Raw genomic sequence first — 57671 nt, 5'->3', positions numbered from 1 at the left:
AGCGTTGTCCGGCGGCAGCAGCGTGTCGGTTCTGCCTGCCATCGGAGCAGTTCTCGCCGCCGGTGCGGTGGTACTGCTGTTCGTCAGTCGTCGCGCGTCACGGGTGGCTGGATGACAACCTCGCAATCGACGCGCCGGTCTGTGGTCCGGACACGTCGCCGACTGTGGGTCGGCAAGTCCGGAAAATTCTGGGTGCCTTCACGCTCATGCCAGTCAAGTCACCAGTGACAGGATCCTGTTCTTGGCTACTCGTCGACTTCCACGCCGTACCTGACGGCCAGTTCAGCCAATCCGTCGTCGTAACCTTGGCCGATGGGTCGAAAGCGCCATCCACTCCCTCGCCGGTAGATCTCGGCCAACAGCATCGACTGTTCGGTCGTGGCTGCGTCGAGCACGGCTGTGGCGACCGTCGAATCGACTCCATCGAGCGATACCGAGACTGCACCGACGTCGCCGAACGTCTTGTCGCCGTCTATGGCTGCGGCGATGACGATGCGCGCGCATTCCTCGGGAACGAGCGCCAGATCGATCCGGACACCCTGCTCACTGTCACCGTCGATCGACATCGAGACGGCACCGTCCGAGGTGGCCGGAGCGTTGTAGAACACGAAATCCTCGTCACTGGAAACCAACTCGTCGTCGTTGACCAGGAAGGCGACGACGTCGACACCGACCTGATCGGACTCGTCGGCCCGCCACGAACTGTTCAAAGTCAGCATGGTGAAGCTTGGATCCAGATCGACAACACCACCACGTGGCACCAGCGGGTCGATTCGGGACCGCCGCGCCGGAAGCGGAGCAGGCACCTCGATCTTCAGCTCACGGTCTATCGTCGCCGGTGTCAGCAACGTGAGATCCCGTTCTTTCACTTTCGGCATCCGGGGGTCTCCATCGCCGCCGTCCAGGATCAGGATGTCGGTCACGCCAGCGCTGAGATTCACAGCCGGTGTCGCACCGAGTTGGATCAGGCGGGAACGCATCAGCACAGAATCGGCATGCGAACCACCCATGACCAAGACCCTTCTTGTCTGCCAGGGCTTGCCGACTGGATCGGGCTGCTGCACGTTTGGCTTCGGCTGGACTTGCGGCCGAGTACCTTTCGACGTTCCTGGTTGCACATCCCGTAGTAGGTCGAGCAGTTCGGACTCCGAGATTATCCGAAGTCCATGGGCCCGAGCCCGCTCCACCTTTCTGCTTTCGGTCGTGGGATCCGAGCACACCACCACACTGGTGAATCGGCTGACGGAGTTCATCACGTCCAAGCCCGCTTCGGTGACCTGAGCGGCCAAACGCAACCGCGGAATGCGCGTGTCGCCGCTGATCACGACTCGCATGCCCTGAATCAGACCGCCGTCCTCGGTGAGTGGACCGGGGTTCTCCCACGTGCAATGCGTTCGAGGAACGGTATCCGGATACAGCGTCAGACGCTCGGTGCACGTGACGACGGGTAGGGGAAGTTCGAGCGACCTGGCCAATCGAGCACTGTGAGTGAAAATCTGCGCCAGCACGCGGGCATCGTCGTAGGCGTCGTGCGCATTGGACTGCAGCACTTTCCAGTGCGCGGCCAAAGTGGATAGCTTGTGGTTGGGAGTGTCGAGTTGCAGTCGCCTCGACAATGCCACGGTGCACAACCGTTGCTTCGTCGGCATGTCGATGCCCGCACGCATCGATTCGAGCTTCAGGAAGCCGTGGTCGAAACTTGCGTTGTGCGCGACCATGGTTCGACCGTCGAGCAGATCCATGAGCTGCGGGGCGATCATGTCGAACGTCGGCGCGCCGGCAAGCCGTTCGGGCGTCAGTTTGTGGATGTGTACCGGACCCGGATCGCAGCCCGGGTTGACCAGAGTCGACAGTTCGCGTCCGACGCGTCCGTCCTCGTCGACCGTCATGGCGACCACGCTGAGCACCCGATCACGGGATGCCTTCAGACCCGAGGTCTCGACATCGACGACGACCCACTTGTCGCTGCCGCTTCTGAGCGCGTTCCTCACAGAGCTTCCCCTTCGACCGCGTCGGACAATGGAGGTCACTATGCCGCACGGACTGCTCGTCACGAGTCGAATTGGGCTGGCGCAGCCAGTGTGAGCAGATCGCGCCTTAGGCATGGGAACGCATGCATAAGCACCCGGGATGCATGTCCGATGCCACATTCTGCTTGCTTACGCCTTAGACAGAATGCATAAGCGCAATCCACGCTGCACCGAGCTGTCCTGACCCTGACGCCTAGAACACCGACTCGTTCTTCACAGACCCAACATGTCGCGCAGTCGACGCTCGCTCATCGCACCAGCTCGCTCTTCTTCCGGGAAAGAGTCGAGAAGGCGCGAGCCCCCGCGTCTTCCATAAGATGTGCGTGTGACTCCGCACCGCACAGATCGCGACCTCGCCGAAGTGATCCCACTGTTCGGTCGCCGGGGATCTCGTACCACCACGGCGGACTTGGCCGACGACGTCGAGCCAGCAGTCGAGTCCCCGGTCGAACGGGTGACGCCCCACGGCATCGAGCCCGCAACGCCAGACGCCGACGAAGAGTTGGCAGCGCTGACCGCGTCGAAGCCGATAGCGCAGCTTCGCTCGCTTCTCGTCTGGCTCGGTACGTCACGACCGATCACCGGCACGGGTGTTCCGCGGCCAGGGTCGGTTCGCGAGCTCGCGAAAGCCGTCGGAGTGGAGTTGGATGGGCGGGCATCGAGGTCGAGATCGATGCTTGAGATCCCAGGGTTGATGACACTGTGGGATGCGGCGAAGGCGGCCGGACTGATCGAGTTGACCTCCACCACAGCCGTTCCCGGTCCACATGCCCATCAGTTTGCCCACTCACTTGCCAGCTCCCTGGCCGCTCACCGAACGGCACTCTCGCACGTCATCGGTCGTCACTTCTTCAGCGAGGATCCCCTCCGTCCGTCCCCGGCCGTCGATGTCGTTGCCGGACAGATCGTTCTCGCCGCGATGACGAGCACTCCGCGGACGCGGCTCCCGGCAGTCGGCCCGGTCGGTGCCGGGGATCTGTACGAACACATCGCGGCGTTGATACTTCGCGGCATGCTGGAGCAATTCATTGCCGACGGGTGGTTGGTCTGCGACGGCAAGTACACAGTGCCGCAACCTTTTCGCCCGGCAGTTCTGGATGCGATGAAATCACTTCCCTACTACGAAACGGATGACACCAGCCGATGATCATCACCGGGTTGTTTTTCGCGGAGTACGCACGGGTCAGCGAAGACATGCTGGACATTCTCGGCGGCGTCTGGGATACCTGCACGGTTCCACGCGACACCCGCATGCTCGAATGCCGACTGGTCGCGCTGCTGCAGACGGGACCCGACGACATCGGTAAGGACTTTCCCGCGACACTCGAAGTGCTCGACGCGAACGGCGAACACATCGTCAATCAACGTGGCCTTCAGATCCCCGGTGCCGGCTTCACCGGGGAGAATCGCTTCTGGTTCCTACCGATGCAAATGGTGTTCCGCGACGAAGGGCGGCACAACTTCATCCTCAGTGCCGGTGGGGCCACCGCGAGCGTCGGGCTTCGCATCGCCTTCGGCTGACGTCGGGACGCGATGCTCATGGCCGCGCCGCCCTCGCAGTTCTCGGTGCCCCTCGCTATCGGACTTCATTGGCCAGACGCCGTCCAGCGTCGATCAACCACCGTCGTGGATCCGCCATGGCCGCCTCTCCGCCGCCGGCAAGGTCCGTCAGCGACACGGTCCGCACGTCGACGTCCGAATCCACCGCCCCGGCCACCACCCCCACCGGAACCGAAGCCTCCGAACACATCTGGACCACATGTCCGACGAGTTTGCCCGTCAGCGACGTGCGATCGAACTTGCCCTCACCCGTCACCACGAGGTCGGCGGCAGGAACAGCAGCCGACAGCCCCGTCAGCTCCGACACCCGTTCGGCCCCGCCCGATATACGAGCCCCCAGCGCGCACAGCCCAAATCCCACTCCGCCGGCAGCACCGGTCCCCGGCATGAACGGGTCGGCAGGCAAGCCGGCGTCGGCGAGCAGGTCTGCCCAACGCTGCAATGCCCCGTCCAGCATCTCGATATCAGCGGCCGACGCACCCTTCTGCGGCCCGAAGACGTGCGCGGCACCGTCGGGTCCGAACAACACCGCGCGCGTATCGGTCAGCAATTCGATATCGGACGGCACCCCCGCGAGGCCCGACGCATCCACCGACCGGGCGGCCACCAGACCGGCACCGCCCTCCGGAACGTCCTGACCCGATTCGTCCAGCACCCGAACACCGAGCGCTCGAAGCACTCCCAGCCCGCCGTCGGTGGACGCCGAGCCCCCGAGTGCCACCGAGATTCGATCCGAACCGCACTCCCGGATCACGTCTCCGAGCCCGCGCGTCGTCGCGGTCAGTACATTCAGCGACTCCATCATCGCGATGCCCGAGGACTCCGCCAGCTCGATCACCGCCCGGCCGCTCTCGAGCGTCAACCATCGCGCGTCGACGGGCCGACCGTCCGGGCCGCAGACACCGGACACCGACGACCACGTCGGGTCAGCCGAGCACGCTGCAAGCACATCGAGTGTCCCTTCACCCCCGTCGGCCTGCGGCATCGACACCAGGTCGTCACCGGTGCGGACGGCAGCCCACCCCTCGGTCAGCGCCGCGGCGGCGTCGACAGCGTCGATGGTGCCTTTGAAGGAATCGGGGGCGAAGAGAATTCTCATGCGATCAGACTGGGCAGAACCAGATCGCGGTAGCGCTGCTTCATCGTCTCGATCACCTGGTCCCCGTCGGTCGCCCACACAGCAGCGTTGAAGATCTCCACTTCCACATCACCCCGGTATCCAGCGCCTCGAACCCATCGGCCGATGGACTCGAAGTCGATCACACCATCGCCCATCATTCCGCGCGAGAGGAGGGGGTCGGCTTCCATCGGCACCAGCCAGTCGCACACCTGGTACGAGCTGATGCGGCCACGATCACCAGCAATTCGGATCAGTGACTCCAGATCCGGATCCCACCACACGTGGAAGGTGTCGACGACGACGCCCACGGCCTCCTCTGGGTGCGGCTCGGCCATCGACAATGCTTGTCCCAGTGTGGAGATGACCGCGCGGTCGGCCACGAACATCGGATGCAAGGGTTCGAGCGCGATGCGCACACCCCGCTCGAGTGCGTACGGAACCAGCAGGGCCAGCCTCTCCTCCACCCGAGCCCGAGCTCCGACGAGGTCGCGATCGGGGATGCCACCCATGACCATCACGAGCTCGGGCGCTCCGAGTTCGGCGGCTTCGTCGAGAGCGCGACGGTTGTCGTCGAGACCGTCGTCGTCGATCGCCGTGAGGAAACCGCCGCGGCACAGGCTCGACACCCGCAGACCGGCGTCCGAGATCAGCTTGGCCGACTCGCTCACACCGGATTCCTGAATTCGATCCCGCCACGGACCTATTGCACCCAGCCCGGCTCGCGCGGCACCGTCGACGGCTTGCTTCAGCGTCCAGGCGTTCGTCGTCTTGGTGTTGAGAGACAGTGCTGCGTAGGGGTTGTCGAGGTCGAACGGTGCGATACTCACGACGCTGCCCCGTTCAGTTCGAGGTAGAGCCCCATGCGGTGCGCGGCCAGCGATGGATCCGCCAGCAACCCTGCGCGATCGGCCAGAACGAACAGCGTCGTCACATGCTTCACGCTGCGTCCAGATGCCAAGCCGCCCACCATCGAGAACCCAGGTTGCTTGCCGTTGAGCCACGACAGGAACGCAATTCCGGTCTTGTAGTAATACGTGGGAGCGCCGAAGATGTGCCGGCCGAGTTCCTGCGTCGAGCGCAGAATATCCTCGGCGCGAGCCGTATTGCCGAGGTCGAGTTCCTGCAATGCCGTCGACGCCGCGGGGTATATACCGGCGAAGATGCCGAGCAGCGCATCCGAATGATGCTGTCCGTCACCGATGATCAGCTCGGGGTAGTTGAAGTCGTCGCCGGTGTAGAGGCGGACGCCGTCGGGCAGCCCGGCTCGCAGGGCGATCTCGTGCTGGGCGTCGAGCAACGACACCTTCACGCCGTCGACCTTGGATGAGTGCGAGGCGATCAGGCTCTCGAAAGTCGCAGTAGCCGAGGGGATGTCTGAGCTCCCCCAATACCCGGCGAGCGCCGGATCGAACATCGTTCCGAGCCAATGCAATACGACGGGATCGTCGACCTCGTCGAGCAGGGTCGAGTAGACCGACAGATAGTCGTCGGCAGACGTCGCGACCCGAGCCAGAGCGCGTGAGGCCATGATTATGACCTTCGCGCCCGACTCGGTGACCACCGCGATCTGCTCGCGGTAAGCGTCGAGCACGGCAGCAAGACCGTCCTTGCCCGACGGCAGTGTGGCGAGGTCGAGCTGATCGGTTCCCGCACCGCAGGCGAGTGACCCGCCGACGCGAGCGGCTTCGGATCCGGAGCGGCGGATCAGCTCGGACGTCGCGGCCCAGTCCAGGCCCATGCCGCGCTGGGCGGTATCCATCGCGTCGGCGACGCCCAGTCCGTAGGACCAGAGTTCGTGGCGGTAGGCCAGGGTGGCGTCCCAGTCGATGTCGGCGGGAGCCCCAGGAGTGTTGTCCCCCATAGCACTAGGGATGACGTGTGCGGCGGCATATGCGACGCGTGAGGTGATGGGTGCGGTGGGTTTGATCCACTCGCCCGGTTCGCCGAGCGCGTAGAACCCGTGGCCCGGGAGGATGATCGACACCCGGGAGTCGACGGCGGTCACAGCGCGATCTCCGGGACGTCGAGGCGGCGGCCCTCGGCGGACGATCGCAAACCGAGCTCGGCCAACTGAACACCGCGGGCGGCGGAGAGCAGACCGTAGCGGTGCGGTCGTTCGGCGACGACGTCGCGCAGGAACTCTTCCCATTGCAACTTGAAACCGTTGTCCAGGTCGGCGTTCGCGGGGACCTCGAGCCACTGGTCGCGGAACGGTTCGGTGACGGGCAGATCTGGATTCCACACAGGCTTGGGGGTGTGCGAACGATGCTGGGCGACGCAGTTGCGCAACCCCGCGACCGCCGATCCGTGCGTGCCGTCGATCTGGAATTCGACCAGTTCGTCTCGGAACACTCGCACCGCCCACGACGAGTTGATCTGGGCGACAACGCCGTTCTCCATCTCGAAGATGCCGTAGGCAGCGTCGTCTGCGGTGGCGGCGTATTCGTTGCCCTGCTCGTCCCAGCGCGTCGGGATGTGGGTGGCGGTCTTCGCGGTGACGGTCTCGACCTTGCCGAGTATGCCTTCGAGCACGTAGTTCCAGTGGCAGAACATGTCGACGACGATGCCGCCGCCGTCCTCGGCTCGGTAGTTCCAGCTGGGGCGTTGGGCGGGCTGACCGTCGCCCTCGAAGACCCAGTAGCCGAATTCACCTCGTAGGGAGAGGATGCGACCGAAGAATCCTTCGTCCACGAGCCGCTTGAGCTTGACCAGGCCCGGGAGGTAGAGCTTGTCGTGCACGACGCCGGCCGTGATGCCCGCGTTCTGTCCGATGCGGGCCAGTTCGATGGCTTGTGTCAGTGTTTCGGCGGTCGGCTTCTCGGTGAAGATGTGCTTGCCGGCCTTCATCGCCGACGAGAGTGCCTCGGCGCGACGCGAGGTGACCTGAGCGTCGAAGTAGATGTCGATGGACGCGTCGTCGATGACGGATGCGCTGTCGGTGGTGTACTCGGCGATACCGTGCCGGGTGCAGAGCTCCTGGAGCTTGGCTTCGTTGCGGCCGACCAGGATCGGCTCGACCTGGATGCGCGTGCCGTCGTCGAGGAGGAGTCCACCGGCGTCGCGGATGGGCAGGATGGACCGAAGGAGATGCTGACGGTAGCCCATGCGGCCGGTGACGCCGTTCATGGCGATGCGCAAGGTACGGGTTGGTGTGGGCATGAGAGATTGCCCTTTCTGTGCACTGATGACGAAGGACGTGGGACGACGGCGAGCCATGACGGATGGGGCCGTATCGACGGTGTGGCGGAAAGTCCACTACGCGTCGTGAGGGAAAGTCAGCTTCGGAATGCGCTTTCCAAGCTATGCTGTCGAAGTCGATCGGTCAAGAGGTGACCGTCGATCGCAATGATTTCGCAGGGGGGGGTGAGTGTGCATGGCCGCAGTACGACTCAGCGATGTGGCCGCGGCGGCGGGCGTCTCGCAGGCCACTGCGTCGCGGGTGCTCAACGGCTCGTCACGAATACCCGGCGAGGGTGTGGCCGATCGCGTGCGCGCAGCAGCGGCCGATCTCGGCTACATCGCCAACGCTCAGGCCCAAGCGCTGGCCCGGTCGTCGACGGGCCTGATCGGGCTCGTGGTGCACGACGTGGCCGACCCCTACTTCTCGTCCATCGTTCGCGGCGTGCAGAACGAGGCTCGCGCGGCCGACAAGCTGGTACTGCTGGCCAGTACCGAGCGCGATTTCGCTCTCGAACGGCAGTCGGTCGCCACCTTCATCTCGCACCGCGCCGACGCCATCATCCTGGCCGGCTCGAGGCAGAGTGGCGACTTGGACCGAGCGTTGGAACAGGAGTTCGCGGCATACCGCGACAACGGCGGCAGGGTGGTGGTGATCGGGCAACCAGTGCCGTTCGCCTCTGCGGTCGAACCCGAGAATTTCGCCGCATCGGCGGCTCTGGCGCAGGCCCTGCACGAACACGGCCATCGCCGCTTCGCGATCATCGGCGGACCGGGAAATATCCGGACCTCGACCGATCGTCGCAACGGCTTCGTCGAGACACTGTGCACACACGGCCTCACACCGGAAATCGAAGTGGCCGGGGACTTCTCGCGAGACGGTGGCTACAGCGCCGCCCGGCGTCTGGCGGCTGCGCTCGAGCTCTCCCCCGGCCACGGCACACCTCCCTGCGTATTTGCGGTCACCGACGTCATGGCCATCGGGGCTATCGCAGCGTGGCGTGAGCTGGGCCTGAGCGTGCCGGAGGACGTCTGCGTCGCGGGATTCGACGACATCCCCACCCTGCGGGATCACTCCCCGAGCCTGACGACCGTCGCTCTGTCGTTGGTCGACATCGGCGAACGAGCCGTGCAGCTCGCCCTCGATCCGCAGAGTCGTCCCGGAAGCCGGGAGTGGGCACCGGGCACCGTCGTCCTGCGGCGCAGCACTGCCCTGAACAGCTGATTGTCCGAATTGCTTGACACTGTGCGCGCAATCACACTACGTTGGGCGACAGCTTCGGAAAGCGCATTCCAGCGGGAGTAGACGGACCCGCTCTCCTACTAGCTCGAGGACTCCTTATGACGACAACATCGTCGGTCGAAGTCCGTTCTGCCACTGCGTCGGTTCCTCAACCCGCACCGACCCGTCGTCGACGGTTCCCTTCGCTCCGCAATACCTGGTCCGGTCTGTGGCGACCACTGGCCCTCGTGGCTGTGCTCGTCGCAGCCTGGTGGGCCGTCACCGCCTCCGAACTCGTTGCGCCCTACATTCTCCCGTCACCCGGTGACACGTGGTCGACGATGGTGGACAACGCCTCCTACCTCGCCGGCCACACCTGGGTGACCACCTACGAGACCATTGCCGGCTTCGTCATCGCCTCGGTGGTCGGCATCGCCGTCGCGGTGGTGATGATCTACTCGTCCTCGATCGAGAAGACGATGTACCCGCTCATCCTGTTCGCGCAGGTGATCCCGAAGATCGCCATCGCGCCACTGTTCGTCGTGTGGCTCGGCTTCGGTCCGAGCCCCAAGATCCTCGTGGCCGTCCTGATGGCGTTCTTCCCCATCGTCATCGCCGGAATGGCGGGATTGCGTTCAGTCGATCCCGAGATCCTCGAACTCACCTCGACGATGGGTGCGAGCAAGTGGAAGACGTTCTGCAAGGTGCGTTTTCCCGCATCGCTGCCGCAATTGATGTCCGGCCTGAAGATCGCCGCAACACTCGCGGTGACCGGAGCGGTTGTCGGTGAATTCGTCGGTGCCAACGAAGGTCTGGGGTACGTGATTCTCCAGGCCAACGGAAACATCGACACGGCAATGCTTTTCGCCTCTCTCATCATCATGTCTCTGCTCGGCATCGTGCTTTTCCTGATCATCGAGATCGCCGAGAAATTCCTCATTCCCTGGCACGCATCGCGTCGCTCCACCGCGTCCGTCGGCGCTGTGTGACCCGCATGCTCTCCCTACATCGAAGGACACATTCCATGAAGCTCAAGAACGTTCTGGTGGCGACCGTCGCGTCGTCCGCTCTGGTACTCGCCGGATGCAGCGGAGGAGGTGGCGGCGAGGAAAAGGCCCCTGGCACCGACGGTGAGACCACCGCAACCTCGCTGATGCTCAACTGGTATCCCTACGGCGAGCACGCCCCGTTCTACTACGGCGTGCAGGAGGGAATCTTCGCCGAGCACGGTATCGACCTCACCATCACCGCCGGCCAAGGATCCACCAAAACCGCCCAGGCGGCGGGCTCGAACCAAACCGACTTCGGCTGGGCCGACACCGCGGCCGTGATGTCCAACATCGACAAGGGCGTGAAGGTCAAGAGTCTCGGCGTATTCCTGCAGACGACGCCGTCGGCTGTGCAGGTCTACGCGGACGGACCGATTCAGACCACCGCCGACCTCGCCGGCAAGACCATCGCCGTGTCCGCCGGTGACGCCCCCACCACCACATTCCCCATCTTCCTCGACCGCGCCGGAGTTCCCGAGGACCAGGTTCAGCAGCAGAGTCTGGACTCCGCAGGCAAGATCGCAGCGATGCTCTCGGGTCAGGTCGACGGTCTCATCGGCTTCGCTCACGACCAAGGGCCCAACATCGCGAACAAGTCCGGACGCGAGATGCGCTATCTCCGCTACTCCGATGAGGGTCTGAACTTCTACAGCAACGGCCTCATCGCCAACACGTCGACCATCGAGAACTCGCCGGAGCTCGCTCAGGCGATGGTCGACGCCACCCGCGAGTCGTTCGAGGCAGCTATCGCCAATCCTGAAGCAGCCGTGGCGTCGATGGTCGGTAAGGACCCGCAGACTCCGCCGGAGTCGGTGCTGCTGCAGCAATGGCAGGAGACGATCCCACTGCTCACGACCGAGAACACCGAAGGAATGGCACCGGGCGTCAACAGTGACGAGGACTGGGCCAAAACCATCAGCATCCTCAGCGACGCCGGACTCACCGAGACCGGAGCCGAGGCGTCGACGTACTGGGACTCCAGCTTCACCTCCAACGAGGAATGAGACGCAATCATGAACGCCATCACCAGTGAACGGCCGACGACGATGACCGACACCGCGGTATCGGTGGACAACCTGACCGTCCAGTTCTCCTCCAAGCGAGGTGACGTCACCGCTCTCTCCGACGTCGACCTCCAGGTCGGCAGGGGCGAATTCGTCTCCATCGCAGGGCCGTCCGGCTGCGGCAAGTCCACCCTCCTCAAGGTGGTCGCCGGCCTCACCGGTGCCTCTCGCGGTTCGGTGGAGCTGGCAGGCAAGGAGGTGCACGGCCCCCAGCGCAACATCGGTTACGTCTTCCAACGCGCTGCCCTGCTGGAATGGCGGACGGTGCGGAAGAACATTCTGCTTCAGGGTGAGATGCGCGGGATGAACCGGAAGGCCGCGGCCGCGAAAGCCGATCAGCTCATCGAGATGACCGGTTTGGGGGGCTTCGAGGGAGCTCTCCCCCACGAGCTGTCCGGCGGCATGCAGCAGCGCGTATCCCTGTGCCGTGCACTGCTGCACGAGCCGGAGGTGCTGCTCATGGACGAGCCGTTCGGTGCTCTGGACGCTCTCACTCGCGAGAAGATGAACGTCGAACTGCACCGCATCTGGCGGGAAACCGGAACGACGGTCATGCTGGTCACCCACTCCGTGGCCGAAGCGGTCTACCTCGCCAACCGGGTGGTCGTCATGAGCCCGCGGCCGGGTCGGATAGTGGACATCCTCGACGTCGACCTTCCTGTGCATCGGGACTACAGCGCAACGATGGAGAAGCCCGAATTCATCAGTGTTGCAAACACTGTCCGCGATCTGCTGGGAGCGACAACGAGCGCGGACTGAGCGCTCATGCACGAGAGCCCCTGCAGCCCTGTTCGGTCTGCAGGGGCTGTCGTTCGGACGGTGACCGGCTTTCGTCGACGCTCGACGGGTCGATTGCCCTGCTGAATTGACTAGGCTCGGCATTCATGACGACCCTCGATCTATCCCGCGTCATCTCCCGAATCGCCGACGCAGTATCGGGCGTATCGGACGACGGTGACCTCTCAGCGTTGCTCGCTGAACTGGAGATCGATGACCGGACTCGCACCTACACTCTCGACCGCGCTCGCTCGACTCGCGAAGAGCTCACTCGATTGCGCCGCCGTGAGTACGAACTCGGTGCCCTGTTCGCCACCGCACGCGACCTCGCCGAAGTCCGCGACATAGACGGGCTGTTGGAACGGCTCGTGTCCCGGGCCCACGACATGATGGGCAGCGACGTCACCTACTTGTCCGAGTTCGACTCGGAAACGGCGGACCTGCACGTGCGGAAAACGAATGGCTCGGTCACTCCACAGTTTCGGCGTTTGCGGGTGCCTGCTGGTACAGGCCTTGCCAGCCGCGTAGCCGAGTCGAGAAGCGCGCAATGGGTTCGCCGCTACAGCGAATACGACGAGGGGACTCACGACACCGACATCGACGATGCCGTGTCTCTGGAGGGCATCGTCTCCATACTCGGGGTACCGATGCTCTCGGAGGGCCAGGTTCTCGGCGTGTTGTTCTCCGCCACCAGGCAGGAGCACGTCTTCGCGCCCGAACAGATCGCACTGCTCTCGGCGCTCGCCGACCACGCGTCGATCGTCCTTCAATCCGCAAACACCCTCGCCCGCCTTCGCGCGTCCGAGGATGATGCCCGCAGCGCGCTGCGCCGGCTGACGGAACACGTCGCGGTGCGTGATCGCTCCAACACCGTCCATCAAGAGTTGGTGCAGGCAGTGCTCGTCGGTGGCGGATTCACCGAGGTGACAACGACTCTGGCGAAAGCTCTCGGTCGCTACGTCACCATCGTCGATGCCGACATGCGAGTGCTTGCCTCCTCGGAAGCGGGCGTACACATTCCGGCTACTCTCAGCGCACCGAGCATCGTGCGCCTCGCCATCGACCGCAGTCGCGCCACCGGGCACTGCTCGTACATCGAGTCCGACGGCTCCGATATTCAAGTCGTGGCGGCCGTGACCGCGGGCGAGCTCTTCTTCGGCGCAGTCCTACTCAGTACAGGCGATTTGGAGTTGGGGCCGGTCGACGACCGAACGATCGAACGGGCAGCACAAGTGGCTGCACTACTCACGTTGCAGCAGAACGCAGTCGACGACTCCGACCGACGCGCCAGACACGAACTGATCGCGGACGCACTCGACCCATCCGCCGGGCGCCGGCGCGACTTCGATCGACGCGCTCGCGCCCATCACGTCGATGCCGCCACTCTCGACACAGTGCTGCTTTTCGTTGTCCCGCTTCAATCACGTTCGATCGCAACATCTCTGATCACGACACGCTTCCGAGAGGGTGGCTTGGTCAGCACGTACTCGGACGCCCTCGTTGCACTTATACACAGTTCGGCACCTGCCGAGGCGGCCGCGGACGCACGGCAGTCGCTTCTCGCCGGAGGCGTTAGCCCGGTTCTTGTAATCGTTCCTCCGCGAGCCGATTCGGTCGAGCGACTGTCCGCACGGTTCGAGGTCGCCCATCGGACTGCTCGATTGCTGGAAGCCCTGGGCATCGACGACCGGGTGGTCACCACCGAAGCGTTCCTGCCGTACATCGCAATGTTCGGATCGCAACCCGAAGCAGTACACACCTTCATCGACCACATCATCGGACCGGTCATCTCCTACGACCAAGCTCACGGCACCGACCTTCTCGTGACACTGCGTGCGTTCGTCCGCAGCGATTCGAGCCCGACAAAGACTGCGCGCGCCCTGAACTATCACACCAACACGATTCTTCAGCGACTCGACAGAGTGAGACTGATACTCGGAGACAACTGGCGTGACGACGAATCTCTGTTCCGTATCTCCACGGCAGTACGACTCGAGGCCCTGCGAGTATCGACCAGTCCTCACCCATAGGTTCAGCGCCCATTTTGAGCGCCGATCAATGTGTCGAAACTACATATCCTAAGTCACATGCCGTACGTAACGTTGCGCTCGCTCACCAAAGAACCTCGTCTTCACCGACAGGTCCAACCGAACGCGCGGAGGATCGAAGTGCCGATCAGTAGTCGAATTGCAGGATTCAAAGACTTGTCACCGGTGGAACGTCGCCGCGCACTGTCGGATCGCACCGGCCTCGATTTCTCGACGTTCGCCTCACTGGACCCCACCACAGGATTGTCCGTAGAGCAGGCCGACCACATGGTCGAGAACGTTGTCGGTGTGCTCGGCATCCCCGTGGGCATTGCCACCAATCTGGTGGTCAACGACCGCGAGTATCTGGTGCCCATGGCAACCGAGGAGCCCTCGGTCGTGGCGGCCGCCAGCAACGCGGCCCGGATGACTCGTCCGCACGGGGGTTTCACTGTCTCGCACACCGGCCCGGTCATGCAGGCACAGATTCAGTTGCTCGATGTGCAGGATCCCGAGGCGGCTCGATTCCGGATTCTCGAAGCCCGTGACGACATCCTCTCGTTGTGCAACGCACAGGATCCGACTCTCGTCCGATTCGGCGGCGGAGCCCGTGACCTCACGGTCCGCGTCCTTTCCACCCGCACGGGAATTCATGTCGTCGTACACATCGTCGTCGACGTACGAGATGCCATGGGTGCCAATGCGGTCAACACGATGGCCGAGGCAGTAGCACCGCGTGTCGCCGACATCGCGGGCGGCCGGTCGCTGTTGCGAATTCTCACCAACAAGGCAGACCTCCGCATCACACGGGCCCGTGCAGTGTTCGATCGCGACCTGCTGGGCGGGCCGGAAGTGGTGGACAACATCATCCATGCCTCTGCATTCGCAGAAGCGGATCCTTACCGCGCCGCGACTCACAACAAAGGCATCATGAACGGGATCAGCGCGGTGGTGCTGGCCACCGGAAACGACACCCGCGCTGTCGAGGCCGGGTGTCATTCGCACGCCGTCGGTGCCGACGGCCGCTACACGGCACTCTCGCATTTCGAGAAAACAGCGGACGGCCACCTGTCTGGAACGCTGGAAGTCCCCATGGCCGTCGGCCTTGTCGGAGGTGCCACCAAGGCACACCCGGTTGCACGGACGGCAATCGAAATCCTCGGTGTCACGTCGTCGACCGAACTGGCATCGGTGATCGCCGCCGTCGGATTGGCCCAGAATTTGGGAGCATGTCGGGCGTTGTCTGCGGAGGGCATACAACAGGGTCACATGAGACTGCATGCAAGAACCGTTGCTGTCACCGCCGGTGCGACGGCAGACGAATTGGACGATGTCGTACAGCGGTTGATCGGCGACCGATCGATTCGCGTCGAGCACGCCGAACTGGTTCTCGGAGAACTACGCAACGGCAGCTTGGTATGACGCCGGTTCCCGACGCCGCGCGTAGCCCGCGACCTGACGTTCATCGTGATCCGGCGTTACCCGCAGCAGTGCGCGTCTACGAAGTCGGTCCACGCGACGGTTTGCAGGCCGAGCCCCACATCGTGCCGACCGCGACGAAGGTCGAGTTCTGCCGACGACTCGTTGCAGCCGGCGTGACGAATCTCGAACTCACCAGCTTCGTCTCTCCTCGTTGGGTGCCGCAACTCGTCGATGCCGAAGATGTGATGGCACAAGCGAACTTGCCGCAGTCAGTCCGTCAGGTTGTGCTGGCCCCCAACGCACGCGGGCTGGATCGAGCATTGACATCCGGAGCCTCCGAGATCGCCGTGTTCGTCAGCGCAACCGAGACATTCGCCCAGAACAACCTCGGTACATCCGTTGCCCATTCCTTGTCCATGGCCGAGACCGTTGTTGCAGGTGCCGCGGCAGCCGGCGCAGCCACTCGCGGATACGTCTCCATGTGCTTCGGCGACCCGTGGGAGGGGTCGGTGGATCCCGTACGCGTCGCCGATGTCGCCGAACGATTGATCCAGATGGGGGTGGGTTCGGTGTCACTGGGTGACACGATCGGAGTCGCGACGCCCGCGCACTTACATGCTGTGCTCGACGCTGTTGGCGAACGCGGCATTGCCGTCGAGCAGATTGCCCTGCATCTACACGACACCTACGGGCAGGCACTCACCAACGTCTACGCCGGACTCTTGGCCGGGGTAACCGAATTCGACTCGTCTGCAGGAGGTTTGGGCCGCTGCCCGTACGCCCGCGGTGCCACAGGGAATCTGGCCACCGAGGATCTCGTGTGGATGCTCGACGGACTCGGCATCGACACCGGGATCGACCTCCACGCCATGGCCGACGTGTCCCTATGGCTCGCAGAGCACCTGGACCGGCCGAGCACGTCGGCAGTCGTTCGAGCTCTGTCCGCAGCACGCACCGGTGCTCCGCAGCACGGCAACACAACGCTCTCACCCATCCGCTGATTGCATCTCCCCTAGGAACTGACATGTCCAACACACAAGGCCTCCCCGAGGCCGACGCCAAAACCAAAGAGCAGCGCCGCCATGCCGTCATCGGCAGCTCGGTGGGCACCATCATCGAGTGGTACGACTTCACCCTCTACGGCCTCGCTTCGGCACTGGTGTTCGCGCCGTTGTTCTTTCCCGGTGCGGGAAATCTCGCCGGCATGCTGGGCGCGTTTGCTGCATTCGCAGTCGGGTTCGGCGCACGGCCCATCGGCGGTCTGATCTTCGCGCACTACGGTGACCGCGTCGGACGCAAGATGACGCTCCTGGTCACCTTGATGATGATGGGCGTCGCAACGACGTTCATCGGGCTCCTCCCCACAGCCGAATCCATCGGCGTCTGGGCACCTATCCTGCTCATCGTGCTGCGTATCTTCCAAGGTGCAGGTGCCGGTGCCGAATTCGCAGGTGCCATGACCATGGCCAGCGAATCCTCCGACCCCCAACGCCGCGCGTACACTGCCGGATTCCCCGGTGCCTCGGTCTATATCGGAATGGCACTGGCAACAACAACATTCGCCCTGCTCACCTTGCTGCCGGATGAACAGTTCCTGTCGTGGGGCTGGCGTGTCCCCTTCATTGCCAGCGCCGTGATCGTCGCGTTCGCACTGTATTTCCGTTTGCGTGTCACCGAGACCGCCGCATTCGAGGAGGCCGAGAAAGACGGTGCCGTGATGAACTCCCCGTTGGCCGGGGCCATCAAGAACCACTGGCGCGTACTGATCTGCGGCATGGCCCTGTTCACGTTCACGCTGCCGTGGGTCTACATCGTGCAGACGTTCTCGGTCTCCTACGTCACCGGTACGCTCACCGTCAATCCGACAGCGGCATTGGTCGCCTTGATCGTCGCAGAGCTACTGACCATCCCTGCCACTCTGTACTTCGGCAAACTGGCGGACCGCATTGGCCGCAAACCAGTTCTCCTCGGCGCGGCCGTGTTCGGCATCGTCCTCTCCTTCCCGCTGTTCTGGCTGTACGGGACCGAGAACATTCTGCTGGTCGGTGTCGGCCTGGTCCTCGGTCTCGCGATCATCCAGGGCGCAACGATCGGCGTCTCCGCTGCCCTACTCGCCGAGATCTTCCCGACGAATGCTCGCTGGAGCGGTATCGCAATCTCTCGTGAAATCCCGGCAGCCGCAGTCGGCGGTACCGCGCCTCTCGTCGCCACGGCACTCGTCGCGACATCCGGCGGAAGCCCTTGGCTGGTAGGCGCATACCTGATGGGGCTCAGCATCATCGGATTGATCGGAATCGCATTCCTGCCCGAAACTTTGCCCTCGAAGGTCGACGCAGACACACTGGATCCCATCATGGTCGCGGACGTCGAACCCGTCAGCTGATCTGCACCGAGAATCAACGGAAGAGAATTATGACTTCGCTAGCTCCCGACTTCGTAGGCGACGCCGGATCCTTGTCCGGCGTGGTGGTACTCGATCTATCCCACGTGCTGGCCGGCGCATATGCAGCTCAGATGTTTGCCGACTTCGGCGCAACCGTGATCAAGATCGAGAACCCGACAGGTCCCGACGTAGCTCGCGGCTTCCCGCCGTACCTGAAGACCGACGACGACGAATTCAGCGCCTATTACGCCCAGTACAACCGAGGCAAGCTGGGCCTGACGCTCGATCTGCGTGCCGACGAGGGCAAAGCCGTTCTGAAGGACCTGGTGGCCAAGGCCGACGTACTGATCGAGAACTTCCGGCCCGGCACAACAAAGAAATTGGGAATCGACTACGCCGTGTTGGCCGAGATCAATCCCAGGCTCGTCTACCTCGCTATTTCCGGGTACGGCCAAACAGGCTCTCGCAGCACACATCCGGCGTTCGACAATACTGCGCAGGCGGCGGGCGGATTGTGGTCGATGAACGGTCAGGTGGGCGAGGATCCCGTGCGCGTCGGGGTCACCATCGGAGACCTCTCGGCAACCATGTTCGGTGTGATCGGCGCACTCACGGCGCTACGCCACGCGGAGCGGACCGGAGTCGGTCAGCTCGTGGACGTCGCCCAGGTCGACAGCATCGTGGCGATGACAGAAACGGCCGTTGTCGACTACACCGTCGACGGTAAGACGGCGGTGCCATCAGGAAACAAACATGCCTGGGTGAGACCGTACGAACTGTTCCCCTGCGCCGACGGGCAGGTGTTCTTCGGTGGCTACACCGACAAGCTGTGGAACGCCAGCTGCGAACTGTTCGGTACACCGGAGGCTGCGGTCGATCCCGAGATCGACACCATGCGAAAGAGATTCGATCCCGACGTCTATGAGCGCAGAGTCAAGCCGCTGATCATCAGCTGGTTCGACGGACGAAAGCGATCCGAACTCGAAGACCTCGCTGGTGCAGTCATCCCGCTCACTGCCATCAAGAACATCGGTGAGGTGGTGGACGACGAGGGCACCGCGGAACGCGACATGATCGTCGAAGCCGACTACGGGAAGTTCGGCACACTCCGAATGTTCGGGCAACCCATCAAGATGGGCGTTACTCCCGCGAACCCTGCACGCAGAGCGAACGGACTTGGTGAGCACACTGACTCGGTCCTCGCAGGATTGGCCGGGTACTCCGCGGAACGAATAGCCGACCTGCGCAATGATGGCGTCGTCTGATGGCAGTGGTCCGCACCGACGAGATAGGACTTACCCCCGCACTCGCTTACCGGGGAACATTCGCCGCTGATGCGGCAGAGCCGAACCCAACCGGTGAGCTTCCTCCAGGATGGGAGGGGATCTACTTTCCATTCGACGCCGAACTGGACGCGCTCCGGCCCGACGGCTCCCCAGCCGACGACGGAGTGCTACCGGTAGTCGATCTGCCTCGACGCATGTACGCGGGCGAGGACACCGTCTTTCACCGGCCGATCCACTACGGCGATGCTGTAGAGCAAACAGTGACGGCCGGCTCGATCACCGAAAAACAGGGGCGCGGTGGACGCCTCGTATTCGCCGATGTAGAACGCACCTACAGAGTGGATGGCGTACTCGCGATATCGAGTGTCTGGCACGACGTGTTTCTCGACGCCGCGAAGCCCGGTGACACGGCCAAGCCCCCGACACCAGCGCCTGACGTCGAGTGGTTGTGGTCGGAACCGCTTGTTCTCGATTCACGGCAATTGTTCAGGTACTCGGCGATGACCTTCAATACTCACCGCGTTCACTACGACCGAGACTGGGCACGATCGATCGAAGGACTCGATGATCTACTGGTGCACGGGCCCCTGATACGAATGCTGCTGCTGGACTTTGCGCTTCGATCACGGACTGCCGTGCGGCCGCGCAGCTTTTCGATCCAGATGCAAGCACCGATGTTCGTCGATACTGCTGTCCGGATGGTGGGCAACGAGACCGAAAGCGGGAGCGAAGTATTCTTGCTGGACTCCGAGGATGCAGTGCTGGCTCGCGGAAGTGTCCACACCTGAGGTACCCGGAGTCCCCGATCGCTTCATCCGGCATCGTGTACAAATCCTGCGGCGCAGCCGACGCGGTGCGAACGACGCCTCGAACCGGTGGGGCCACAGCGAGCGTCGGGCTTCGCATCGCCACCGGCTGACGTCAGGTGCTGATCGACTCCCGCGAAGCTGCTCTGGCCACTACTCGACGCGCGGTTCGGGCCACTGCCTCGTCGATCAGGAATCCCTTGCTGTCGACGGCCACACCCGAGGTGGCGCGTTCCAAGTCGGCCAGCAGTTCCCCGGCCTCTCGCACTTCCAACTCGGACGGCACGAAGACAGTTCGCACAGAGGCGAGTTGAGCCGGATGGATACATGCACGCCCGACGAAACCGAGACCAGAGAGCGTTCGGGTATCGGCCTCGAACGCATCGGTATCGCGGAAGTTTCGAGACACCGCCGCCGGTGGCGGATCGATTCCCGCCGCCACGCTGGCCGCGACCACCTGGGCACGCACGAACGACAGTGACTCCGCAGAACCGTCGACGCCCAGATCGGCGGCCAGGTCCACTTCCCCGATCTGGAGAAACTTGACCCGAGGGGCACGGGCAATCTCCAGAGCGGCGAACACTCCGGCGGCCGTCTCGATGAGGGGCGAGACCACTGCACTACTGCCACTCAATAGAGCATCGGCCTGCTCTATCTCCCGAGCAGACGACACCTTCGGCAACCAGATACCGGTCAGGTTCGGGTGCAACACCGCGCGAATATCGCTCTCCTGCAACGCCCCGGGATTGACGCGCACCCAGATCTGCACGTCACCCGGCTCGCAGGAAGCAACCCACGCGGCCACCGTCGCACGCGCATGATCCTTGTTCGCCGCGGTGACGGCATCCTCGAGATCCAACACCACCGCGTCGGTACCCGAGTTCAGTGCCTTGTCGAACCGCTCCGGCACATCCCCCGGGACGTAGAGGTACGTCAGAGCGGTCCTCATCCGATGACTCCCGTGCCCGCGACGAGGGACTTCGCGATGACGGTGCGCATGATGTCGTTGGTGCCCTCGCCGATGGCCATGAGAGGCGCATCGCGGTAGAGACGCTCGACGACGAACTCGGTGGAGTAGCCGTAGCCACCGTGGATGCGCATGGCTTCGAGGCTGGCGGTGATGGCAGCTTCGGAGGCGAAGTACTTCGCCATGCCGGCCTCCATATCCACGCGCTTACCCGAATCTGCCTGTGATGCAGCCCAGTACGTCATCAGGCGTGCAGCCTGCAGCTGGGTCGCGATGTCGGCGATCTTGAGCTGAATGGCCTGGAACTCGGCGATGGGCTGACCGAATGCGGTGCGCTGCTTCGCGTATTCGAGGGCGGCGTCGTACGCGGCCTGCGCGATGCCGACGCTGCGTCCGGCGATGTTGAGGCGACCGATCTCGAGACCCGACAGCGCCTGCTGCAGACCACGCCCCTCGACGCCGCCGAGCAGTGCATCGACGGGAACGCGCACATCGGTGAACGTGATCTCACACGACTCGGTGCCCTTGTAGCCGAGCTTGCCCATGTCGCGCTGCACCTCGAACCCGTCGGTCGTGGTGTCGATCAGCAGCAGCGACATTCCCTTGTGCGCGGGCGTCGTGGTGGTGTCGGTCTTGACCAGTACCGGAAGCACATTCGCGTGGCGGGCATTGGTGATCCATGTCTTCGCACCGTTGACGACGTAGTGGTCACCGTCGCGCTTGGCAGTGGTCTTGATGCCTTGCAGGTCGGTGCCGGCACCGGGCTCGGTCAGGCCGACTCCCGTACGCCATTCGCCGGACGCGAGCTTGGGCAGCAGCGTCTTCTTCTGCTCCTCGGTGCCGTGCTTACCGATCATCCAGCACGAGAGGTTGTGGCTACCGAGAATGCCGGCGACGCCCATCCATCCCCGGGCGAGCTCCTCGTAGACGAGGGTGAACGAGACCTTGTCGAGGTCGAGACCGCCGTACTCCTCCGGCGTCGTGATCCCGAACAGTCCCATGGCCTTCATGTGTTCGACGATCTCGGTGGGGTACCGCCCCGTCTTCTCCCACTCGTTCGCGACCGGGATGATCTCCTTGTCGACGAAGGTGCGCAACGCTTTACGGAATGCCGACTGCTGTTCGTCGTACGTGAAGTCCATGATGATGTCCTGTCGATTGGGGTGTCGTCGATCGAAATGTCAAGGTGCCGGCGCGATGGCAGCGGCGAGATCGAGGATGGCGGTCAAGTCGGTTTCGTCGACCAATCCGAGAACGCGGTCGGAGAGTTCGGCGGCACGAGAGTCGTTGCCGCAGTTGGCGAGGAACTTCTCCAGCAGACGGTCGTCGCTCAGCGGGAATCCAGCGGATCCCTGACTGCCGCCGACGGAGGCGTCGAGCACTCGACCGTCGGTGAGGGTGAGAACCGCCCTGCCCGACGCGGCGGCCGCGGGAACCTCGGACGGGAGGTTCGTCACCCGCACCTTCCGGGCGGTGGCCAGAACATCCTCACGCGCGATGGATCCGTCGGTATAGGTCGAGACGGTGATCGCGCCGTCGTGCAGCAGCGCGGCCACACTCCACGGCAGGTCGAACTTGCCGTCGTAGGTGCTGCGCGGTGAGGCGACCCCGGTGTTCGGTCCGCAGACGAACGGACTCGAATCGGGGTGAACGAACACCTCGATGTCGGCCACGTCGCCTGCGTGAACGGCACTGTCCCCGAGCGCCCTCGTCACCGCGTCGAGCGTGACGTGCATCAGCTGGCAACTGGGGTACGGCTTGATGCCGATTCGGGTGGCTTCCCACCGCGTGCCGAGTTTCTCGGTCAGTGCGGCGAAGTTCGTCGGCCGGTCGGTCAACGCAGCGTAGATTCCGCGTCGACCTTCGAGGACCGACGACGGGCCGGTCGCACCGGCTGCCGCGAGCCGAGCGGCCAGAACACCGTTCATACTGGCCGATCCCGGATGCAGTGCCTTGGTGTCGGCGTCGGTATCGAGAAACTCGAGCAGTCCCGAGCTGGACGACCCGGCGATGCCCAGGGCGTTGACCAGTGTTTCGGAGTCGAACTTCGAGAGGTGTCCGGCGACGAGCGCGGCCGTCAACGGTCCCACCGCTGCGGTCGCGTGGACACCCCGTGCGTGAAACCCGTGCGGACTGACTTCACCGAGGCGACACGCGGTTTCGAGACCGAGGGCTGCGGCGGTCAACACATCCGCACCCGAGGCCGACACTTGCTGCCCGACGGCGAATGCCGCGGGAAGAGATACCGCCGTCGCGTGAACCAATGCTCCCGCGTGCGTGTCGTCGAAGTCCAGAGAGTGCAGCATCACCCCGGTTGCGAAGGCAGCCGCCGGAGCGGACAAGCCCCGGGTGCCGGTGAGAGGCCGCGCCTCTGGTGGCCCGCCGAGAGCGTCGGCCACTGTCCAGCCCGGTCGGCCGTAGCCGAGTCTTTGGGCCGCAACGGTATTGCCGACGCCATCGAGTAGGTGACGCGCGGCCGCGTGCCGGACGTCCTCGGACAGATCGGCGACGGTGACACCCGATGCCCACTCCGCCAAGATCGTCGAGGTCACGCCCGCACCTCGTCCTTCGCCGTACCGAAGGCTCCCTCCGCCTTCAGTTTTGCGACGCGTTCGTCGTCGTAGCCCAGTTGGTCGCGCACGATGTCGTCGAAGTGCTCGTTGCGCCGCGGCGCGCGGCGGTACTGCTTGGCCTCGGAACCGAAGTTCACAGGTGAGGCAACCTGGCGCACCGTGTTGTACACCGGATGCTCGGTCTCGACCACAAGATTGCGTGCGAGCGTGTGGGGTTCGGTCAGGGCGTGCTCGACGTCGTTGATCGGCCCGGTCGGCACCCCGGCCGGGCCGAGCTTCGAGAGCCAGTGCTGAACGGTGTTGGTGGCGAACACCTCCTCCAGAATCGGCAGCAGCACATCCTGGTGCTTGCCACGCAGCGAGAAGTTGCCGAACCGTGGATCGGCACCGAGGTCCGGGCGGTCGATGGCGACGACGAGCCGGTCCCAGAACTTCTCCTTCGCACAGCCGACGATCAGCCAGCCATCCGTTGCCTCGAAGGCCTGGAACGGAACCAGAGACGGGTGAGCAGAGTTCTTGGTGCGGATCGGTTCGAAGCCGGCGTTGAGATGCCACGTCGCGGGATACGTGAGCAGAGACATCGCCGTGTCGTACAGCGAGACGTCGCAGTCACCGCCGATGCCGTCGCGCCGGGCCGCGTGCAATCCCGAGAGCAGCGAAATGGCGGCGACGAATCCACCGGAGTAGTCGACCAGCGAGAGACCGGATTTCGTGGGCGGGCCGTCCGGGTCACCGGTGACGCTCATCCAGCCGGCGAGACCCTGCAGAATGTAGTCGTAGCCAGGCTCTTTCGCGCGCGGGCCGGTCATACCGAAGCCGGTGAGACTGCAGCACACGATCGCGGGATTGAGGTGCTTGAGCTGGTCGTAGGTGATGCCGATCTTCTCGGGCACGTCACCGCGGAGGTTGGAGTAGACGGCGTCGCTGGTACGGACGAGGTCCTCGAAGACCGCTCGGCCGCTCGGGGTCGAAAGATCAAGGGAGAGAGACCGTTTGTTGCGGTTGAAGCTCTCGAAGAACAGCGAGTCCTCGCCCTCGTTGTAGGGCGGGACGTAGCGTCCGACGTCACCGCCCACGCTGGGGTCCTCGATCTTGATGACATCAGCGCCGAGATCGGCCAGATGCAGGCTGCCGAACGGGCCCGCGCCGTACTGCTCGAGCGAGATGATGCGGACGTCTTCGAGTGGCCTCATGCGTCGGAATCCTTAATCTGGGGAAGTTCGAGCGGGCCGTTCTGCGCTTCGGGAAAGTAGTTCTGCCCGATGCCACTGTCGCGGGTGGCGACCATGACCGAGCGCTTCCACGAAATGACCTCGACGCCATCCTGATTGAGGCCGCGGGTGATCATCGAGACGATGCCGGCGTAGGGGCGTGATTCGGACTTACGCAGTCCGGTGCAGATGCTTTCGGCGTAGAGCGTGTCGCCTGCGTAGACCGGGTGCGACATCTTGATGTCGGTGAAGGCGAGGTTCGAGATCGCGTTCTGACTCATGTCGATCACCGAAAGCCCAAGTACCACAGAGACTGTGAAGCCGGAGTTGACGATGACCTTCCCATCGGTGATTGGGTTCTGCGACGCCAGGTGCGCATTGAAGTGGTTCTGGTTGGTGTTAAGCGACAGCAGCGTGATCCACGTGTTGTCGGTCTCCGAGATCGTCCGCCCGAAGGGATGTTGGTAGACGTCCCCCACGGCGTAGTCGTCGAAGAAGCGCCCCAGAACGGCCGGATGGATTGCCACCGTGTCTCCTCGTGTCGGTTTGGCGAGTGCCTTACCTAGACCATAAACATCAGATGTTTATGGCGTCAAGGGTTCGAGGAAACCAGCAATAGGCGAACTTCGGGTAGATCGACTCGGTAAAGAGCAGATGTTTACGGGTTGCGCAGTCGATCCATCTGTCGGTACGAGTCGCCGAGGTGGTCGAGATGCTTACGCATCAAGTCCATCGCGGCCATCGAATCACCGGCCGCCACCACGTCGCGCAGACCTCGGTGATCGCTGTCGACGCATTGCCAGAAGCCCTCGGGTGCGTGGTCGCGACCGAATCGGCCGGACAAGACGCGGAAGACGGGAGCGGTGATGAGCTCGAGCAACGGGTTGTGGGCCGCGCGGAGCAGAACGAGGTGGAATTCCTGGTTCTTGGCGAACGTCTCGGGTCCCTGCACTTCATTGGGGTCGAAGATCGACGCATTGAGCTGCCCGAGATGCTCGTCGGTGCGGCGGAATGCAGCGATACCGGCGGCCGGCACCTCCATCAGGTTGCGGACTTCCATGAGCTGGTCGACGGTGACGGTCTCCGCGGCCGCCATCAGAGCGACACCGGTTTCTAGGTGCTCGCTGATGTGCCCCACGCTGGGGACGGCGACGAAGCTTCCCCCGGTCACCCCCCTGGTCGTCTCGATCAGATTCTGACTGGCCAGGGAGCGAAGAGCTTCACGAATGGTGCTACGTCCGACGCCGAACTCGGCGGTGAGCTCGGCCTCTCCGGGGAGCCGCTCCCCTGGCTGCAGCTCACCGGACAGAATGCGGCTGCGCAGATGGCCGGCGAGGACCGCATACGCGGGGACACTCTTGGCGGTGGCCTTAAGCGAAGCCGATTGAGCCACTTCTGCCCCCTGGTTGTCGACGACGGGTACTAGTCGGCTCGAGCTTAGCCTGGCCGATGCTCGGAGATGCAGGGATCGCAACCCTCGATACATCCGCTCTTTCGTAGGAAAACTCCGACACCGACATGGACAAGACTGGATATTTGGACAAAGTAGACGCAATACATCAGAGGTATTGCTTTTCCGTTCGATCATCAGCACTATGACTCATGTCACCTCAGCGGTGACCCAACGACTTCGTAGGACAGGCGGAGCACGCCTTCCCGCTCCACTCGGGCACCGACAGAACGGACGCAGCATGAAACGCATTGGAGTCGACGTCGGCGGGACGTTCACCGACCTCGTCCTGTGGGACGACGACGGCACGGTCGTCGTGCACAAGACCCCGTCCACCAACCACGACCCCTCGATCGGCACAATGGACGGCATCACCGTTCTCGCCGAACGCGCCGGGATCGACCCGTCCGAGATCGACATGTTCTTCCACGGCACCACCGTGGCCACCAACATCGTGCTCGAGCACAACGGCTGCGACGTCGGCATGATCACGACGGAGGGTTTCCGCGACCTGCTGCACATCGCGCGCAAGAAGCGTCCACTCAATTACTCGAATTACCAGGATCTTCCGTGGCAGAAGTGGCAACTGGTGCCACGACGCAACCGTCGTGTGGTCCCCGAACGCATCGATGCCGCTGGAAAGATTCTCACCCCACTCGATGAAGATGCTGTGCGCGAACAGGTTCGACTGCTGCGCGAGCGAGGCGTGCAGGCCATCGCCGTCGCATTCCTGCACGCGTACCGCAATCCGACTCACGAGCAGCGCGTCAGAGTCATCATCGAGGAGGAGTTCCCCGACGTCTTCATCTCACTCTCCAGCGAGGTAGCACCGCAATACCGGGAGTACGAACGCTTTTCGACCGCAGCGCTCAACGCCTTCATTGGACCGAAGACCTCGAAGTACATCGAGAATCTCGCCGGTAAGGCCAAGGCAGCGCAGGTCGGCGAGGACGTGCACCTCATGACCTCGGCCGGCGGGCTCGTCACCTCGCGCAGCGCCAGCGAAATCCCGGTCTCACTCCTGACCAGCGGTGTGGTCGCCGGCCTGCTGGGTGGCTGCGCCATCGGTAAGGCGTCCGGATATCCCAGCGTCATCACGCTCGATGTCGGCGGTACCTCGGCGGACGTCGGCGTGGCACCGGATGGCGCGTTGCGCATGAAGCATCTGCTCGACACCCGGATCGGTGATTACCACGCGATGGTGCCGATGGCCGAGGTCGACACCATCGGCGCCGGAGGCGGATCCATTGCCGTGGTCGACGACGGTGGCATGTTCCGCGTCGGTCCTCGCAGCGCGGGTGCAGTTCCCGGTCCGGCCTGTTACGGACACGGCGGCACCGAACCGACCTCCACCGACGCCATGGTGATGATGGGATGGCTACGCGAGAAGAGCTTCTTGTCCGGAACCATGGAGGTCAAGCCCGAGCTGGCACGCGAGGCGATTCAGACGCATATCGCCGACAAGCTCGACACCCCGCTCGACGACGCCGCGATGGGCATCTTCAAGGTCCTCGCCCATTCCATGACCGAGGCGATCAGCCTGCACTCGGTGCGCAAAGGCTATGACCCGCGCGACTTCTCACTGATCGCCGAAGGTGGTGCCGGCCCGCTGTTCGCCTGGCAGATCGCCGACCAGCTCGGCATTCCGCGTGTGATCGTGCCCGGTCACCCCGGCATCACCTCTGCCGTCGGCCTGCTGACAACCGACATCCGCTACGAGGAGCCGACGACGGTGTGGACGTCGTCGGCCGACCCGAACATCGAACTCCTGCAGGAGCAGATCGAGCGTCTGTCGGCCCTCGCCGTCGCGCAGCTCGAGAAGGACGGCGTTGCGGCGGAAAACATTTCGCTCGAACGCAGCGTCGACTGCCGATATGTCGGCCAAGGCTACGAATTGCGTGTCGCCGCGCCGGACGGCGACATCGACGACGTGTGGGTCAAGACCGTCGCCGAGGCATTCCACGACGTGCACGGACGTACCTACTCACAGCGATTCGACGACAAGCCGGTACAGCTGATCAACGTCCGTGTCACCGGTGTGGGTGCGGTACCCCACGTACAGATTGCCGACATCGCCGTGGGCACCGCCGACTCCTCGGCCGCGATCAAGACGACCACGCAGGCGCTGTTCTGGCAGGACGAGACGTCCGCGCCGCAGTGGGTCGACACCCCGGTCTACGAACGGTCGTTGTTGTTGGCGAACAACGAGATCGACGGTCCTGCGATCGTCGAGCAGTTCGATTCCACCACGATCATCGGCATGAACCAGCACGCCACCGTCGACGCCGTCGGCCACATCATCATAGAGAGGAACCCCGCATGAGCAAGGCGCTGATGCCCACCACCGGAGTGTCACTGGCGGGCGAATCCACTCGAACCTGGAACGACGTCGAGGTCGACCCCATCACGCTGCGCGTCATCGGCGGAGCACTGCAGTCGATGGCCAAGGAGATGGCCCAGGTGCTCTACCGGATGGCGTACTCCTCGCTCATTCGAGAGTCCGAGGACCTCGGCGCGGGCATCTTCGACATCAACGGACGTGAACTGTGCGAATCGGACTCGACTCCGATGCACTGTGGTTCGATTCCCGCCTACATCAAGGGCGTCAACCGTCGCCTCGCCGGAACGTATAAGCCCGGAGATGTGGTGCTGCACAACCATCCGTACCACGGAGCGGCGCATTCACCCGATTACGGCGTGATCATTCCGATCTTCTGGCAGGGCGAGCACATCGGCTTCGCCGGGTGTACCGGTCACGTGTCCGATGTCGGCGGCAACTTCCCGGGCCTGTGCATGGACGTCGTCGATGTGTGGGCCGAGGGCAAGCTGATGGACTCGATGAAGATCTACGAGGCCGGGGTCCGCAACGACTACCTGATTCAGCACATCCTCGACAACGTCCGCACGCCCGAGCAGAACCGCGGCGACCTCGAAGCATTGATCGCCTGCTCGCGGATCGGCGAAAAACGATTCACCGAGCTGCTCGAGAAGTACGGCCTCGATACCGTGATGAGTGCGGGTGAACGCTGGATGGACTACTCCGAGTCCATGCTGCGCAGGAAGATTCGAGAGATTCCGGACGGCAGCTACACCGCACCCATCGGGTATCTCGACGACGACGGCAAGAATCGCGACGAACCGCTCAAGGTGGCCGTGCGGGTGCAGGTCGAGGGCGAGGACATTCTCATCGACCTCACTGGCTCGAACAGCCAGGTGCCCACCGCGTTCAACGTCCCGTTCGAGGGTTCGGTTCTACCTGTGGCCGTCTCGGCCATTCGTACGATTCTGCTCGACGAGGACCTCACCGAGGAATTCGTTCCGCAGAACGACGGGTGCTTCCGGCCCGTCAAGGCCTATGCCCCCGAGGGCACGATCTTCAACCCGGACTTCCCCGCGTCGTGCTTCGCGAGGTTCTCACAGGTGAACCGGGTGTTCGACTCGATCAATCTCGCTCTTGCCCCGGTGCTTCCGGATCACGCGATCGCCGGTTCGTCCGCCGCTCTGTGTGCCATCGCCTATTCCGGCATCGCGCCGGACGGCGAATCCTATTGGGTCTACATCGAAATCAACGAGGGCTCCTACGGCGGCCGCAACGGCAAGGACGGCATGGACGCTGTCGACGCCCTGATGGCCAACACGCGCAACAACCCGATCGAGGAGCTCGAGCTCAATCACGCCATGCGCGCGTTGCGCTACGAGCTGCGCGACGAGGCTCCCGCACCGGGCAAGTGGCGCGGCGGTATCGGCAGTGTGCGCAAGTGGTTGATGGAGACCGATACGTTCCTCGGTTCCGAGGCCGACAACCGGTCGGATCCGCCGGCCGGAGCGCTCGGTGGACACAACGGTGTGTCCGGCTCGTTCACCAGGAACGCCGGGACCGATCGCGAGGAAGTGTTGTACTCCAAGGTCACTCAGGAGACGATTCGTTCCGGTGAGACGCTCGAGATCAAACTGCCCTCGGGCGGTGGCTTCGGAAACCCGTTCGAGCGTGATCCGTTCCAGGTGCTCAGCGACGTCTGGGACGAGTACCTCACCGAGGACGATGCTCGACGCGACTACGGTGTGGTCGTGAACACCGATTCGTGGACGGTTGACGAGGACGCGACGGCCGAGCTGCGCGCCCGGAGCGCGGCCTGATCGAGGACGGGACCTTCGGCGGTGTCGTCCGGTGGATCGACGACCGGAACGACACCCCGGGGCCCCTGTCCGGCCTGAGCATCGGCGTCAAAGACAACATCGACGTGGCCGGCGTCGAGACCACCTGCGCGTCGGAGTTCTTCGAGCACAACGTTGCCGCGTCGGATGCCGAAGTCGTCACCCGCCTGCGGCGCGCAGGCGGGTCGGTCGTCGCGAAACTGAACATGGCCGAGTTCGCCGTCGGCGTTACCTCGCAGAACTCGGCTGCAGGCCCGTCGTACAACCCGTGGAATCGCACTCGGGTGCCCGGCGGATCGAGTGGCGGTTCGGGGATTGCCGTCGCCGCCCGACTGGTAGACGCATCCCTGGGCACCGACACCGGCGGATCAGTGCGCCTACCCGCCGCGGCATGCGGAATTACCGGTCTACGCCCGAGCTGGGGATCGATCAGCAACGACGGCGTGTTCCCGGTGAGCGAGCAGTTCGACACCGTCGGCCCGATGGCGCGGTCGGTCACCGAGGTGAAAGCCCTGTTCGACGTCCTGTCCCCCAGCCCATCCGAGCCCTCGGAGGTCACACGCATCGGCGTGCCCACTGTGTTCCTCACCGCGGACGTGGACTCGGGCGTCGCGCAGACCGTCGCAGCCGCGGTGCGCACGTTCGCCGAACTGGGGTACGAGATCGTCCCCATCGAACTCGCGCATGCAGCCGACGCCCAGGACATCGTCTACACGATCGTGTACAGCGACCTCGCTCGCCGCCATCGGCAGCGGCTCGACACCGTGCCTTCCCGCTTCCAACCCGCCACCCGTGAGCGAATAGCGTTGGGCCTGAGCATCTCCGATGCCGTCCGTGCCCGTGCACTCACCGGCCGAGACCAATTCTACGAGGCCATGACCACCACGTTCGAGATGGTCGACGTGGTGTTGACCCCGGCCATGCCCGTCGACGTTCCCCCGAGGGACGGGGGCGACGACGTTATCGCTCTCTCACGCCGAATGGGTCAGTTCACGTACCCGTGGTCTCTGCACGACGGCCCGACGCTGGCTCTGCCGGTCGGATTCCACCCGTCCTCGGGCATGCCGGTCGGAGCGCAACTGACGGCTGTATCGCGCCGTGAGGGCGCACTGTTCGCCCTGGGCGAGCGGTACCAGTCGGTGACCGGCTGGCATCAGCGAAACGCACCTCATACATCAGATTCTTAACTGACCGGCAAGTACAGGACCATGAAGGAGGCACAGTGCACGTCGGCGGCCAGCCACTGACCGTTCTGCGGTTCAAGATTGCCGTCGTCTTTTAGCACTCGGCGACTCTGCCGTGGCCGACCGTGCGAGACACCGTGGCGTTCGCCCTGGAGGTACGCAGAGTCGGCAAGAAGGAACGTCGATGCCGCGGCTAGAAGCTGCTGTACACCTTGGGGCAAGCAAGTTCGGCGACCAGCACCACCCAGCTCTCCCCGGCCTTCTGCGCCAGCGCGTAGCCATCGCACGCGGCCTGTCCATGGAACCCGATCTCATTCTCGCGGCCGAACCGTTCGGCGCGCTCGACCACCAGATCCGGCTGGTAGTATTCTACGATCTTTTGAAGATCGTAGAAAAGCTCACATGTGGAATCCTGGTTATCACCCAAAGCAATTAGGAGGCGCTCTCCGATCGTGTTCTGGTGATGAGTGCGCGGCCCGGCCGGTTCATCGACGAGGTGGACAACGACCTTCCGGGCTCGCACACGGAAGCCGTCCTGGCCAGTCCCAGCCCCGAGGCTGTCGCGCTGCACGGACGCATCTGTTCGCGATTGCGCGACGAGGCCGACGAGGCCGACGAGGCCGACGAGGCCGACGAGGCCGACGAGGCCGACGAGGCCGACGATACCGACGAGACGATTAGCACTGAACCATGAGTGCGCCTACGCGCGAGACCGCGCGACCTCCGTCGTTCCCGGTTACACCCGACCCCTCGCTACCCAACTCGGCCTGCCTGCATGGGGCTCGACCAGCACCATCGTCGTCGCCTAATTGGTGGCCATCGACATCTTGGCCAGGTTCTTCGCCTCCCCGCTGAACATCGTGCCGGTGTCCGATATGTTCTTCACGGCGGTGGGCCCGCTCACCGATCCAGAATTCCTGGTCGACGCTCTGGGCAGAACACTACACATCATCCTCTCGCGTTCGTGCTCAGCTCCGCGCTCGGCGTCGCTGCCGCATACATGCTGTGACGGTACGACCTGTGAGACTAAGCTTTTCAGTCGAATCTCAACGTCAACAACACCCTGCCGACGTTCGCTGTCGACCGCATCATGGTGGTGCTCTTCGGTGCAGGCGTCACTCCCATCGCCCACCTGTCCACCGTCTCCGCGTTCGGTGTGGTGCCGGTCAATGCCTGCAGCGGATTCAACGCGCCAATCGTCACGAATTTCGGCACCACGCTTATGCTCACGCGGTGACAGGATTTTCGATCGCTACTGCTTTCCTACGCACTACCCAACATAGACAGCAAATATCAATCCAACCAACTTCGGCGAGCGATCCCAGCGCAGCGGATGACCATGCCGGTCGTACTACACCATCGACGTGAAGGTCTGCTGTAGTTGGAATGAGGGCAATTAATCACATTGTAATTCTATCGAAACAAATACGTCGCTTGCGTCAGGGGTAATGAATCAAAAATCAGGCGCGGAGCCTCCTGATCATTTTAATCAGTCCGAAACCCAAATTTCCGATTACGGCCGTCAGAAATATTGTAAACACCCAAGTCAGAAACATAATCGCTTTGAGCGGATCATAGAATCCAGCAGTGCCTAATACGAAGAACTGACCCACAATTTCTACGATTGTTGGCAACAAAATAAGACTGATCCCAGAAACTGCGACGAGGAGGGGTAGAACTCGACAAAGAAGGACGTTACGAACTTTAGCTGTTTGCTCTTTCCTGTCCTGAGGATTTATTTCCGCACGAAGACGTATCGTATCGCTTAGTTCACCATACCAACTAGAAAATACTAAACTAATCGACGCGACGAATAAGCCGGACGCGGCAAGCAAGTTCGAAATATTACTCATATCAAAATCTCGTTGACAAGTTTCGAGTACGTCGATTTACGCATGGAGTAGGCGGCAGCGGAGCCAGGCACTTTCGACACGCGGGACAACGAACCATCATGCCGTGCAACTCGTTCATTGAGCGCTTCGATCAGATCCTCCGACTCACATTGGAACGTTCGCGAACCGTCACCATCAGCCGATTCGACGGAACTCCCGACCACGACTCTTAAAGAACTATTGATGGCCTCGAACAACTCATACTGGTACTTTGCCCGAACGGCACGCAAAAGCGACCGACTCTCCGATGTAGTTGTCTGAAAAACCGCACTCACTTGCCCAGGCGAAGGAATCGCACCCTCGTAGACGTGGCGTACAAGAAGAAAAAGTCTGAACACTCTGATGTCGGAACCTCTAGTGAATACGCGCTGCCCAAGCATCATTCGAACATATTCTTCCTCCGACGCCTTGGACACCTTTCCAAGCTGAGCATCCAAATCGCTTTCGACACATCCCATAGCGCTCGACAACTGCGTCCGTTCTGCGGCACTTAGTTCCATCATGCGGTGTAGCCTACCGCCAATGGACCGCCGATGATAGCAACCTGCAGACTAGCAAAAACCTAGTAACCTGGTTAAGTGCGAGGCCGACGTAAAGTGATCTCCGCGCTCTGCCGCATCGGCCGCAGCCTTGATGAAGCGCGCCGAGTCGTCCACGTTGCGGATGCCCTGAGGGCCATTCCACCTGAGCACATGACTACAGGGTATTACTATGCGATCCACATTTATACCGTTCCAAGGATCCAAGTATTCGAGCGGCGCGGTGGCGACCCTCTGAATCGTCAAGCTCAAAGCTTCCAGAGCGCTACAGTTGGGGTTGCGATAGAAACACTCGACTAACTCCTGTTCCAGCAAGAATGAGTTCAAGGACATACTTAACTGCATACTCCAAAGCCGGATGACTCTTGAGGCCACAACAAGCACCTCGCTCTGTCGACTATCTAAGTCCCCGCAACACTCTAAGAAACTGTCATCAAATTGGCAAGAAAGATCGTCCTGCTCACTCCCCATCAATATCGCTCCGTCGCTAACTCGTGCCGGAATGATATTGACTGAGAAATTTGCTGATCTCAATTCGATCTTCAAACCACTATCCACCGCAACATAGCTAGGGAACCTAACTTCAATCATGGGGAGCAATTCTTGGACTATTTCTTTTCGATGACGGTACCGTTCTTGATCGAAACAAACCAAATAGTCAGGGTCCGAGAAAACTACTGAAGTTCCTTTTGCGTACGAACCGACGGCCCGGAATCGTTCGGCCCCCATGTACACTTGGAGTCGAAGATCCAAGTATTGGCCTTCGGCAGCGTACCAACGGCTCGAATCTGTACCACCTCGATATACGTTGGCTAACCCACGGAGGTAGTCGTAGTCGGCTGTCACATCAATTCCCCAAATCTTTACCTGTCTATCAAACCGGTTCTCAGAACCAACTGACTGATGTCAAACGATTATCGCGTGATTCGACTAGTCACTGTGACGCGCCACCGGCTCCCACCTACCCTCTTAGCGCCGCCATACTGCAGGCGCAGAACTCTGCAGAGAACGACAAACAATCATCTCCCTCCTGGTCACTTAACGCACATTCGTACCTACCGCAGCCGCATTCGACCAACGAGCCTGGACTCGATGGTGCATACTACCGGCGTGGCAGACTATGCGCTAGAACGACTTGGTCCCAGAGATTTCGAGCACCTGACCCAGGCCATGCTACTGGCACAAGTCGGTCCTAATGTAGAAGTTTACGGTGATGGACCGGACGGCGGCCGTGACGCGACCTTCCACGGCGAGTTCGTATGGGACGATGACGGTCAAACACGCTCGTGGTCTGAAGTCACCGTCTTCCAGGCTAAATTTCTACAACGGCCTGTCTCACATCAATCGGATTTCCGTTGGTTGAAGAAACATATCTCCAACGAGATTGCAGCGTGGGAGAAAACCAATCGGCACGATGAAAGCATAGTGCTTTCTGAAGCTCCAGTTCAAAATCGAAGGTTTAAATTCCAAAACATACTTTTCATCACAAACGTGAAACTTACTCCGGCCACCAGTGGCACTCTAGACCGAATGACTGAATTTTTGTCCAAATTGATCGAGCACAAGCCGATAAAATCTATTGGCGTGTGGCACTACGACAAGTTGTGCAGAATTCTGGATTCTTCTCCTGCCATTCGCGGCGCGTACGCCGGATTGATCACTCCAGGCGACCTTTTGGCACGCTTACATCTCACACTACCCGAAGTCAGAATCGTCGACGTTGGGCTAATTTTAATACAACACGCGCGAAATTCCTTGGCCGAGGACCAGGCCATACGTCTAGGTGAGTCTGGCGATCCCGAGCATGGACGCATTCTAATTCACCAGATTGCGATTGACCTGAAAGTAGATTTTCTGAACGGTCATGGAAGCTCCGAGGCAGCAAAATTGGCGATTGAAACAGGAAATCAGCGATTCATCAAGAGGAAAGATGCCGCTGCCGAGATGCCAACCGGCTGTACGCATCTTTTAATATTTGGCGGGCCCGGACAAGGCAAGACCACAATAAGTCAACTCATTACATTGGCCTATCGATTATCATTTGCAAACGACATTGAGCCGTCAATGCGGGTTGAGAACTCAAAATTTAGTAAAGAAATAGAGTTCTTTCGTTCTGAACAAATACCCCTACCGACTAACAGAAGGTGGCCGTTCAGAGTTGATCTAGCAAAATACGCCGAAACAAACGGCGATCCGACTTGGACGCATTTGATTAAGTGGTGCGCCACATTGATATCCGAACGGGCAATATTTGATGTCACACCAACGCAACTCTTGAGCTGGCTGAAACACTGGCCTTCCGTCTTTATATTTGACGGCCTTGACGAAGTCGTGTCATCAGACGCGAGGGAAAAGGTAGCGACCTCGATTAATCAACTTGAGGACGATGCGCGGAGTCACAATTTAGACTTATACATAATAGTCACGAGTAGGCCTCAGGGCTACAACAATGAACTTTCACGTCTTAGTATGCAGCAAGTTACCCTATGTCCGCTTACTAAACCTGTGAGCATCTCGTATGCGCGTCGTTTGATATACCTGCGACACGGAAACGATCCCGTGTTTGCTTCCGAGATCCTACGACGGTTCCATACCGCTAGCGAGTCCAAGCACACTTCCCGATTGCTCAGCACTCCGCTGCAAACCACAATACTCACACTAATTTGTGAAGACTCTGCGAGAGTTCCACAGTCCCGATGGGAACTTTTCAATCTCTTCTACGAGACTCTGTACAAGCGCGAGTCCAATAAGACCGGCAGCGTTGGGCACCTTTTGGGTCAATACAAGCATGATATTAACTATGTGCACGAAGCAGCTGCACGCTGGATCGAATTTGCTTCCAACGATTCAACGCGTTCGGTGGCATCGATCCCGCGTACGGTTATCAAATCAATAACATACGACCGCTTGCTGTCAGAAGGCCAACCCGTCCATGTTGCGCGCGATTTGGCGGCCGAAATTGTTCGTGCCACACTGGAACGTCTGGTATTCCTTGTCCCAATGGCAACAGATTCGGTGGGATTTGAGCTTCGAAGTCTACGTGAGTACTTAGTAGCTAGATCAATTGCGTCCGGCGACGGCGACATAATCATCCGCCGTATACGACTTATATGCAACCATCCCGATTGGCAAAATATCGCGCTTCTTGCGGTGGGCAGCATCTTCTCAAATCGACAGGAATTAAGGGGACCGGCAATTGAGGCAATAAGGGAAACTCAAGCGATCTCAGACGTGGATCTGCTTTCACCTGCAGGCAGCAGCATTGCTTTGGAACTAGTCGCAGACAATGTTGCAAATAATACTCCAAGATATCTTGACCTACTGTTCGATCACGCGCTTCAACTGCTAGACCACCCCGTTCATCATCCACAAGGTTTGCGATGGTTGACCGCTACGCTGGCTATAGCCTCAAGCATGGACGGGAAATATGTTGCATTGACGAAGTTCAGGATTCAACGCAACCTAGGACGATCCATTGAGGAGGCTGCAACAGCATGGGGCGTACTGGCATCCCTCCGTTCAACCAATATTCCGAGCCCCCTTCGTGACGCGGCTATCGGCTTGGATGAGTTCGCAGCCCGCCCTAGAAGCAGAACTGAGATCAACCTACTGAACATTTGGAGTGGGGAAGGGGTCCCCAAGCTGCCTCTCGCTAACACGATCGTGTCGAGGTCCCTTAACCCCATTAGACCGTTGAGGTTGACTGAAATTTCTGGCACTCATGAACTTCAGTTACTTCTGGACGAGCCCGGAAGCTTCAAAGTTTTGCAAGTTGGAGAACCAGACGCTAGTTTTTTGATACTCCCAACCGACTGGTCTGCCGGAGCCTCGTTTAGAGCTAACGTCTCATCGGACCAATTTCGCCATGTCGCTCTACATTTGGACTCAACTTTGTGGTGCATTCGAGTAGCAATCGCATCGGTGCTGTATCAACGTGATACCAATTTTGATGTTTCGGTCTTGTTGACTGAAACTTACGAAGAGAACCCCATTCATAGAATTGAAGGCGAGACATAGTTTGTTGCGCCCTTACCGTTTTACCGATGGACCGGGCTTTTTTGCGTCTTTTTCTAAAGAACTCGGCTAGCAGGTCCCCGATAGTCGGGCCACCGCGTTCCAGATCCACAGTGTGGGTAAGTTTCAGTCGATCTCGCAGCCCTCGACTGGTTGAAGGTTGTAGGCTCCCAACCCGCTACCCGTGAGCGAATCGCGTTGGGACTGAGCATCTCCGAGGCCGACCGCGCCCGTGCACTCATCGACCGAGACCGATTCCGCGAGGCCATGGCCACCACGTTCTCGACGGTCGACGTGGTGTTGACCCCGGCCATGCCTGTCGACGTTCCCCCGAGGGACGGGGGTGACGACGTGGTCGCGCTCTCGCGCCGGATGGGACAATTCACGTACCCGTGGTCTCTGCACGACGGTCCGACGCTGGCCCTGCCGGTCGGCTTCCACCCGCCCTCGGGCATGCCGGTGGGAGCTCAACTGACGGCTGTATTGCGCCGTGAGGGCGCACTTTCCGCCCTGGGTGAGCACTACCAGTCCGTGACCGCCTGGCATCGGACAGTACCGCCACATACATCAGATCTTTAGCCGAGCAGCGCGACTCATTTACGCCTTCAATGCCCAACGAGGCCGTCTTGACGCCCTAAACATCTTATGTTTAGGTTGAACACAGTTGTTATGTACGTCTCACCATGAGTGCTCGTGCGACAGCCGCCACTCCCACTTCGGTAAGCGCTACGCCGATCATCCAGCGAGGACGCAGATGCATTTACGCCGAGCCACGTCCATCATGGCAGCACTGACGCTGTCCACTGCATTGGTGGCCTGTGGATCCGATCCCGGTCCCGACGCGGACCCCGCCAACCCGGTCACGATCGACGTCACCGTCTCGGCAGCGGCCGAAATCTACAGCATCCCTTGGCTTGTCGCCCAGCAGCAGGGACTGTTCGAGAAGCACGGTGTGATCGTGGAGAACATCGTCCCGGGCAAGGGCGGCAGCGCGACCATGCGCACACTGCTCGACGGCAACATCCCCATCGGTGAAGTCAGCTACCCGTCGATCGTCCAGGCGGACGCGGCCGGCTCCGAGCTGCGCATCGTCGGCGGTGGCACTCAGGGGCCGTACCCGATGAATTTCTACGCGCTCGCCTCGAACCCCAACATCAACTCCATCGAGGACGTCCGCCGGTGGGCCTACACCCGCCCCAACTCGGCCTCCGACGCCCTCACCCGCCTCATTCCCTCACTCGCGGGCGTCGACCCGAGCCAGATCGAGCGGGTTGCCTCCGGCGGAATCGGCGAAGGCTTCGCACTGCTCGAAGCCGGCAACGTCGATATCGCCCTCGTTCCCTCCATCGTCGCCGAGCAGCGACCCGAGGACTTCAAGCTGATCGTGAGCAGCCCCGACTACATGTCACGGTTCTTGCAGTCGACGATCACCACGACCAAGGACTACGCCGCGAGCAACCCCGGCGTCGTACGAGCCATCAACGCCGGCTACACCGAGGCGGTCGCGTCGATCGAGGCCGATCCTGTTGCGGCTGCCGAGATCTACGCGGCATACACGGGATTCGACGTCGAGTCGGCCAACGCAGTGGTCGAACGCGCGTCCTCGGTCGGCACGTGGGGCGGCGGATTCGACACAGCGTCCGTCGAATCCGCCCAGGACGGCGTGGAAGCGTCGGGGAGCAATCGCGTACCCAATTTCTGCACTCTGTTCGACCCGGAGTTCCTCGCCGAAGGAGTCGAGAACGATGTCCCCGGCGACTGCGACTCCTGACAGCATTTTCCCACCACCAGAAGGTATCGACGTGACCCACGCAGCGACTCGACCCCGCCCCGACACCACCTCTGCCATCGCCGTCTCATCGTCGGTGTCGCGGCGCTTCGGTGATGTGACCGCCCTCCACGAGATCGACTTGTCCATCGGTCGAGGCGAATTCGTCTCCGTCGTCGGACCCAGTGGCTGCGGTAAGTCCACTCTCCTCGAAGTGTTCGCCGGCCTACAGGATCACGACGGCGGCACCGTGTATGTCGACGGCCAACCACTGACCGGCCCTCGGTCCAAGACAGCAGTGATCTTCCAGGAATCGGCGACGCTGCCCTGGCGGACCGTCCGCGACAACGTCGCGTTCGCTCTCGAAGTCCGCGGCGTCGGTAAGAAGGAACGTCGGTCCCGCGCCGACGAGCTGCTCAACACTGTGGGACTGAGCAAGTTCGGCGACCACTACCCCACCCAGCTGTCCGGCGGTATGCGCCAGCGGGTGGCGATCGCGCGCTGCCTGTCCATGGAGCCCGACCTCATTCTCGCGGACGAGCCGTTCGGCGCACTTGACGAGCAGACGCGGTTGGTCATGTCGTACGAGCTACTCAAGATCGTCGAAAAGCTCACGTGCGGAGTCCTGTTCATCACCCACAGCATCCAGGAAGCGGTACTGCTGTCCGATCGCGTGCTGGTGATGAGTGCGCGGCCCGGCCGATTCATCGACGAGGTGGACATCGATCTTCCTCGCCCACGGTCCGAGGACGTCCTGGCCAGTCCCGACGCTGTCGCTCTGCACGAACGTATCTGGTCGCGGCTGCGGGACGAGGCCAAGAAGACGATGAGCATCGAACCATGAGTGCCCCCACGCGCGAGCGCACGCGCGCATCCGTGGTCCCCGGATACATCCGGCCTGCCCCCTCCAGACAACTCGGTCTCCCCGCATGGGGATGGACCGTGCTCATCCTCGTCGCGGCACTGGTAGCCATCGACATCTCGGCACGGTTCTTCGCCTCACCGCTGGACATCGTTCCGGTGACCGACATGATCTCGACGTCACTGGGTCTTCTGACCGACCCTGACTTCCTGATCGACGAGTTGGGCCGAACGCTGGGCATCATCGTCCTCGCGTTCGTGCTCAGCTCCGTACTCGGTGTCGCCGACGCCTACGTTCTATGGCGGTACGAGCTGTGGGACAGAGCGTTTCAGCCGTACCTCAACGTCTACTATGCCGTCCCGACGTTCGCGCTGTACCCCATCATGGTGGTGCTGTTCGGTGCCGGTGTGGCTCCGATCGCCATTCTGTCCACGATCTTCGCCTTCGGTGTGGTGGCGTTGAACGCACGCACCGGTTTCAACTCGGTATCGCCGATCGTCACCAAGCTCGGCACCACACTGATGCTCACGCGGTGGCAGTACTTCCGATCGGTTCTACTTCCGTATGCGCTGCCGAGCATCGTGACCGGACTCAAGCTGGGGCTCTCGTACGCCGTCATCTCGGTGTTGGCCAGTGAGTTCATCCTGTCGACGCAGGGTCTGGGCCACTTCATCTCCATTGCCTACGACGGGTTCGACATCGCCGACATGTACGCCGGGATCCTCATCGTGGCACTGATCGCCTTGCTCTCGACCTCGCTGATCTCGCTCGCGCTCAACCGATTCGATTGGAGGCGCCGCTGATGAGCAGCACCTTGGACAGAGTAGCCACCACACCCACCGCTCCCCCAAAGGTCACCTCGTCCGCAGGCCGTACCAACGCCCGACGGTTCCTCCCTCCTCTGGTCGTGGCCGTCGTGGCAGTCTTGATCTGGTGGGTCGCGGCGGTTCTGGTCGACAGTCTCATCTTCCCGACGCCTGCCGAGGCCATGGCCTCACTCGTCGAGGACCTGGGCAAGGCAGACTTCCGCGCCAATGTCGGTGACTCGCTGCGCATCCTCATGCTCGCGTTTCTGGCCAGCACGGTCGTCGGTTCGCTGCTGGGCCTTACGCTGGGACTGAGTCCGTTCTGGACCCGAACCATCGCCCCGATCGTGTACTCGATCAACAGCATTCCGAAGATCGTGCTGTACCCGATCTTCCTGTCGTTCCTCGGAATCGGCGCATTGAGCCGGTTCGGGTTCTCCTTCTATGCCGCCTTCATCCCGATGTTCCTCGTCGCAGTCGAGGCCACAGCATCGGTCCAGAGAATTCACCTGAAGATGGCGGCGTCACTGCAGGTGAGCTGGCCCAGGTTGATCCGTCAGATCGTCATTCCCGCGGTGCTGCCGGCATTGGCAACCGGTATGCGGATGACCTTCGGCTTGGCGTTCCTGGGACTGCTTCTGGCCGAGATGTTCTCGTCGTCCAGTGGCATCGGATACGAACTGCTCCGCAACGTCAGCCTGGTCCGGATGGAGAACATCATGGGCACGGTTGTGCTGATCCTGGTGATGGCACTGCCACCCACGATTGCCCTGCAGTGGCTGGAAAGTCGTATCACCTCGAAATACGGCGGTCGGTAACCGCAATAGATCGGCGGACGTCGAGCGCTGCGGCCCGTTACTCGAACGCTATCCCTACGGCCGACCGGACCAATGCCGATACCGCTGGCGATCGGACTCCGGCCGGCCACTCAATGACCGTCGTGATCATCGGCGCATCGGACACAGGCACCGCCACATGCTCGGGCCACTGCCACGCCCGACTCGACGCCGGAATCACCAGCAGCGCCTGACCCTGCGCGACCAGTTGGGCAATCTGCGATTGAGCGCGCACCTCAGGCCCGGGCCCCTTCGGATAGAGCGCCGGCTCGGCGTCGCTCTCCTGGATCGGAATGTCGCGGAGTCGCACTCACTGCTGCCGGTGCCGTGCTCCTGAGGGACGCCGCGGCAGCGCTCGCTGCACCGTCGCAACGGCAGCGAGCACGAGCCGCCGGTACCAGAGTCAAACTGGTGACCAGAGCCGGTGCATCTCACGAGCTCCTACGGCGCGTTCTCGAAGCACACCCCGCTGCCGTCGATGTCACGTTGTGTGAAGTCGGTGAGCACGTAACGGTGTTCGTGCGCCTCATTTGTGCTTGGACGTTCGGTTGCCCCCTCAACTACCGTTGTCGCCCGCCGATACGACCTGACACGCAACACATCATGTTTGCGTCCAACTTATCCAAGACTTACCGCCGTTCACCTGAGTCCACACAGCCTAACGCGGCCGCTGCACCTTGAAAGACGGAACCAACTGTTTCGCAGGTCCAAGAGGAGAACGGCCGTGGGGCCAGTTCCCACCCAAAGGCCGGCGATGCAGTTAGGATCTCAGCATGGAGACCCCGCTCAACGCATCTTCCAATACCGCCGGAGCGTTACTATCAGGCGGCCGTTTTTCGGTGCCTCAATTCCAGAGAGAGTACGCCTGGGAACGCGACGAAATTAGTGAGTTTTTCGATGACCTATCCGGCGCGCTACTGGAGGACACATACTTCCTTGGCCTCATAATCCTAACTGGTGACGGACCAGAGAAAGATATCGTAGACGGCCAACAGCGACTACTAACCATTACACTTCTAGCTGCTGCGCTATATCACGAAGCTAAGAAAAATAAACGACGAGCACTCGCCGATCGTCTACAATCCACTTTCCTGAAATCGATCGACTTCGCATCAGACGAGGAACTACCGCGTTTGAAACTATCCGCCGAAAAAGACGATCGGACACTTCAGCAAATACTTCTTAGACCTGCGTCAGACATCGAAAGCCCCGATATCAATGACGAATCAATTTCCGCTCACCTAACTTCTGCATATCGTCTGCTCACAAAACGAGTCGAGGAGAATCTGCGACCAGATCCATTCAAACGACTTGGAATTTGGGCAGATTTCCTAACCAATAAACTGTACTTAGCCAGCTTCGTCCACCCAGATCCGTCTTCAGCATACCGCGTATTTGAGGTCGTAAACACGAGAGGTAAAGAACTAACAACAGCAGATCTTCTCAAGAGCTTCATTTTGAGCCAGACACCCGAAAACCAAAAAAATGATCGTTATCACGAGTGGCAACGCCTAGCTGCTTCCTTCGACAGTGGCGCACCGACCACATTCGTGCAGTTCATTAGACACGCCGTTACCACGCGCGAAGGTCATGTACTGCCTAGAGACTTGTACGACGCACTTGCCGGACGTAGCGGATCAAAGCCAGTCTTAACGCCAGCCGCTCTCATAGAGCTTCTCCAAGAGTCCTTACCCGCATACCTCCAAATGACGGACCCTACCGCCTCAGGGCCTGTCACCCAGGACCAGTTAGCTGTGTTTTCAGTCTTTAACAGTCTAAACGTTCTATCTATTCGCCCTTTGCTTTTAGCGCTACTGTCTACGCCAAATGCCGTCGAAGGGATGCGAGAACTACTCCGACTCGTGGTTCGACGAATAGTAGTTGGCAACCTAGGCACGGGAAATGTCGAGCGAAGATTCGGACAGGCGGCGCACCGTGTGGCACAAGAGGGCGTATGGGAACCGGCGCTAGAGTCATTGTCAGATCTGAACCACGATCGAGAGGAATTCAGGTCGCAAATACAACGGCGGTCCATGAATAAGAAGCTTCTAACAGTCATTCGACGGTCCATTTTGCAACAAACAATAACGCCCAAACCAGACGGCTATCTTTTCCTAATAAAACCTCGCAGTGCCGAATGGAGCAGCGACGACGAAGACCGCGCAACTTATTGGTCGTCGACTATCGGGAATAGCTTCCTCGCCGATGAGGAACGACGTCCGCAGAACAGCTCGACCTGGGCTGGGTTCAAAAAGCACCTTTTACCACTAGCCGCCGATGGCGAATGGACACGCACGCTCGATGAATACAAAGCATGGAACATAGACTCGATTACCGAGGTTGGCGATTTGCTGGCCGATGAGGCCGCAAGCATCTGGTACACCGTTTAGCAAGCACAATCATCGCCGAAAAACCACGAAAAGGCAGGAAAGTTGACAAGCCCTACCGACATACTACACAACGAAGCGATGACTCTAGTCTGGAACGTGTTGAACAGAAACCACGACGCCGATTTCATGAGTCATTTGTATAATGCAATTCAAAAAAGTGAATCATTTAAAATAACCTCTGGCACCAACTTTGCAATTGGGTTTGATACGAATGCGATATTCAGAGTCGGACTTAACGGCACCAAGGGGGCCGACGCGATTGACTACCTGCGGACAATCCATAATGGACCAGTAGTCTTGCCGGGCCAATGCGTGCAGGAGTTATGGAACAACTCGTTAGCAGCCGTCGAGCCGCAAGCCAAGAAAATTAGTAAGGCATTTGCCAATCTGCAGAACGAGACAACCGGGATACACCAAGCCTTGGGAGCCGCAGGGCAGGCGGTGCAGGACGCGGTGGAGAACCTTCTTATTGAACACAAAGACTGGGTAGACCCGGCTTCCCACGAAACATTTGCTACGACCCTCGAAGCTCTGCTCGACGTAGCGACATGTCAATTCGTTCCCCGATCTCACTTCTACAGTCTCTCCCAGATAAGAAAAGAAACAAAAACTCCACCGGGGTTCAGAGACCATTCAACTAACCACGGGGACTTTTTCGTGTGGGCCGACTTCTTGTATTCCCTTGCCACCATTGACACTTCCACAAGCACGGCAACTGTATTCGTCACGAATGACGTGAAGACCGACTGGTCGCGAAACGGAGTGGCCCACCCAATACTAGCCTCGGAGGCAACCTCCGTGACGGGAACTCCGTTTGTCCTCTGGACAGTACCTGATTTCCAGAACTACGTGAACGAACTTAGCACCTAGGATTTTGCAGACACTCTTTGGATGATCAAAGATATCTGTCCAAGGCGTAGGCGATGGCCGCTTCCGCGCGGTCGCAGCGTAGGGACCCTCTCGCGCTTGAACCCTTGTGTCCAATCCACGCTCTCGTTACGCCATACGACCCCACGAGAAGCCACGCTCAACCTCCATCATTGTGGCCAGAGGGTCGGTGCGTGCCTTTAGTGCGGAGATCAGCATGTACCAAAAACTATGCGCGGAAATTATTCCATAGCACCCGAAATATAATACCGAGACTGACGCAAGAACACGACATCACTTTCGAATATGCACAATTACAATGGCAAGCAGTCGAAACTTCGATTCATGTAAAAACTGCACTCAAGTGCATTTAGCCTACCGAAGATATGTGTCCGCCAGTTCACACACACTTTCTATAAGACGATTGCTACTCTGCTACCAGGCACTTGAAAGAACGGGATAACGTACCATTGACGACTAAATCACTTAATGTATTTTTCCAAAGCGACTTGCCAACCAAACCGTAATGAGCAGAAGGTCGACGCAGTTCGCGATTCATCTTTCGCCAACCTGGTATTAGGGCCTTTATTTCATCGCCACGCTCGTTACTCAACCAAGACGCGAAGTAAGCCGAAGCCTGATGCTCAGGGCTACCAGCACTCTTCCGGAATCCGCTTCCCCACGCGGCACAATCCACAAGGGCGACCAGTTGACCGAGCATAGTATACGTCGCTGACCCTCCGGTGATCTCATTACAAAATCTGCCCAGCCAATGTTCAAGAGCCGAACACATTCCAAGAACTGGCCCAGAAAAATCATCTCCCTCTTGCAAAGAATTTCCGACAACGAACGCAGTCGCAAGTACTGTTTGGAGCTCAGCCGAAAGACAGGCCCAGCTATCGGCACCAAGTACAATCTCCATAAACGTAAGGCCGCCATTTATGTCAATTTGTGACGACCGACCTAGCTGCAGAAGCTGTTGCACCGCCGCTGCGGCTCGCTCCTCGGCCGTACTTTCAGGATCGAATGATCCGTCACTGCCAGTATAGGAAACCGAAGTTAGGGGTATTGGTTCTAGGTTTAGAAAATTGAGCACGGCCATCGAAATCTCCCGGAACCCAGCGGAAGATCCCTCAGGGTCACGAGGGTCAACGCGGACAACAGAAATTTGACCCGGCGGAGTACTTCTTGAGTCTACCAATCGATCAATGCGATAGTCCCCGTCCGGCGCATAAAGCACCAATATTGCGGTTCTGGGACTTAGCTCGTAATTATCTAGATAGCCAATCATCTTGTGAATCTCTTCGCCCGGAAGACCTGATCGCTGACGAAGCTTCGGATCAACGAGAATAGTAGACCTAGCTCTGCTTGCAGATGTCACTTGAAGCACGATGTCCGGTATACCGGTAAGGCTTCTGCCAGTCTGCCGAATCCAACGCGGGCTCTTGTCTGTGCTTACGCTCTCGATAGCACGTTGAAAAAATATTGATACAGACCCCCCGAAATGCCTGATCTCGTATGCAAGGCCGCCATTCTTCCAAGAACTCGACAGACTAACGCCATCAACAGCAAGATCACGAACCAATGCATCTTTAATGGATGACAAACACCAGATTTCAAATAGCCGACGATCAAATTTGTGATCGTAGAAAGACCACTTTATTTCGCCCGGTTCTAGGGTTATACCTTTTTGGAGGGATTGAGAAAACCAGTCCAGAAACTCCGTATAAGCTTCGACATTGGGAACTTCTCGACGACGCACTCGACGACGAGAAGCGGATATTAACCCCTCGATGTGGACTTGATTGCGGATACCGGCCAGCTCCGCACGACAATCAGTGAGGGGGTGCATCGATTGGAGTCTGCGAAGTCGCACATCGAGCTGTTCAGCGTACTTTCGCTCGGTTGAACTAGCTAGTGCCCCACTCTTGATCGCCAACTTACTCAATTCGATACGCATCCAACGCAAGGCCCAATACACGAGAACGTTCTCGGGTGTGACGCCAAACCGACTTACCACGTGGACTGGGTACGCAGGCGGGCCGTCGCCTGCGTGTGCTCGCGAACGAGCCCACCTTGGCAGGTCTACGCGCGCCGACAGGTATCCACGCTGCTCGGACTTTATAAGGCCATATTTGAAACTACACTTTTGAGCCACTACGCTTACAATTCCAATTAGTCTTCGCGCAGCCGCTATCGCGACGCGAAACTCTATTCCATAAAACTCATCTTCATTGATCGCCGCGGACGGCTTACCAAAAATCTCGCTATCTACTAATGTTGCCGAGTCAGCAGAGAAAAATTGGTTTAACACGGGCGCGCAGTAACGCACTGCTGCAATCCGGCTCTCGACAGTGAACCAGCCCCCGGAAACCAATTCAACGGCGCTCTCGCCGGCCTCAGAATCGCTGATCAGCGTCACAGCGCATAGGGGTTGTAGATGTGCTGCAGCGCCCGAACTGACTTCGGCAAGCCGGAATCTTCAAGGATCTTTAGAAATGCATCTAATTGCACTTCTGACAGATTCTCGAACTGAGCTACGAGTCGTTCTGCGACAGCCGCATCTAGACGGGCGGACATATCTTTTTCGGTTCCGCCAAGAACCAAATACTTCATGACATCGACAACCTGGGCACTTCCGACCGGCCAACCACGAACTTCGCTGCTGCCTCGGCGTAGTTTCGCCACGACATTTTGAACTTGTAATTGCATAACCTGAGCATGCTCTGTCGCTTCCCCAGCGAATCCAATTACAGAGGTGGGTCCCTTCCCAGTAACGTAGCAACGGTCGTACCATTCAATAGCCTGATCGTATGCAAGGGCCACTTCGGGCCCCACCGCACCTGCAGGGCTCTGGTCTGGAGCCGCTGCTGGAATTGTCACAAAGGAGAAGCGTCTCTTTAACCCTTGCGAAATAGAATTCACATAATTTGTGTCAAGATCGTTCATTGTCCCGATTATTCGGAACCTCGCTGGCACCCAGAGCCGTCGAGCATCTGGATCGCGCTCAAACCACAACTCCAAGGGTGTCTTGGACAAGTGATCGGGGTCCGTCGAAGAAAGTAGGGTGTATAGAGACCCTATTGCTTTGTCTATATCAGCGCGATTGAACTCGTCAATCAGTAACCACACTGCTTGATGATCGTGTTGCGTGGACGTCTCCGTCCGAACGACATCAGCGCATGCGATCGCAGCTCGTGTATACGCACCGTGAGCAGGCTCTAAGCCACCACTTACGTTTGGAGCTAAACCGCCCACTACGTCGTAAGTCGACCATTCGCTCGTAGCGGTAGTCTCATACGCAATAGTGTCGAAAGCGCTTGACAAGATACGAGCTAGAGTCGTCTTCCCGGTTCCAGGGGGACCCTGGAGAACTAGATTTCCGACCAGTAGCGCGCTAATACAACTATCGAGCAACTCATCCAAGTTATCGAAGTGGAGCGAACTGTTAGAAATTAGTTCTTTACACCGTTGAGCTATTTTCTCTACATCAGCAGACCGAAGGCAATGGCCAGCAAATTCTTGTGTCCATAACAAGGACTCCGACATGTTGGCTTGCTGTTCAGGCTGAGGCACCCATGGTAGATCCGGAAACGCCTTCTCGCTATAACTCGACATCTGGAGCGCTACTTTCCTCAAGGTCATGTCTTGGATACTTCAAAATATGCTCGTACATGTTACGCAGATTTTTGTCGTAACTTAACCTTCTGGATAATGATAAACCGCTATCTGGCGACTCTAAGTGATCGGGTGATCCGACATGCTCAAACAACCCGCACTGTATCGCAAATTTCCTCAGCGGAGTATTTAAAGCCTCTCGAGTCAGCGACAACTCCGGCTCAGCGCCCAAAAACCCTGAGGACGAAATTTTGACTAGTTTTTCGGGGTTTTGCCTCAAATGCGTCACTTGGTCGTATATTCCGTACGGATTCCAGTTCCACGCACTATCGCGGCTGAGGACAGTTACATACTCGGCGTACGTAAGAACACTTCTTGACTGAGAGTCCCTAGTCAAGAGATCAAGAGTGCGAACCAACAGATCCAGCAGATTGACTTTGACGCCAAGAGCCTTGGCTGTGGAGCTGAAATCTCCGCTCGATGCGTTAGGCATTGAATACAGCCACCCGCTGCGAATGGCTAACCACTCATACGCGGCCGTAGGATTCTGGTTGTAGAATTTAAGGTAGCGTTCACCGATTGAGGTTACCTCGGCACTGATACGCGGTCCTTTTACTACCCTCCAAAGTAGGCGCGCATCATTAAAGGTTTCGTCCTTCCTCTCCGATGAGTTCCCGGTGCTACCACTTTGATTCTGGATTTCAACAATCAGTGCTGCGATTCGCTGTGCCGTCTCTAGAGCAGTTCGCCGGAACGCGTTCCGAGGATAATAATTTAGTCTGAGCAGGCTTTCAGCCGTCATTGTGCTAACACCGGCCGAAGAGACGAACCGATGGCGTGCCCAAGCGTAGGTGGTACCGCATTTCCAATCTGTTTTCTGACAGCGGCCTTGGTTCCGGAGAACAGGAAGCTGTCTGGAAAGCCTTGCAGCCGGGCGGCCTCGCGTGCGGTGATGGAGCGGTTTCGGAAAGGGTGTACGTGTTCACCTCGACTGGCGCTATCGAAGCCACCTGTAAGCGTCCGTGCTTGCCCATACCAATCCAACCTGCCAAAGACATCTAGGTGTCCATCGTAATTGCGATGACAGTTTAATTGAAATTCCTCAGGGATTGCAGTCCGACCCTTGCCCATATCCACGAAAGACATCCGGCGAACATTGAGCTGGTTTTCATTGGAGGCCACATGGTTACGAAGCCCCGTGGGCTTCTGAGATAATCCTGCCAATTCTTCACCAATTGTGGGCCACCTATTTGAGCTAAGCGGCTTTAGACCTTTGAAGCTGGAGACAAACTCCTCGTCTATCGATATCAGAACAAGCCTTAGTCTAGTTTGCGCCGTGCCAAAGTTAGCGGAGTTGACATCGTATCTAAATGTTGTAAAACGGTTCGCTGACATTAGTTTTAGATAGTATTCAAGCGACTGCTTTCCCCTTGGACTGTCCAGGTAAGCGACGTTCTCCAACACTACCGCTCGTGGCCGTTGCGCTAGCGATAACGCAATTTCACCATGGCGCTTTACAAGTTCATTGCGGATATCGTCGTTGTCACCTCTCCGTTGCTGAGAGAATCCCTGGCATGGAGGTCCCCCCGCCACGATGAACGGCCGATCTCCAACGGCGTTATCGGCAAGTCGAACGATTTCGTCTTCTCTCAGGTCAAGAACTTCCGCGAGTCCAACATTCGTACGATAGGTCGATACTGCGTCTGGATCTAGATCCGCCGCGAGAGCGGTGTGAAAACCCGAGGCGTGAAGACCGAGAGAAAGCCCACCTGCGCCGCAGAAGAGATCGATTGCCAGCGGTTTAGACGATCTAGCCCTCGCGTCTTCCTCTACACTCTGATCCCTAACGCTAGCCGCATTGATATTATCCTTCACAGTCAGGAGCGTTTTAGAGACTGGTTTTAGGAAGTTCAAAACTGCATAAGCTAACGCCCGCGCAAACATTGGTGGCACAGCTTCGCCGATTTGCCTGTACTGATTGGTGAATGGGCCCGAGAACATATAATTTTGCGGAAATCCCTGAAGTATTGCGGCCTCTCGAACAGAGATATTGCGATCCTGTTCAGGGTGTAGAAACCGGCCACATGAGGGCGTGCTGCTCTTTGCAGTAATAGTAATGGCAGGTGCATCCCATCGAAGTCGGCCGTAGACATCGGAGAAGCCCTGCGTCGCGGATGTTCGCATTTCAAGGTGGCACGCGAGCTGGTCGACCTCTGACAGATCTCGCATGTCGCCACCGTCGTGGGGAATCTTTTGGATACGGTCAAGAATGCGCGGTGTGTGCTTTGGTGCCCTATGCCATGGATCGTGCGTGTCCGTCTCTCCTGAGTCGAGCTGAGGTAGGTGTGCAATTGCGTCGCGAACTGTACGCATTTCTTGTTGAGTTTGAATTGGAGAGGGCATGACGAAGGCATCAGTGCTTCGGGTCGCGACCACCACGGCGCGCCTACGGCGCTGGGGCACTCCATACAATGCGAGATCAAGAACCTCTCCGTGCACTTTGTATCCGGCACCCTCAAATATGGATTTTGCTCTATCGAAATATTCTCGGTATTTTCCGGAAATCATCTCCGGTACGTTTTCGATTACAACCAAATCAGGAAGATGATCAACGCATATTTTCGCGAAAGCGGCAACCAGGTCGTTCCTCGGATCGTTGCGTGGGTCCTTCTTCCGATGGGCGCTGAAACCTTGGCATGGCGGGCATCCAACAAAGACTAAAGGTGTATCTTTAGAGCGAGTAGCAAGTTGCGGCATCAAACGCGACAACAACGATGGATCGGCAGCCAGATCCCGTACATCGCGATTGAAAGTAGGAATGCTTAGATTGAGACTGAGCGTGTCCAACGCTCGCTGATCGATGTCGATTGCACCTATGTGGTTAAACTGAAGAGCACTCTGCCGTGTCGATTGGAAGCCACAGGACATCCCGCCCGCGCCAGCGAAGAAGTCGATAACGAGTACCTGGGTCGCCTCAGGGTACGACTTTTGGTAGCTTGCACCTCGGCGGCGAAACTCTGCATGCACGGGCGTGCCAGGAGTCGCAGAAAGGTTGAGTGCTGTCACCGTGCTCATCCTACGTTCGTACTAGGTTGCGGACTGATAGACGCGCCGGAGCGAGTCGACCATGTGGTTGGGCTTGACTGTAGTACAGGAGTCCGACAGGTCGTCGACCTGCGCTTTTACAGACGTCGCCTACCTCGTGTTCATCACGCGCTGTCGCCTGTCCAGTAATAGCTCTGTGCGTCCCGTCATCCACCGAACTCGCGGCCTGAGCAGGTAATGGTCGCATTGTTGACGTTTGAGGCTGATAGCCGCTCACCTAGATGATGTGCCTTCCCAGACAGAACTGCGCTCGACTGAGCACCTGCAATTGTGTGTTGGCGGGATGCGGACGAGTCTGTCGGTACCCGATGCTTCGATGGCGGTATGTCACGACTCGACGAGGGGTTTCCGCCTCCCACGGCCTGTGTGCAGTGGTGTCAGCACCGCAGTTACGACCTACATGTCCTCGACGACGGTGTGGAGGTGGACCTGGATTGGTGGAACGGCCACCTCGACCGCGCAGGTCACGATCTTCGACTGCGCGGCCGCAACCTCGACGGCGAAATAGTCGAGTACGGCGGTGCCACCGTGCAGCGCAACGATCTACGGATCGGCACCGATCTGGCTGTAGGCGAACACGATTCGCTCGGACTGCTGTTCCTCTGCGCAGCCTGGCAGGGCAGTCACCGGCACCGCAGAGCGATGCGGCGCTTCCCGGACGTCATGAATCCACACCTCAGCCGTCCCGACGAGAACCCCGTCGCCAAGACCCTCGCTGTGCTTGAGAGCTGCGTACGCAACCGCGTCGTGCCCGACCATCCGAACTCGACCTGGTCCGGCTGGCCCGATGCGCCCGGCGTCGGAATGTCCCTGATGGCCACGTTCCTGTGGGCAGTCAGGGCGTCGGTCTACGGCGGCCCGGCGCAGCTGATCGACCAATACGGTGTCTCGACACTTATCCACGAAGGGTGGCTCGAAGATCCGTCCGTCACCGGATTCACCCGTCGACGCTACGACCGCTACGTCGAACTCATCACCGCATGGGCCACCGACATCGGCACCAGCCCCGACCTCGTCGAAATGTGGCTCGTGCAGCGCTGGAGCGCCCGATTGAACGAAGCACGACTCGGTCGCTACACCGCGCCCACCTTGTTCTGAACTGCCGAGCCCGGATCGATGACCCTCGAACGGGCCAATGTTCTTCCCAACGTCGATGCGCGAGTCTCCCAGCGCAGTGAGACGACCTCGGTCGTCGGCTACGTGAAGACTGCGCGACAGGGCCCGTCAGACAAAACCGTTCACGGTGGGTGCGGCCTATGGCACTGTGCAGGGGTGGATGCTCCCGACAAGCCAGCCCATACCCAGCATGTGGTGCTGGCCATGGATCACGGTCAGTTCTATCTCCGTGGCGGCGAGGCCGATCCGAGTGAAATGACGCTTCTGGAGCGGGCAATGGCCGTTCGACCCAGTGCCGGTGACGGTTCGACGGTAGTGGTGCTCAGTCCGCACCAGAACAACTTCGAGATGCCCATCGACATCGAAGTGTTCGGCACACGCCCACAGGACGACGAGGCCGGCTGGCAGCAGGTCTGCGAAGAACGGCTCGAAATCGGACCTGATGGCATATTGCAGATCGACTCGACTCCGATGAGTTCCGTCGATTGTTCTGTCCCGCCCGGCCGGTATCTGGTGCAGATCGCTGGTCGAAATTTCGTGAACTACGGATGGCCGGGCAGTACGACGCCCGGTGACGAGTGGCGCGTTCGCTTGTGGCCGGACGACGGCGTGGAACCACGCCCCGCCGTTCGCTGGAACATGCCCGGTTACGGAGTCCCCCCTGACACCGAGCCTCCCCAGGAACCCGAACCGGACGACGACCGTCCCGCTTTCATTTGGCAGTTCGCCAGTGACAGTGAGCCCGGTCGGTTGATCGAGCGCAGCGAACTCGACGCCCGCGCCGCAGAACGCCGCGCGGCTGAGTGGGGTGGTGACCCGATCCCGCAGGTCTCGACCTACAACGGTGGCCAGGGCCTGGTTCGGCTCGACAGGGATCTGGTCGTCGACATTCTCGAAGCATCCGAGAACACGGCGCGCTCCATTGCCGTGTGGTGCGCCGAAGCAGCCACCGACCACGCTCGTCTGTCTACCGCATCGTGGGTGAGTCCCGCTCTTGCCGCTCTTCGCGAAGGCCGCGCGATACCCGCGCCGTTCGACGAAATATCCAATATCGGTCTGGCGTTCGCTCAGCTGAATTCGGCCGAGCAGGAAGCCAGCGACGAAATCTCCAGCTCTGCCAGTTTCGTCGGGCAAACATCTCTGTCGACAACGCCAGGAAACCCCTACGATTACCCGACAAGCCCGCGGCACATGGCGATACCGGCGCTCTACAGTGCGCAGGACTCCGACCCCTACCGCGCCGCGGTGGAGACCTTGCACCACGCATCAGCCACATACTCCGTCACCGCGGCTGACCTACATGCCCGACTCAAGGAGGAGTTCTTCGGGCACTGAAACTTCAACACAAGCCGACGACGCATTCTTGATGGACCCAACAACGCCGAAACTAGTTGAAAGCGCAACTGGCGGCGGCTTCATCAACATCACGTTGCGCACCATACAGGTTCACTTCGGTTGCCTCACAGACGATTCAGACAGCGCACTTCTGCACCAGCTGAGCGTCGATACGAATCACGGAACGAACAGCACACCCAACCCGGGGATCAGAGCGTTCGACGCATCGGGATTCTCGCGGTCGTGGGTGACCGTCACGACTACTGGCCCTGCACCCGTCTGAGCCGTCACCTCGAGGGGCAAGCGGTATGCCTGCGGGCCACCCTGATTGGCAGGTTGAGTCCGATCGATCTCATCGTTCCAGTGCCGCAAGCCGGCGGAGCCCACTTCACCGGTAGACAGGTTGCGCCAGTTGACCGTCAGGTGCCGGTACGCGAACTGGTAGTAGTACGGCCGGATGTCGGCAGCAGCGAAACGCACCTCACCCGGCTTCTCACCCACCGTTGCCTTGATCGGGATTGTCTGGATAAGTCCGCCGGGGACCCCTGCCGGGACGAATTCCGGACCGGTGACGACTGGTACCAGTAGCTCGGACGTAGTGGGCGCGGCCGTGGCCGTACCTACGCCCACCCCCAGGACCAGTGGTACCGAGAGTGCTAGGGCTACTGCGACATTTCGTATCGAGCGCTGCATTGCGTGCCTTTCGTGAGTTGTCGGATCAGGGAACGAGCACGAGTCCAGCGCCGGGGAGAAGGGTGTCGAGATACGGAGAGCCCCGTTGGCCGCCGTTCGAGTAGTCCTTGGTGTGCATCACCGTCACCACGACAGGACCCGGTCCGGAACTCGCGACCACCTCAGATCCTGCGAAGGCTGTTGCGAGGCCCGGCGAACGCGACAGATCTACACGCAGCGGTCGGAGTCGGCTCCTCCGGCCAGATTTACACCACCTCAAGACGCTCAGTTCGGCGAACATCGTGGAGCAGCACGGCCGCGGAGACTATCGAATCGCCGCCAAACGAGTTGTGCCGCGACTTGTCTCGATGCTCGCCGCCGCGGATATCGCAGGCGATCTGGGTACCTGACCGCCTACAACACCGCGTGTCAGGGTACGAACAACACACCCAACCCGGGGATCAGAGCGTTCGATGCCGGCGGGGCTTGCCACTGCTCCCGATTGTGAGTGACCGTCACGACCACCGGGCCCGCCCCGGTCTGCGCGGTCACTTCGAGAGGCAGATTGACCGGATATCTCGGCTCCGCGTTGATCGGTAGCGATGGGTTCTCGAGGGCTTCCCAGTGCCGCAGATCGACCGCTCCGACGGCTCCGGTGTCGAGATTGCGCCAGTTCACCGTCAGGAAGCGGTAATTGAACTGGTAGTAGTACGGCCTGATGGTCGCGGCCGCGAAGCGCACCTCACCCGGCCTCTCACCTACTGTCGCCTCGATCGGAATTGTCTGAACGAGTCCGCCTGGGACACCGGCCGGACCGAACTCCGGCCCGGTGACGACAGGAACCAGAAGCTCGGACGTCGTGGGTGCCGCCGTTGCCGTGCCAGCGCCGACACCCAGAACCAGTGGCACGGAGAGCGCCAGCGCAACTACTCCGCGTCGTAAAGATGTTCGCATTGGTTGCCTTTCGATACGCGTTCGGATCAGGGGACGTAGATGAGACCCTTGCCCGGGATCAGGGTGTCGGCGTAGGGCTCGCCGTCGTAGTAATCGCGGTAGTGGGTCACGGTGATCTCGACCCAGCCACTTCCGGTGGGCAGAGCTACTTCGCGCGGGTACTGCTCACTGTGTAGCGGCGGCAGGTCGTTGGGCGGGCCCGGGTTGGGGTTGTCCTGCCAATGCCGCAGTCCCGCGCTTCCACGAAACCCGATGTCCCAGTTTCGCCAGTTCACACCGAGACTTCGGTACGGATACTGGTCTGCATACGGCGCGATATTCGCCGCGGACAACAGCAGAACACCCGGCTCGGTACCGACCGTGGCCTTCATCGGAATGGTCTGGAACAGCCCACCGGGCACTGCGCCCGGAGCGATCTGAAAACCGGTGACGACCGGAATCTGGAGCAACGTGGTCTGCGGCGCTGCAACGGCCGTTCCCGCGCCGATGCCGAGCATCAGCGGAATGGTCAGTGCGATCGATACGACCGCTCGCCGCAATGTGTTTCGCATACAGCACGCCTTTCGATCATGTCGCTCAATCGGATACCGGATCGCTCGTGAGATCGGACCAAGAACCTCAGGTTGAACCTGAAACATCAAGTGGTTCTTGAGTCTTTACCCGACCCACCCTCGCAGCCACAGCGACAAAAGAACCACTCCTATACCGATTCGTGACGGGGTCGTGACACGAAAGACGTTAACAGACCACTTGGCCCGTTCGATTCATTGATCAGAGGTGACGCACTTCGCAGCCACCGGTGAGGACGAACCAATGAGTCGAACCCGCAGATTCGTGGCCACCTGCGCAGTGATCGCAGCGACTGCATTCGCAGTCACCGCCTGCGGCTCCGAGGAGCAGGTGAGCACCGAAGCAGCGCCCGTCACCAGCGCGGCGGCTCCGTCGGCCAACGCGTACTCCGACTCCGACGGTGGCAGCGGCTCAGGCGGATTCGGGCAGGCTCCCGACGTGGTCACCCCAGCAGGAGCAATACCCACCGCCGAGGCCCCACCAGCCGTAGCGCCCGCGCCCAACCGTGACGACGTCAACGTCGACGCACGTGACTTCGAGCAGGCCGGCAGCCAGTACTTCTTCCAGTCCCCCAGCGGGAATGTGTTCTGCGGATTCAACTCCTCCAATGCGCCCGGGACGATCGTGGGCTGCCAGGTCCGCTACTCGGTGCCGGGCAACACCGGCCGCGAGTGTGCAAACACGGCAAACAACACATACGGGGTGAGGATCAACCAGGACGGCACCGTCGATCAGATCTGCACCAACCAGGGAATCTTCGTCGGCGACCCGAACAGCGGCGATGTGCGAGTTCTTCGATACGGCCAGGTCATCGGAGTGACGGGCAGCTTCTGCCGCTCCGAGGAAGCCGGCATCACCTGCTAC

Annotated in this window: 50 protein-coding genes (2 of these 50 running past the window's edge); 28 read left to right on the top strand and 22 right to left on the bottom strand. The window is 60.4% G+C overall.

Annotated features, from left to right (window positions below; translation table 11 throughout):
- Positions 1-115, top strand: the end of a protein-coding gene (locus CH295_RS18210; protein WP_094741528.1) for an MFS transporter. The gene continues 1076 nt to the left of window position 1, outside the view; the window shows 115 of its 1191 coding nt (coding positions 1077-1191); its start codon lies beyond the left edge, outside the window; the stop codon is at positions 113-115.
- Between the two features lie 130 nt (positions 116-245).
- Here CH295_RS18210 and CH295_RS18205 read toward each other — a convergent pair whose 3' ends face one another.
- Positions 246-1991 carry a TerD family protein gene (locus CH295_RS18205; RefSeq protein ID WP_094741527.1) on the bottom strand — a complete coding sequence of 582 codons (1746 nt, stop codon included), beginning with the start codon at positions 1989-1991 and terminating at the stop codon, positions 246-248.
- Between the two features lie 364 nt (positions 1992-2355).
- Here CH295_RS18205 and CH295_RS18200 point away from each other — a divergent pair, with 364 nt between their 5' ends.
- Both CH295_RS18200 and CH295_RS18195 read left to right on the top strand, forming a co-directional pair.
- On the top strand, positions 2356-3177 hold the full coding sequence (locus CH295_RS18200) for a hypothetical protein (protein WP_141217054.1): 822 nt from the start codon (positions 2356-2358) through the stop codon (positions 3175-3177).
- Complete coding sequence (locus CH295_RS18195; protein WP_032384867.1) at positions 3174-3551, top strand: DUF6941 family protein; 378 nt, start codon at positions 3174-3176, stop codon at positions 3549-3551. The genes CH295_RS18200 and CH295_RS18195 overlap by 4 nt, the downstream gene beginning before the upstream one ends.
- Before the next feature lie 55 nt (positions 3552-3606).
- On the opposite strand, the gene CH295_RS18190 is transcribed toward CH295_RS18195, so the two are convergent.
- Genes CH295_RS18190 through CH295_RS18175 form a run of 4 tightly spaced genes read right to left on the bottom strand, consistent with a single transcriptional unit; the run spans position 3607 to position 7869 of the window.
- Positions 3607-4689, bottom strand: a complete 1083-nt coding sequence (locus CH295_RS18190; protein ID WP_094741525.1) for a glycerate kinase — start codon at positions 4687-4689, stop codon at positions 3607-3609.
- Positions 4686-5537 carry a sugar phosphate isomerase/epimerase family protein gene (locus CH295_RS18185; protein ID WP_094741524.1) on the bottom strand — a complete coding sequence of 284 codons (852 nt, stop codon included), beginning with the start codon at positions 5535-5537 and terminating at the stop codon, positions 4686-4688. The genes CH295_RS18190 and CH295_RS18185 overlap by 4 nt, the downstream gene beginning before the upstream one ends.
- Positions 5534-6715, bottom strand: coding sequence for a dihydrodipicolinate synthase family protein (locus CH295_RS18180; protein ID WP_094741523.1), 1182 nt, complete (start codon positions 6713-6715; stop codon positions 5534-5536). Before CH295_RS18180 ends, CH295_RS18185 begins: the two co-directional genes overlap by 4 nt.
- Complete coding sequence (locus tag CH295_RS18175) at positions 6712-7869, bottom strand: Gfo/Idh/MocA family protein (RefSeq protein WP_094741597.1); 1158 nt, start codon at positions 7867-7869, stop codon at positions 6712-6714. The genes CH295_RS18180 and CH295_RS18175 overlap by 4 nt, the downstream gene beginning before the upstream one ends.
- A gap of 214 nt (positions 7870-8083) precedes the next feature.
- Between CH295_RS18175 and CH295_RS18170 the strand changes: the two genes are divergently transcribed.
- From CH295_RS18170 to CH295_RS18125, 10 genes are all read left to right on the top strand, one after another.
- Positions 8084-9112, top strand: coding sequence for a LacI family DNA-binding transcriptional regulator (locus CH295_RS18170; protein WP_094741522.1), 1029 nt, complete (start codon positions 8084-8086; stop codon positions 9110-9112).
- 116 nt (positions 9113-9228) lie between these two features.
- Positions 9229-10098 (top strand): ABC transporter permease, encoded by an 870-nt coding sequence (locus tag CH295_RS18165; protein WP_094741521.1) that lies wholly within the window; start codon positions 9229-9231, stop codon positions 10096-10098.
- Between the two features lie 35 nt (positions 10099-10133).
- Positions 10134-11162 (top strand): ABC transporter substrate-binding protein, encoded by a 1029-nt coding sequence (locus CH295_RS18160; protein WP_094741520.1) that lies wholly within the window; start codon positions 10134-10136, stop codon positions 11160-11162.
- 9 nt (positions 11163-11171) lie between these two features.
- Positions 11172-11981, top strand: coding sequence for an ABC transporter ATP-binding protein (locus CH295_RS18155; RefSeq protein ID WP_094741519.1), 810 nt, complete (start codon positions 11172-11174; stop codon positions 11979-11981).
- Between the two features lie 125 nt (positions 11982-12106).
- Positions 12107-14029, top strand: coding sequence for a helix-turn-helix domain-containing protein (locus CH295_RS18150; RefSeq protein WP_094741518.1), 1923 nt, complete (start codon positions 12107-12109; stop codon positions 14027-14029).
- A 138-nt stretch (positions 14030-14167) separates the two neighbouring features.
- Positions 14168-15448 (top strand): hydroxymethylglutaryl-CoA reductase, degradative, encoded by a 1281-nt coding sequence (locus CH295_RS18145; RefSeq protein WP_094741517.1) that lies wholly within the window; start codon positions 14168-14170, stop codon positions 15446-15448.
- Complete coding sequence (locus tag CH295_RS18140) at positions 15445-16449, top strand: hydroxymethylglutaryl-CoA lyase (RefSeq protein WP_094741516.1); 1005 nt, start codon at positions 15445-15447, stop codon at positions 16447-16449. Before CH295_RS18145 ends, CH295_RS18140 begins: the two co-directional genes overlap by 4 nt.
- A 23-nt stretch (positions 16450-16472) precedes the next feature.
- Positions 16473-17831 (top strand): MFS transporter, encoded by a 1359-nt coding sequence (locus CH295_RS18135; protein WP_094741515.1) that lies wholly within the window; start codon positions 16473-16475, stop codon positions 17829-17831.
- Between the two features lie 29 nt (positions 17832-17860).
- Positions 17861-19096 carry a CaiB/BaiF CoA transferase family protein gene (locus CH295_RS18130; protein WP_094741514.1) on the top strand — a complete coding sequence of 412 codons (1236 nt, stop codon included), beginning with the start codon at positions 17861-17863 and terminating at the stop codon, positions 19094-19096.
- A complete protein-coding gene (locus CH295_RS18125) occupies positions 19096-19905 on the top strand; it encodes an HTD2 family dehydratase (RefSeq protein ID WP_094741513.1) in 810 nt (269 codons plus the stop codon). Before CH295_RS18130 ends, CH295_RS18125 begins: the two co-directional genes overlap by 1 nt.
- Positions 19906-20038: 133 nt before the next feature.
- On the opposite strand, the gene CH295_RS18120 is transcribed toward CH295_RS18125, so the two are convergent.
- The 6 genes from CH295_RS18120 to CH295_RS18095 all read right to left on the bottom strand — a co-directional run bounded on the left by CH295_RS18120 (position 20039) and on the right by CH295_RS18095 (position 26067).
- Positions 20039-20872, bottom strand: a complete 834-nt coding sequence (locus tag CH295_RS18120) for an HpcH/HpaI aldolase/citrate lyase family protein (protein WP_094741512.1) — start codon at positions 20870-20872, stop codon at positions 20039-20041.
- Complete coding sequence (locus CH295_RS18115) at positions 20869-22032, bottom strand: acyl-CoA dehydrogenase family protein (RefSeq protein WP_094741511.1); 1164 nt, start codon at positions 22030-22032, stop codon at positions 20869-20871. Before CH295_RS18115 ends, CH295_RS18120 begins: the two co-directional genes overlap by 4 nt.
- A 39-nt stretch (positions 22033-22071) precedes the next feature.
- A complete protein-coding gene (locus CH295_RS18110) occupies positions 22072-23442 on the bottom strand; it encodes an MmgE/PrpD family protein (RefSeq protein WP_094741510.1) in 1371 nt (456 codons plus the stop codon).
- The gene (locus tag CH295_RS18105) at positions 23439-24656 is read right to left on the bottom strand and encodes a CaiB/BaiF CoA transferase family protein (protein WP_094741509.1); all 1218 of its coding nucleotides are present in this window, start codon (positions 24654-24656) and stop codon (positions 23439-23441) included. The genes CH295_RS18110 and CH295_RS18105 overlap by 4 nt, the downstream gene beginning before the upstream one ends.
- Positions 24653-25201 (bottom strand): MaoC family dehydratase, encoded by a 549-nt coding sequence (locus tag CH295_RS18100; protein WP_032379726.1) that lies wholly within the window; start codon positions 25199-25201, stop codon positions 24653-24655. Before CH295_RS18100 ends, CH295_RS18105 begins: the two co-directional genes overlap by 4 nt.
- 131 nt (positions 25202-25332) lie before the next feature.
- Positions 25333-26067, bottom strand: coding sequence for a FadR/GntR family transcriptional regulator (locus tag CH295_RS18095; protein WP_252342094.1), 735 nt, complete (start codon positions 26065-26067; stop codon positions 25333-25335).
- A gap of 298 nt (positions 26068-26365) precedes the next feature.
- Here CH295_RS18095 and CH295_RS18090 point away from each other — a divergent pair, with 298 nt between their 5' ends.
- Genes CH295_RS18090 through CH295_RS18080 form a run of 3 tightly spaced genes read left to right on the top strand, consistent with a single transcriptional unit; the run spans position 26366 to position 31466 of the window.
- Positions 26366-28447 (top strand): hydantoinase/oxoprolinase family protein, encoded by a 2082-nt coding sequence (locus CH295_RS18090; protein ID WP_094741507.1) that lies wholly within the window; start codon positions 26366-26368, stop codon positions 28445-28447.
- Entirely contained in the window at positions 28444-30261 is a 1818-nt protein-coding gene (locus CH295_RS18085; protein ID WP_032402635.1) for a hydantoinase B/oxoprolinase family protein, read from the top strand. Before CH295_RS18090 ends, CH295_RS18085 begins: the two co-directional genes overlap by 4 nt.
- On the top strand, positions 30258-31466 hold the full coding sequence (locus tag CH295_RS18080; protein WP_353955477.1) for an amidase: 1209 nt from the start codon (positions 30258-30260) through the stop codon (positions 31464-31466). The genes CH295_RS18085 and CH295_RS18080 overlap by 4 nt, the downstream gene beginning before the upstream one ends.
- Positions 31467-31656: 190 nt before the next feature.
- Here CH295_RS18080 and CH295_RS18075 read toward each other — a convergent pair whose 3' ends face one another.
- Entirely contained in the window at positions 31657-31890 is a 234-nt protein-coding gene (locus tag CH295_RS18075; protein ID WP_094741505.1) for a hypothetical protein, read from the bottom strand.
- 36 nt (positions 31891-31926) lie between these two features.
- Between CH295_RS18075 and CH295_RS27865 the strand changes: the two genes are divergently transcribed.
- Positions 31927-32157 carry a hypothetical protein gene (locus tag CH295_RS27865; protein WP_170945959.1) on the top strand — a complete coding sequence of 77 codons (231 nt, stop codon included), beginning with the start codon at positions 31927-31929 and terminating at the stop codon, positions 32155-32157.
- A 341-nt stretch (positions 32158-32498) separates the two neighbouring features.
- On the opposite strand, the gene CH295_RS27860 is transcribed toward CH295_RS27865, so the two are convergent.
- Together CH295_RS27860 and CH295_RS27540 are read right to left on the bottom strand one after the other, a co-directional pair.
- A complete protein-coding gene (locus CH295_RS27860; RefSeq protein ID WP_170945958.1) occupies positions 32499-32666 on the bottom strand; it encodes a hypothetical protein in 168 nt (55 codons plus the stop codon).
- 646 nt (positions 32667-33312) lie between these two features.
- Entirely contained in the window at positions 33313-33858 is a 546-nt protein-coding gene (locus tag CH295_RS27540) for a hypothetical protein (protein WP_141217052.1), read from the bottom strand.
- A 1146-nt stretch (positions 33859-35004) separates the two neighbouring features.
- Here CH295_RS27540 and CH295_RS27535 point away from each other — a divergent pair.
- From CH295_RS27535 to CH295_RS18035, 6 genes are all read left to right on the top strand, one after another.
- Positions 35005-37911, top strand: a complete 2907-nt coding sequence (locus tag CH295_RS27535; protein ID WP_141217051.1) for a hypothetical protein — start codon at positions 35005-35007, stop codon at positions 37909-37911.
- Between the two features lie 150 nt (positions 37912-38061).
- Entirely contained in the window at positions 38062-38487 is a 426-nt protein-coding gene (locus CH295_RS18055; protein WP_141217050.1) for an amidase family protein, read from the top strand.
- A 175-nt stretch (positions 38488-38662) separates the two neighbouring features.
- Positions 38663-39679: an ABC transporter substrate-binding protein gene (locus CH295_RS18050; protein ID WP_094741502.1), complete on the top strand. Its 1017-nt coding sequence runs from the start codon at positions 38663-38665 to the stop codon at positions 39677-39679.
- A 31-nt stretch (positions 39680-39710) separates the two neighbouring features.
- A complete protein-coding gene (locus tag CH295_RS18045; RefSeq protein WP_094741501.1) occupies positions 39711-40520 on the top strand; it encodes an ABC transporter ATP-binding protein in 810 nt (269 codons plus the stop codon).
- Positions 40517-41341 carry an ABC transporter permease gene (locus tag CH295_RS18040; RefSeq protein WP_094741500.1) on the top strand — a complete coding sequence of 275 codons (825 nt, stop codon included), beginning with the start codon at positions 40517-40519 and terminating at the stop codon, positions 41339-41341. The genes CH295_RS18045 and CH295_RS18040 overlap by 4 nt, the downstream gene beginning before the upstream one ends.
- Complete coding sequence (locus tag CH295_RS18035; protein WP_094741499.1) at positions 41341-42162, top strand: ABC transporter permease; 822 nt, start codon at positions 41341-41343, stop codon at positions 42160-42162. Before CH295_RS18040 ends, CH295_RS18035 begins: the two co-directional genes overlap by 1 nt.
- Positions 42163-42199: 37 nt before the next feature.
- On the opposite strand, the gene CH295_RS18030 is transcribed toward CH295_RS18035, so the two are convergent.
- Positions 42200-42490 carry a type 2 periplasmic-binding domain-containing protein gene (locus CH295_RS18030; RefSeq protein ID WP_252342092.1) on the bottom strand — a complete coding sequence of 97 codons (291 nt, stop codon included), beginning with the start codon at positions 42488-42490 and terminating at the stop codon, positions 42200-42202.
- A gap of 463 nt (positions 42491-42953) precedes the next feature.
- On the opposite strand from CH295_RS18030, the gene CH295_RS18025 reads away from it, so the two are divergent.
- Positions 42954-44570: a DUF262 domain-containing protein gene (locus tag CH295_RS18025; protein ID WP_094741498.1), complete on the top strand. Its 1617-nt coding sequence runs from the start codon at positions 42954-42956 to the stop codon at positions 44568-44570.
- Positions 44571-44648: 78 nt separating this feature from the next.
- The gene (locus CH295_RS18020; RefSeq protein ID WP_094741497.1) at positions 44649-45440 is read left to right on the top strand and encodes a PIN-like domain-containing protein; all 792 of its coding nucleotides are present in this window, start codon (positions 44649-44651) and stop codon (positions 45438-45440) included.
- A gap of 424 nt (positions 45441-45864) precedes the next feature.
- On the opposite strand, the gene CH295_RS27530 is transcribed toward CH295_RS18020, so the two are convergent.
- The 3 genes from CH295_RS27530 to CH295_RS18010 all read right to left on the bottom strand — a co-directional run bounded on the left by CH295_RS27530 (position 45865) and on the right by CH295_RS18010 (position 52121).
- On the bottom strand, positions 45865-47859 hold the full coding sequence (locus CH295_RS27530) for a hypothetical protein (protein ID WP_141217049.1): 1995 nt from the start codon (positions 47857-47859) through the stop codon (positions 45865-45867).
- On the bottom strand, positions 47856-48986 hold the full coding sequence (locus tag CH295_RS28440) for an AAA family ATPase (RefSeq protein WP_288143193.1): 1131 nt from the start codon (positions 48984-48986) through the stop codon (positions 47856-47858). The genes CH295_RS27530 and CH295_RS28440 overlap by 4 nt, the downstream gene beginning before the upstream one ends.
- An 867-nt stretch (positions 48987-49853) precedes the next feature.
- On the bottom strand, positions 49854-52121 hold the full coding sequence (locus tag CH295_RS18010) for a DNA cytosine methyltransferase (RefSeq protein ID WP_170945957.1): 2268 nt from the start codon (positions 52119-52121) through the stop codon (positions 49854-49856).
- Between the two features lie 363 nt (positions 52122-52484).
- Here CH295_RS18010 and CH295_RS18005 point away from each other — a divergent pair, with 363 nt between their 5' ends.
- Together CH295_RS18005 and CH295_RS28120 are read left to right on the top strand one after the other, a co-directional pair.
- Positions 52485-53258, top strand: a complete 774-nt coding sequence (locus CH295_RS18005; RefSeq protein ID WP_094741494.1) for an 8-oxoguanine DNA glycosylase OGG fold protein — start codon at positions 52485-52487, stop codon at positions 53256-53258.
- Between the two features lie 174 nt (positions 53259-53432).
- Positions 53433-54611 (top strand): hypothetical protein, encoded by a 1179-nt coding sequence (locus CH295_RS28120; RefSeq protein WP_212556188.1) that lies wholly within the window; start codon positions 53433-53435, stop codon positions 54609-54611.
- 177 nt (positions 54612-54788) lie between these two features.
- On the opposite strand, the gene CH295_RS17995 is transcribed toward CH295_RS28120, so the two are convergent.
- The 4 genes from CH295_RS17995 to CH295_RS17980 form a co-directional block, all read right to left on the bottom strand.
- The gene (locus tag CH295_RS17995) at positions 54789-55241 is read right to left on the bottom strand and encodes a hypothetical protein (RefSeq protein WP_252342090.1); all 453 of its coding nucleotides are present in this window, start codon (positions 55239-55241) and stop codon (positions 54789-54791) included.
- Between the two features lie 88 nt (positions 55242-55329).
- Positions 55330-55464 (bottom strand): hypothetical protein, encoded by a 135-nt coding sequence (locus CH295_RS28435; RefSeq protein ID WP_288143191.1) that lies wholly within the window; start codon positions 55462-55464, stop codon positions 55330-55332.
- 248 nt (positions 55465-55712) lie between these two features.
- A complete protein-coding gene (locus CH295_RS17985) occupies positions 55713-56237 on the bottom strand; it encodes a hypothetical protein (RefSeq protein WP_094741492.1) in 525 nt (174 codons plus the stop codon).
- A gap of 26 nt (positions 56238-56263) precedes the next feature.
- Complete coding sequence (locus tag CH295_RS17980; protein ID WP_252342089.1) at positions 56264-56788, bottom strand: hypothetical protein; 525 nt, start codon at positions 56786-56788, stop codon at positions 56264-56266.
- Between the two features lie 262 nt (positions 56789-57050).
- On the opposite strand from CH295_RS17980, the gene CH295_RS17975 reads away from it, so the two are divergent.
- On the top strand, positions 57051-57671 hold the 5' portion of the coding sequence (locus tag CH295_RS17975; RefSeq protein WP_094741595.1) for a hypothetical protein. The gene runs 51 nt beyond the window's last position; 621 of the gene's 672 nt are visible here — the first part of the coding sequence; the start codon lies at positions 57051-57053; its stop codon lies beyond the right edge, outside the window.

This window comes from Rhodococcus sp. 14-2483-1-2 (genome assembly GCF_002259405.1).
In the GTDB taxonomy this organism is placed as follows: domain Bacteria; phylum Actinomycetota; class Actinomycetes; order Mycobacteriales; family Mycobacteriaceae; genus Rhodococcoides.
This window is presented reverse-complemented; position numbering and strand designations above follow the sequence as displayed.

Coding starts and splice junctions, on each gene's coding strand:
- CH295_RS18195 (WP_032384867.1), top strand. CDS start 3,174: ATGATCATCACCGGGTTGTTTTTCGCGGAGTACGCACGGGTCAGCGAA.
- CH295_RS18190 (WP_094741525.1), bottom strand. CDS start 4,689: ATGAGAATTCTCTTCGCCCCCGATTCCTTCAAAGGCACCATCGACGCT.
- CH295_RS18175 (WP_094741597.1), bottom strand. CDS start 7,869: ATGCCCACACCAACCCGTACCTTGCGCATCGCCATGAACGGCGTCACC.
- CH295_RS18170 (WP_094741522.1), top strand. CDS start 8,084: ATGGCCGCAGTACGACTCAGCGATGTGGCCGCGGCGGCGGGCGTCTCG.
- CH295_RS18165 (WP_094741521.1), top strand. CDS start 9,229: ATGACGACAACATCGTCGGTCGAAGTCCGTTCTGCCACTGCGTCGGTT.
- CH295_RS18160 (WP_094741520.1), top strand. CDS start 10,134: ATGAAGCTCAAGAACGTTCTGGTGGCGACCGTCGCGTCGTCCGCTCTG.
- CH295_RS18155 (WP_094741519.1), top strand. CDS start 11,172: ATGAACGCCATCACCAGTGAACGGCCGACGACGATGACCGACACCGCG.
- CH295_RS18150 (WP_094741518.1), top strand. CDS start 12,107: ATGACGACCCTCGATCTATCCCGCGTCATCTCCCGAATCGCCGACGCA.
- CH295_RS18140 (WP_094741516.1), top strand. CDS start 15,445: ATGACGCCGGTTCCCGACGCCGCGCGTAGCCCGCGACCTGACGTTCAT.
- CH295_RS18135 (WP_094741515.1), top strand. CDS start 16,473: ATGTCCAACACACAAGGCCTCCCCGAGGCCGACGCCAAAACCAAAGAG.
- CH295_RS18130 (WP_094741514.1), top strand. CDS start 17,861: ATGACTTCGCTAGCTCCCGACTTCGTAGGCGACGCCGGATCCTTGTCC.
- CH295_RS18125 (WP_094741513.1), top strand. CDS start 19,096: ATGGCAGTGGTCCGCACCGACGAGATAGGACTTACCCCCGCACTCGCT.
- CH295_RS18120 (WP_094741512.1), bottom strand. CDS start 20,872: ATGAGGACCGCTCTGACGTACCTCTACGTCCCGGGGGATGTGCCGGAG.
- CH295_RS18115 (WP_094741511.1), bottom strand. CDS start 22,032: ATGGACTTCACGTACGACGAACAGCAGTCGGCATTCCGTAAAGCGTTG.
- CH295_RS18105 (WP_094741509.1), bottom strand. CDS start 24,656: ATGAGGCCACTCGAAGACGTCCGCATCATCTCGCTCGAGCAGTACGGC.
- CH295_RS18090 (WP_094741507.1), top strand. CDS start 26,366: ATGAAACGCATTGGAGTCGACGTCGGCGGGACGTTCACCGACCTCGTC.
- CH295_RS18085 (WP_032402635.1), top strand. CDS start 28,444: ATGAGCAAGGCGCTGATGCCCACCACCGGAGTGTCACTGGCGGGCGAA.
- CH295_RS27865 (WP_170945959.1), top strand. CDS start 31,927: ATGAGTGCGCGGCCCGGCCGGTTCATCGACGAGGTGGACAACGACCTT.
- CH295_RS27540 (WP_141217052.1), bottom strand. CDS start 33,858: ATGATGGAACTAAGTGCCGCAGAACGGACGCAGTTGTCGAGCGCTATG.
- CH295_RS18050 (WP_094741502.1), top strand. CDS start 38,663: ATGCATTTACGCCGAGCCACGTCCATCATGGCAGCACTGACGCTGTCC.
- CH295_RS18040 (WP_094741500.1), top strand. CDS start 40,517: ATGAGTGCCCCCACGCGCGAGCGCACGCGCGCATCCGTGGTCCCCGGA.
- CH295_RS18035 (WP_094741499.1), top strand. CDS start 41,341: ATGAGCAGCACCTTGGACAGAGTAGCCACCACACCCACCGCTCCCCCA.
- CH295_RS18025 (WP_094741498.1), top strand. CDS start 42,954: ATGGAGACCCCGCTCAACGCATCTTCCAATACCGCCGGAGCGTTACTA.
- CH295_RS18020 (WP_094741497.1), top strand. CDS start 44,649: ATGACTCTAGTCTGGAACGTGTTGAACAGAAACCACGACGCCGATTTC.
- CH295_RS28440 (WP_288143193.1), bottom strand. CDS start 48,986: ATGTCGGAGTCCTTGTTATGGACACAAGAATTTGCTGGCCATTGCCTT.
- CH295_RS18005 (WP_094741494.1), top strand. CDS start 52,485: ATGTCACGACTCGACGAGGGGTTTCCGCCTCCCACGGCCTGTGTGCAG.
- CH295_RS17985 (WP_094741492.1), bottom strand. CDS start 56,237: ATGCGAACATCTTTACGACGCGGAGTAGTTGCGCTGGCGCTCTCCGTG.
- CH295_RS17980 (WP_252342089.1), bottom strand. CDS start 56,788: ATGCGAAACACATTGCGGCGAGCGGTCGTATCGATCGCACTGACCATT.